We start from the raw sequence: 57,671 nt of genomic DNA, 5'->3' as shown, positions 1-57,671 counted from the left end.
TTACGGGCGGGACTGCGGATAATGTATCAGGTCGTGGAAACGCACGGAATGTTCACTCTTATTGCGGTATGCGTGCGCGCAATCCGCCGCAAACCGCAGCGCTTCTCCGGCGCTCAGTACGCGGGTCACGCCATCCACGGTCAGCGTCAGTTCGCCCTCAATCACAATCACATGCTCGATAACACCGGCTTCATGAGGCGTAGACTCGCTGCAACCGCCGGGTTCGAGATCGATAACAAACATATCCATGCGCAAAGTCGTGTCGTAGGGGAATAACGGCACGACGCGCATTCCTGAAGTGTCGCTGTTAAACGTGGTCAGCAACCCGTGGCGATGCAGCGCGGCAGATTGCTCCGGCGGTGTTTCGAGAAACTCTGAAAACGAGACATTCAGCCCGCTGGCGATTTTCCATAAAGTCGCCACGGTCGGACTGGATTCGCCGCGTTCAATTTGCCCGAGCATGGCCTTACTGACGCCGGTTTTTTCTGCCGCCTGAGTGAGACTCCATCCGCGTTCGCTGCGCACGGCTTTCAGCTGACTGCCAATATGGCGGGTAAGTTCCTGCATTGTGTCTCCTCTGCGACGATGATCGTTCATCGCGATTGTGCGTTATAACGCACAGTGATATCTTGAGCGCATCATATGTGCGCTATAACGCACAACAGCATACCGCCAGCGTCCGCTAACCCGAAGGATTTTCACAAATGACCATGCGTATCAGTTTGCAGGATGTCACTTTTTCGGCGGTGATAGCCGGATTTGTCGCAGTTTTAGTCGGCTATACCAGCTCCGCGGCAATTATCTTTCAGGCAGCTGAAGCGGCGGGTACCAGCGCGCCACAAATCGGTGGCTGGCTGAGCATGCTGGGTCTGGGAATGGGCGTGACGAGCATCGGACTTTCGCTGTATTACCGCACGCCGGTCGTGACCGCATGGTCGACGCCCGGCGCAGCGTTACTCGTCACCAGTCTGCCCGGCACGTCGATTAACGAGGCCATTGGCGTGTTTGTATTTGCCACCGGTCTGATCCTGCTGTGCGGCGTGACCGGCTTGTTCGCCAGACTGATGCATTACATTCCGCAGGCGCTTTCGGCTGCGATGCTGGGCGGCATTCTGCTGCGTTTCGGGCTGAATGCGTTTACCTCGCTGCAAAGTAATTTCGCGCTGGCGGGCACGATGTGTCTGGTTTATCTGCTGGCGAAACGCGCCCTGCCACGCTATGCGGTGGTGCTTGCGCTGATTGCCGGGCTGATCGTCGCCGGCTTACAAGGTGATATTGCGCTGCACGGCCAGACCATGACGTTTGCCGCGCCGGCATTTGTGATGCCGCATTTTACGTGGCCTTCCATTATCGGCATCGGCATTCCGTTTTTCGTGGTGACCATGGCGTCACAAAATGCACCAGGTATCGCCACGCTGAAAGCGCACGGCTATCACCTGCCCGTTTCGCCGCTGATTTCGTGGACCGCGCTCACCGCGTTAATTCTGGCACCGTTCGGCGGATTTACCGTTTGTATCGCCGCCATTACCGCCGCAATTTGTATGGGTGAAGATATCCACCCGGATCCGAAAAAGCGCTACATGGCCGCCGTCTCCGCCGGGATTTTCTACCTGATTGCCGGTGTGTTTGGGGGTTCGATCGGCCTGGTGTTTACCGCGCTACCTCCCGCGCTTATTCATACTATCGCCGGGCTGGCACTGCTCGGCACTATTGCCGGGAGTTTATACCGGGCGCTGGAAAATGAACGTCAGCGTGACGCAGCGATTATCACGTTTCTGATCACCGCGTCCGGCGTGACATTACTCGGCGTGGGTTCGGCGTTCTGGGGCTTAACCGGCGGCGTGATCTCGCATCTGATCCTCAGTATTCCTGCGCGTAACAAGGCGCAACCGCCCGCGAAAGGTTGAGTCCGTTCAAGTTATGGGTAACAGGTTTTCGTAACACGAAACAAAGTGACGGTGGTCACATTTTCCGCCGTCCAAACGCTCTTTACTGGGAGCCATCAGGCCAAAAATGCCCCCTTTAAAGAGCGAGAATTCCATGACAATTGCCACTCAATCCTGCGTCGTAACCGGGAAAAAAGACGTCTCGGTGATCGGCCAGACCATCGACTACACAGGCCAGGGCACGCTGGTAAAAATCACCCGTGGCGGCATCTGCGGTTCCGACCTGCATTACTACGAACACGGTGCCGTCGGTGATTTCAAAGTACGCGAGGCGATGGTGCTCGGGCATGAAGTAGTGGGTGTGGTGGAGAAATCTGACAACCCAAATTTGCAGCCGGGCCAGAAAGTCGCGCTGAACCCCAGCAAGCCATGCAAGGCCTGCAAATATTGCCTTTCCGGTGATGAAAACCAGTGCACCACCATGAAATTCTTTGGCAGCGCGATGTATTTCCCGCACATCAACGGCGCATTTACGCAATATAAAATCGTCGACAGCGAACAGTGTATTCCTTACGACAATCAGGTCAGCGACCGGCTGATGGTGTTCGCCGAACCGCTTGCGGTAGCAATCCACGCGGTCAATCAGGCCGGGGATATTCACGGCAAAACGGTGTTTGTTTCCGGCGTCGGTCCGATTGGCTGCCTGATCGTGCTGGCCGCTAAAGCCAAAGGTGCAGCACAAATCGTGGTAACGGATCCGAGCGAACGTTGCCGCACGCTGGCACTGGCCGTTGGCGCAAGCAAAGCGCTGGACGCCGCGCAGGGTGATTTCAGCGAATATCAGGCCGAAAAAGGTTTCTTCGATGTCTCCTTTGACGCCTCCGGCCATCCTTCTTCTATCCGCCGCTGTCTGGAAGTCACCCGCGCACGCGGCACACTGGTGCAGGTCGGCATGGGGCCCGTGGTGAATGAATTCCCGCTGATGATTCTGATTGCCAAAGAAATTAACTGGGTCGGCAGCTTCCGTTTCACCGGGGAATTTAATACGGCGGTGGAATGGCTGGCGAATAAAACCGTCGATCCGATGCCGTTACTGTCAGCGGAATTCCCGCAGGAAAGTCTGGTGGAAGCACTGGACTATGCAATGGATAAATCCAAAGCATCGAAAGTTCAGCTGGTTTTCTAGTCTGCTGACGGATTCACAATATCAAAACATCGCTTCATTTTATGATGTCCTCCGATTTTCATCCTCAGAGGACATTTGCATTATGGTGAAGGATAACGCGAAAAAGCAGGTCGCGCTGCTGCTGGCCGACGGATTTGAAGAAGGCGAAGCGGTGATTGTGCTCGATATTCTCGAGCGGCTGGAAATTCAGGTCACTACGCTGGCCTGCCAGAAAAGCCTGACGCTGCGCACTTACCACGGCATTCAGATGCAGGCCAATGAATTGCTGAGCGCACAGGGCGATCGTTTGTATGACGCGGTGGTGATGCCCGGCGGCCCGGAAGGCTCGGTGGCGCTGGCGGCCAGCAAAGATGTCGTGGAATTTGTCCGCCGTCATGACGAAGCTGGAAAACTGATTTGCCCGCTGTGCTCGGCGGCCGCGCGCGTTCTGGGCGGTAACGGCCTGCTGAAAGGACGGCGTTATGTCTGTTCCGGCGATTTATACAAAGACGTCAAAGACGGTATTTATGTGAATCAGTCTTTTGTCGAGGACGGCAATCTGCTCAGCGGAAAAGGCTTAGGGCTGGCATTTGATTTCGCTTTCCAGCTGGCGTACCGCCTGACCGGCGACGCCCAGACCACCAATTTTCAGGCCGACCACATCGATTATCACCACTGGCGCGCTGACCAGAAAATCTGATTTTTATCAGCGGGCGATGCAGATCGTCCGCCAACATCAGCATCATGTCCGTTTTTGGCATTCTCCCGGCAGGTTTTCAGGCGCAGACTGGTTTCACATTCACCAGACGGAGTCCGAAAATGACCCACAGCGCCCTGTTAAATATTGATGTGCAACGTTCTTTCGAGCAAAAAGACTTCTGGCAGCAGGATGATTTACCGGCTTTCAGCCAGGCATTAACCCGCCTGATCGACGGCTGTCAGACCCGTAAAGTTCCCATCATCGACGTGTTTCATGTCAATCCTGACGGTGTGTTTTCGCTTGAATCCGGGCTGGTCACGCCGATGGCTTTTCTCACCCATCAGCCGCAGCACGTTGTCCATAAACATGTTCACAATTCCCTGACCGAATCCGGCCTCGACGCGTGGCTGCGGGAACGAGGTATCACACATCTGATCATTGCCGGAATGCGTACCGAACAATGCTGTGAAACCACGGCGCGCGTGGCGTCCGATCTGGGTTACACAGTGACGTTTGTTACCGAAGCGACGCTGACGTTTCCGATGACACACGCCAGCGGCGTGACGCTGAGCGCGGCTGAAATCAAATTGCGCACCGAGCTGGTGCTGGCCGACCGTTTTGCCACGATTACCGACGTCAGCGGCGCACTGGCGGAACTCGCTCGCGCTGTGTGAAGATAGGCGCAGTGATGATGAATCTGTGAGGCGATATGCAACGAAATGTCTACTTTATGACGCTGCCGGGCGTGATGGCCTTAGACCTGACCGGTCCGGCGGAGGCACTGCGTATCGCCGGGCAGTTTGCGCTGCACTACATCGGCCCGCTGCCGGAAATCACGATGTCGACCGGGCTGACGGTCAGCCATTTGCAGCCACTGCCGGAAACGTTGCCGGAAGGCAGCATTCTGATCATGCCCGGCGTTGATCGTTCGGAAGAAAATTTTTCCTCACCCGTCGCCCAATTTGCCTGTGACTGGCTGCGTCAGCAAAAAAATGCCATCGAAAACGGTTTGCTGACGCTGGTTTGTATCTGTTCCGGTAGCCTTCTGGCGGGAAAGGCCGGGCTGCTCGACGGCTATCAGTGCACCACGCATCACGACGTGATCGCGCGTCTGCGCCAGCAGGTGCCTGCCGCACAGGTGAAAGATAACCGGATATTTGTCGAGGATCGTTCCGTGCTGACCAGCGCGGGGATCAGCGCCGGTATCGATCTGGCACTGCACCTGATCGCCACGCATCTCGGCCCGCAGGCCGCGCTGGACGTCGCCCGCGAAATGGTGGTGTATTTCCGCCGCGGCGGCGATGATCCGCAACTCTCCCCGTGGCTGCGCTACCGCAATCATCTGCATCCTGCCGTCCATCGTGCGCAAAACCTGATGGCCGCCGAACCGGAATCTCCGTGGCAGGTGGAAGACGTCGCCGCCAGAGCCCACATCAGCGGCCGCCACCTGACGCGCCTGTTCCGCCAGCATCTGGGTATCAGCGTACGCGACTACCATGAACAGCTGCGCATCGCCGTCGCACAACAACGCATCCGGCAAGGATCAGGCATCGAGAAAGCCGCCCTCGCCGCCGGATTTTCCTCTGCAAGACAATTCCGGCGGGCGCAGGAGCGCTGGAATGATGGTGTTGCTGATTGCAAGTTGAGCAATAAGTGAGTAAAATTTTACTCACTGACGGTTTGTGGGACTGAATAGCAACGCTAAACAGTACGTCAGTGTCTGCCTTTAAAGGTCGCTGGCCGTGCCGCGATAAGATGAAAAATCTAAAGACCTCCGCCTGAAGCTGTAAAACAAAAAAGCGACCCTGAGTCGCTTTTTTGTTATCTGCGCTTTGCCGGCAGTTTTATTCCTTTCATTCTCGCATCAAAAATATACCAAAAACTGAATCGCCCGTTTACACCAACCTGTCCGGCCCATTTTTCTCTCGGATAACCTGTCATTACTTTTAATCGGATATCACTCGCAGGATGTGTGTTTTTCGTTATCTCAAAAAACATACAATAATCTACACCCATATAATGTTCTTCAAGATAATAAAAGGTGTCCTGATGCTGATGAGGAGTTCTTGCTAATATCGCATTTTCATTAATCAATTTATTAACAAGGTCGGGTAAGCGGCATGAATAAGAATAACGCTCCCGGCAGAAATAGCACCGGTGCTTACCAGGGCTGTGCGGATAAACCCAGAGCTCAGACTCAGCCTGATGTGCTGTAAAACAATGATCAGTATAAACAATAAAAATCTGCAACTGACGAACTGGGAAGTCATGGCTGGCAGGCCTTACCGCGGTAATTGTCGATGCCCGCAGATGTTCCAGCGTATAAATCTCACCGTTGATTTCAAAGGGCAGCCAAAATGTCATGATGATTTGCCTGAATAAAGGAAATGAAAGAGTATCCAGAAAAAACAGACAAAGATAATGAAATAGATTAATCGTCCTGCGGTACATTCCTGACATAATAAAATAGACAAAGGAATTAATATATAACCCGATATCATTCACGCCAGTTATAATCACATTACTCCGAATTAACTCACCCAATTCCGCCGGTCAATTTTCCCCAGCGCCATCGCCAGCAGCAGGCCGCCGCCGAGCCCGCAAATAAATAGGTACGCGACATTGAACAGCGGGAATTGGGGGAAATCGAGATGGCGGCCGCGCAATCCGATGATAATCAGCGCATGAAAGCCGTAGATAGCCAGAGAATGGCGGGAGATCAGCGCAAATCCTGGCAGGATGCGTTGCGCCAGCGCGTTTTTAAACACCACAAACAGTGATATGGCGGAGATAAACACCAGCGGGCCGGTGTAGACGTAGAAAGTATCGGCGAAATTCTGGTTAATCAGCATCTGCCGGTAAGTCCCGTCCGCAATCGCCAGCGTGCTGAGAACGAAAACGGCCACGGCGGTCAGCGTCACGCCGGGTTTTCGGGTATCAAGCTGGCTGATGGCGCGCCCCATCAGGGCATACAGGACGTAATAAAACGTGTCGCCGCTGATGTACAAATCCAGCGGTAACAGATGGATTTTCTGCCAGGTGAAAGCCGGAAGCTGCGGGTTCGCCAGAACGCCGAGCAGTATTCCGGCGATCAGCAGATATTTGCCAGACACAGTTTTGACGTTTATCAGCGGGGAAAGGAGGTAAACCACGATAATCGCGTAGAAGAACCAAAGGTGATAAAACACCGGTTTTTCCAGAATCAGACGCAGAGACGGCCAAAATCCAATCTTTGTCATCGTGAGGATATAGATAAGCGAGACAACGCTGTAAAAAATCAGGCATAGTGTGACGCGCAGGAAATGCCGTTTTTGTGCGCTCCGTTCACCAAAAAACAGCGCGCCGGAAATCATAAAAAATAGCGGTACACAGACACGCGAAGCCGAATTGAGCAGATTGGCAACGGTCCATTCCGCCGTGTGTATCGCCGAAAAATTCACTACCAGTGACGTGCTGGCGTGAATCATCACCACCATCATGCAGGCGAGCGCGCGCAGGTTATCTATCCAGCTGATTTTTTGGCTCATTACCTGCGATTTCCTTCCCGTTGATGTGCTGTTTGCAGCGTAGTCACCTTTTTGAACGTAAACAAGGCAAAAGTGCCGATCTCAGATTGTGCTTAACGTGAATCAGAAGATTGCGCTACGCTCAATAAATGGGCAAAATAACGCCCATTACTGCCTCGCTTGCGAATCCCGCCCGGACAGTCTCTTATTCTTCCGCTAATAATCAAACGATTAGCCTTACGTCTGTGAAATAAAAATATGCATAATTCTCCAAATACTGCGTCCCTTCTGGGGCGGCAGGCGCTTTTGTTCCCTCTGTGTCTGGTGTTGTTCGAGTTTGCGACCTATATCGGCAACGATATGATCCAGCCGGGCATGCTGGCCGTCGTGGCTAATTTTAATGCCGGGGAAGAATGGGTGCCCACCTCAATGACCGCGTATCTCGCGGGCGGAATGTTCCTGCAATGGCTGCTCGGGCCCCTGTCCGACCGGCGCGGGCGGCGGCCGGTGATGCTTGCGGGCGTCAGCTTTTTCATCGTCACCTGTCTGGCGATTCTGTTCGTACAGAACATCGAACAATTTATGGTGATGCGCTTCCTTCAGGGCATCAGTCTGTGCTTTATCGGCGCGGTGGGGTATGCCGCGATACAGGAATCCTTCGAGGAATCCATCTGCATCAAGATCACGGCCATGATGGCAAACGTCGCGCTGATCGCACCGCTGCTGGGCCCGCTGGCCGGTGCGGCGCTGATCCACGTTGCGCCGTGGCAGCTGATGTTTGTGATTTTCGCCGTGCTGGCCTCGATTTCGCTGTGGGGGTTGTGGAAATCCATGCCAGAAACCGCGTCACGCCTCGGCGAGAAGTTTTCCATGCCAAGCCTGCTGCACGATTACAAACTGGTGCTCAAAAACCGCCAGTTCCTGTGTGGCGCACTGGCAATTGGCTTTGCCAGCCTGCCGTTGCTGACGTGGATTGCGCAGTCGCCGGTCATCTTAATCAGCGGCGAAGGCTTACCGGCGTACGATTACGGCCTGTTACAGGTGCCGATTTTCGGTGCGCTGATTATTGGTAACGTCACGCTGGCGCGCCTGACCGGCAAACGGACGGTCGAATATCTGATTAAACTCGGCGCGGGCCCGATGGTTGTCGGTCTGCTGATTTCCGCCGTGGCGACGCTTTTCTCCGCCCATGCTTATCTGTGGATGACCGCCGGTCTGAGCCTTTACGCTTTCGGGATTGGTGTGGCGAACGCCGGTTTGTACCGCCTGACGCTGTTCTCCAGCGACATGAGCAAAGGTACCGTTTCTGCGGCGATGGGCGTCATCAGCATGATGATTTTCACGTTAGGGATTGAGCTGGCGAAAGTGGCTTACGTCGAAGGTGGTGCGGGAATGTTTAACCTGTTCAACCTGCTGAGCGGCCTGTCGTGGCTGGCCCTGGTAGTCGTTTTCCTGCGCAGTCGTCAGGTTGTGCTGCCGCCAAACAGCGTAGTTTGATTTCGTTCTGAGTCGCCATTAATACCCCCTTCGCAGGGAGCAGATCGCGCTTTTGCTCCTTCCCCTGCGAAGGGGGAGGCTGGGAGGGGGTTGAGCAGACAGCTCAGTGTTTAGAATAACCCCATCGGTTTACTCGAATATGAAACGAGCAAACACTTGGTTTGCTGATAGTGATCCAACATCATCTTATGGGTTTCACGCCCGATACCGGATTGTTTGTAGCCACCGAACGCCGCATGTGCCGGATAGGCGTGGTAGCAGTTGGTCCAGACGCGACCGGCCTGAATGTTGCGTCCCATGTGATACGCCACATTGCCGTCACGGCTCCAGACGCCAGCACCCAGCCCATACGCCGTGTCGTTGGCGATTTGCAGCGCGTCATCCATATCTTTAAACGTGGTCACCGCCAGCACCGGCCCGAAGATTTCTTCCTGGAATACCCGCATGTTGTTTTTACCCAGCAGGATGGTCGGTTGCAGGTAATAACCGTCGTTCAGCGAGCCTTCGAGTTTTTTCTTCGCGCCACCGGTCAGCACTTCCGCGCCCTCTTTCTTACCGATTTCGATGTAATCCAGAATGGTTTTCATCTGTCCGGCAGAAACCTGCGCGCCCATCTGGGTTTCGATATCCAGCGGGTTACCGGTTTTGATGGCCTCTACGCGTTTGATGGCGCGCTCCATAAAGCGTTCGTAGATGGATTCCTGCACCAGCGCGCGACTCGGGCAGGTACAAACTTCGCCCTGATTGAACGCAAACAGCGCGAAACCCTCCAGCGCTTTGTCAAAAAACTCATCTTCTTTGTCCATCACGTCGGCGAAGAAAATGTTCGGGGATTTGCCGCCCAGTTCCAGCGTAGCCGGGATCAGGTTTTGTGCCGCGTAACCGGCGATTTGCTGGCCGACTTCGGTCGAACCGGTAAAGGCGACTTTGGCGATACGTTTGGACGTCGCCAGATATTCGCCGATTTCACCGCCTGAACCGTTCACCACGTTGATGACGCCCGCTGGCAGAATGTCCTGCACCAGTTCCATCAGCAACAGCACGGAAAGTGGGGTCAGTTTGGCTGGTTTGAGCACGATACAGTTACCAGCAGCCAGCGCCGGTGCCATTTTCCAGCAGGCCATCAGCAGCGGGAAGTTCCACGGGATGATTTGCGCCACCACGCCCAGCGGCTCGTGGAAATGATAGGCGACAGTTTCGCTGTCGATTTCGCTGATCCCGCCTTCCTGCGCACGCACGCAGGACGCAAAATAGCGGAAATGGTCGATGGCCAGCGGAACGTCCGCACCGCTGGTTTCGCGGATCGGTTTCCCGTTGTCCCAGGTTTCGGCATTCGCCAGCAACTCAATGTTTTCTTCCATCCGGTCGGCGACTTTCAGCAGTAAATTCGCCCGCTGCTGCACCGGCATTTTGCCCCAGTCGTCTTTGGCTTTGTGCGCGGCGTCCAGCGCCAGCTCAATATCATCGGTGCCGGAACTGGCGACTTTGCACAGCACCTCACCGGTCACTGGCGTCAGATTGTCGTAATACTCTTTTTTCACCGGCGCGACCCATTCGCCGCCAATGAAGTTGTCGTATTGTTTTTTGAGTTTGAGCGGGAAACCGTATTCTTCCGGTTTGACGGCATGAGGATTTTTATCATAAGCCATAATGGAACTCCTGTATGCAGCAGGTTTTAGCAGAGCGCTGCATAAAGTTTAGGCAGTGAAAATCTAACCGACGGGATGTAAAGAGAACTCTTCGAGCGGCTTCACACCTTTTTTTCTGCAACGCTGGCGTTACCGCTGGCAGGGGGTGTCGTGCGCGCAAAACTCTCGCGCAGGAACAGGCGTTCAACCAGTTTGATCAGCGCCGGACGCTCAACACACCAGCCCGGCGCAATGCGGCGAAAGTTGATATAACCGAGCGAACAGGCGGTGGCGATATCGGCGACGTTAAGATGGTCAGAATTCAGCAGCGTGCGGTTTTCGGCGTGTTTTTCCAGCGCGTCCAGCCCGCGCAGAAGTTTCTCCCGCTGACGTAAAATCCAGGCTTCGTTGCGTTTAACGGCTTCACGGCGGTTTTCCAGCACCAGCGCGACGGCGGCGTCTGTCACGCCATCGGCCAGCGCTTCAATCTGTTTTACCCGCAACGCTTCCAGCGGCTGCCACGGCAAAAAGGTCGGCGCGACGTTCATCAGCTCGATGTACTGCACAATTATGGGGGAATCGTAAAACACTTCGCCGTCGTCAGTGACCAGCGCGGGGACTTTGCCAAGGGGATTAAACTGGGTGATTTTGCAGCCCGCGTCGTGCGGCACGTCGTTGATGAAATCGAACGGGATACCTTTTTCCAGCAACATCACCGAAATTTTGCGCACATACGGGCTGGTATAACTGCCGATCAGTTTCATCTGAGCCTCCACGTTTTTCACCGGAACCTCTGTTAAAGCTAGCAGCCACGGCACGCTTTACCAGTAAAGACGCGACGGACTGCCAGCTTTCAGAGTCATCCTGCGGGGAACAGGAAGGGGTTCACGCCGCTGCCAGTAAAGCCTTTATCTTCCATGCGGTCGTCGAGCAACAGCGTGGCGAGATCGTCGGCGACGGCATCGGCCTGCGGATCTTTATCCTGATAAATCACTTTGAGATACGCGCCGCAATCATCGCAGACTTCGGCTTTGATCGTCGCCTGCTCAGCACCGGCGGAATCTTCGCTTAAAGACCAGTAGTGAAGATTGCCCATTTCGTCGCAATTGCTGCATTTGGCGCGCACGACGTGCCATTCGCTTTCGCACAGATTGCAGTGCAGATAGCGCAGGCCGTTATTAGCCCCCATCGCAATCACCGCCGAAACCGGAATGCTGCCGCACACCGGACAAAACTGGCGGCTTTCACCATAATCGGCGCGGCCAACGCCACGAAGCTGCGCAGCCATCTGCGCCCAGTACAGCGACAGCGCCGCCCAGATAAACGGCGCTTTGTCAGCAGGAACGTGTACGAAATCCTGGTTCAGTAATTGCGTCGCCATCATTTCCCGCTGAAGGCTCGGGGAATGTTCGAGGCGTTCCAGTACCTGGCGCACTGTTTCATCGGCACCCGGTTTGAGTTCCGCAATCAGCGCATCCAGCAGAACCAGCCAGTGCGGCGTTCGCGGAAACAGGCTGCAATCGAGCGGTGGTTTACCGGCGGCTTTTTGCAATTCTTCGCTGAGGTCAATTTCCAGCGGGAATGCCGCCAGAACGCGCTGCTGCGCGTCGCAAATCGTCGCGGCAAAATTCAGATACCCGTCCAGCGGGCTGTCTTCAGCCAGTGCGCGCAAACGATCGGCGCGGCGCTGGTAAAGGTTTTTCAGATTGGCGAACAATACGGGCGGGATATTTCCCGCCGTTTTGCCGTCAGCCAGTTCGTCCTGTGGAACAATCTGTATGCTCATCCGGCTTTCCTTTCATCCTTGTCTTTTTTCAGTTGTTCAGCACGCACCTGACGATACCAGCGAGGATGATGATATTTCGCCCATGACGCCGGAACTTTGCCTTCCGTCATGGCCGTGATGGAGCCTCTCGCCCAAGTCGCCGCGTATACATGCATGATAATCACCAGAATCAACCCGATACCGGCCAGCGAATGCACCAGCAGTGCAAGGCGGATCAGCGGGATCGGGAAGTAACCGGCAAACCACGGGCGCCAGATAATGACGCCGCTCGCCATCAGCAGAACCAGACAGCTGATGGCCGCCCAGAATACGCATTTCTGACCGAAGTTATAGCGACCGGTGTCTCCGACTTCTTCATTCATCAGGACTTTATGAATATTTTTCGCCCACACGATGTCATCTTTTTCCGGCAGATTGTGCTTCCAGTAACGGAAGAACATGCCGAGGAAAGAGACGAACATCACCACGCCGAAGAACGGATGCAGAATGCGCGCCATTTGCGGGGTGCCGTAAACGTTCATCAGCCAGTTAAACGACGGAAAAAAGAAGCCGATGCCGCTGAGTGCGAGCGTCACAAAACAAAAAGCGACGATCCAGTGATTGAGGCGTTCCACCAGGCTATAGCGCTGGATTAACTTCTCTTTTTTCATGGGTGTGTCTCCTCATCATTCTGTTTTTCTTCCTCTTTCTCATCTGCGTGATCTTCTTTCACGTAGTTTGGCCCCACGCCAAGGAAGTGGAAGGCCGCCGCCGCGAAGGTCACTGCAAAACCAACGGCCGCCAGCGGTTTCCAGATGCCTTTCCAGAGCGTAACCGCCGTGCTGATGGCCGGGTCTTTTGGCAGGCCGTGGTACAGGTCGGGTTTGTCAGCATGATGCAGCACATACATAACGTGCGTGCCGCCGACGCCCTGCGGATCGTACAAACCGGCCTGTTCAAAGCCGCGCCCTTTCAGCTCGCTGACTCGTTCTGCCGCCAGATCCTGCATTTCCGTTTTGGTCCCGAAATGAATCGCGCCGGTCGGGCAGGTTTTCACACAGGCAGGTTCCTGCCCGACGCTGACGCGGTCAACGCACAGCGTGCATTTGTAAGCGCGGTTATCCTGCGGGTTAATGCGCGGGATGTTGAACGGGCAACCGGCGATGCAGTAACCGCAGCCGATGCAGTGTTCCGACTGAAAATCGACGATGCCGTTGGCGTACTGCAAAATCGCTCCCTCTGCCGGACAGGCTTTCAGACAGCCCGGATCGGCGCAGTGCATGCAGCCGTCTTTGCGGATCAGCCATTCCAGCTTGCCGTTCTCTTCCACTTCCGAGAAACGCATGACCGTCCAGGATTTCGCGCTGAGATCCATCGGGTTGTCGTAAACGCCGGTGTTCACGCCGACTTCATCGCGCAGGTCGTTCCATTCGGAACAGGCGACCTGACAGCCTTTGCAGCCGATGCAGGTGGTGACGTCGATGAGTTTCGCCACTTCCTGCTGATGATCGCGGGCACGCGGCGCTGGCGTGAACCCGTTGGTTGCGGACTTACGAAGTATGTCCTGAGATTGCATTGCCATAATTCGCCTCCGTTAAACCTTTTCCACGTTAACCAGGAACGCCTTGAACTCCGGCGTTTGCGAGTTAGCGTCGCCGACTGACGGCGTCAGCGTATTGGCCAGATAACCTTTACGCGTCGCACCTTCAAAACCCCAGTGACACGGGATGCCGATGGTATCGACATGTTTGCCGTCGATGGTCAGCGGGCGGATGCGTTTGGTCACCACGGCCTTCGCCACGATAAAACCGCGCTTCGAGGAGACTTTAATCTCATCGCCCTGAGCGATATTTTTCGAGGCGGCCAGACTTTCGCCGATCTCGATAAACTGCTCAGGCTGCGCGATGGCGTTCAGCAAGGCGTGCTTGGTCCAGTGGCGGAAAAGTTCGGTGATCGAATAGGTGGTCGCGACGTAAGGGAAGTCTTTCGCGGTGCCCATATTCGGTAAATCGCTGGCAAAAATACGGGCGACCGGATTGGAGATCACGTCCGGATGCAACGGGTTGGTGCCAATCGGCGATTCGATCGGTTCGTAATGCTCCGGGAACGGGCCATCGGCCATTTTGTCGGTCGCAAACAAACGCCCGACGCCTTCCTGTTGCATGATGAACGGCCCGACGCCGGTGCCCGGCGCGGCGGTGCTGTAATCGGCAACGTCGAAACCGGTCCATTTCGCGCCATCCCAGCGGATGATTTCACGTTTTGGATCCCACGGCTGGCCCTGCGGATCAACGGAGGCGCGGTTATACAGAATGCGACGGTTCAGCGGCCAGCTCCATGCCCAGCCGGACGTACAGCCCAGACCGGACGGATCGGCGTTGTCGCGGCGCGCCATCTGGTTACCGGCTTCGGTCCAGCTGCCGGCGTAAATCCAGCAGAAACTGGCGGTCGAACCGTCATTTTTCAGGTGCGCAAAGGTGGAAATCTGCTGCCCTTTTTTCGCCAGAATATTGCCCTGATCGTCGCGGATATCCGCCAGCGCTTTGCCGTTGGCTTCGCGGGCAATTTCTTCCGGCAGCGGGTCAAGTGGATCCTGATAATCCCACGCCATGTTCATTACCGGCAGCGGATTCGCCCCGCCTTCTTTCTGGTACAGTTCTCGCAGTTTCATGAACAGACGCGCGATGATTTTTCCGTCGTGCAGCGCTTCACCCGGTGGCTCAGACGCCTGAAAGTGCCATTGCAGCCAGCGGCCGGAGTTCACGATTGAGCCATTTTCTTCCGCAAAACAGGAAGACGGCAGGCGGAACACTTCGGTCTGAATGTCGGCGGTTTGCACGTCGTTCATCGCGCCATGGTTCTGCCAGAAGTTCGAAGACTCAGTCACCAGCGGGTCGATCACCACCATGTATTTCAGTTTTGAAAGCGCACGCGAGGATTTGTTTTTGTCCGGGAAAGCCGCCAGCGGGTTGAAGCCCTGCACGATATACCCGTTGAGTTTGCCCTGGGTCATCAGCTCGGCCTGTTGCAGCACGTCGTAGCTTTTGTCCCATTTCGGCAACCAGTCATAACCCCAGTCGTTGTCCGCCGTGGCGTGTTCGCCCCAGAAACTTTTCATCATGCTGACGAAGAAGTTCGGCGTGTTTTTCCAGAAGTTAACCTGATTTTCGACCAGCGTTCCCGGCGTAATTTGCTTCAGGTAATCGGTGATATTGGTTTGTTTCTCAGACGGCAGCGGCATGTAACCCGGCAGATTGAGCGACAGCAAACCAAGATCGGTATAACCCTGAATATTCGAGTGGCCGCGCAGCGCATTGACGCCGCCGCCAGGCATGCCGATATTGCCGAGCAGCAACTGAATCATCGCCGCACAGCGGATGATTTGCGCGCCGCCGGTGTGGTGCGTCCAGCCCAGTGCATACAGGATGGTGGAAGTTTTATCGCGCGCGCAGGTTTCCGCCAGAATCGAGCTTATCAGCAGGAAATCTTCTTTCGACGTTCCGCACAGGCGTTCGACCATTTCCGGCGTATAACGGGAAACGTGCTCTTTCAGCAGATTCCAGACACAGCGCGGGTCTTGTAACGTTTTGTCCTGTTTTGCGATACCGTTTTCATCGAGCTGATAATGCCAGCTGTCTTTGTTGTAGGATTTTGTGGTCGCATCAAAGCCGCTGAACAATCCGTCATTAAATTCATAATCTTCACGCACCAGCAGACTGGCGTTGGTGTATTCCCTGACGTATTCGGTCTGGATTTTATTATGCGTAATCAGGTAGTTGATCATGCCGAGCAGGAAGGCGGTGTCGGAACCGGCGCGGATTGGCGCGTAAATATCGGCGACGGCGGCACTGCGGTTAAAGCGCGGATCGACAACAATGACTTTGGCGTTATTTTTAGTTTTGGCTTCAATCACCCATTTGAATCCGACCGGATGGGCTTCCGCCGCATTACCGCCCATAATCAAAATGACGTTGGCGTTTTTGATATCCACCCAATTGTTGGTCATCGCACCGCGACCAAAGCTAGGCGCTAATGCCGCCACAGTCGGACCATGACAAAGACGGGCCTGACAGTCGATGGCGACCATACCCATTGCGCGGGTGAATTTCTGATCCAGCAGGCCGGTTTCGTTACTGGCCGCAGACGAACAGAGCATTCCGGTGGTCAGCCAGCGGTTAACGGTGACGTTATTTTCGTTTTTCTCGATAAAGTTGGCGTCGCGGTCATCTTTCATCAGGCGGGCAATACGGGAAATCGCCTCGTCCCAGGTGATACGCTGCCATTTATCTGAGCCCGGCGCACGGTATTCCGGGTATCTCAGACGGCCTTCGCTGTGAATATAATCCAGCACACCTGCCCCTTTCGGGCACAATGAGCCACGACTGACCGGATGATCGGCGTCACCCTCTACGTGGAAGATATTTTCAGTGACGTTTTTCGCGCCATCGCCCTGGCTGTAAATCAGCATGCCGCAACCGACTGAACAGTACGTGCAGTTATTGCGGGTTTCACGCGAACGAAGCAGCTTATACTGGCGGGTTTCCGCCAGCGCCAGCGTCGGGGCGAACCCTAACAATGCTGCCGTGGTGCCGGCCATACCGCCCGCACATATCTTGAATAATTGTCTTCTGCTGACCTGCATGAAAGACTCCTTCCCATCATTTGTTAACACATTGCATTTCAAATTGGCGCTTTCCCCGTCAGACGCGGAAGCGGTAAAATTAAGACTCATTACCCATATTTTTTGTACGGCTTATGTAGCCGGATTGTTTATAAGGTTATTGCCAATGGATGTCCATCAAGTAAACGAACTGGGCGAAAAAGATGACAAAAAAGTGACTCAGATCATCGGAGTGCGCCAAAAAACGGTGATGCAGCGCGCCCGTCTGGACGCGCCTGAAGAGGACTGGATTGCTGAAGAAGTGCCCGTCGCGCTGGTCTATAACGGGATATCGCACGTGGTGATGATGGCGTCGCCAAAAGACTTTGAAGTCTTCGCGCTGGGATTTTCGCTTTCGGAAGGCATTATCGAATCAGCCAGCGACATTTACGGAATGGACATCACGCAAAACTGTAATGGAATCGAAGTTAATATTGAGTTATCGAGCCGCCGCTTTGCCGGGCTTAAAGAACGCCGCCGCGCAATGGTGGGCCGTACCGGTTGCGGTGTCTGCGGTATCGAACAGCTGGGCGATCTGTTTCGCCCGCTTGCGCCGCTGCCGTTTACGCAAACCTTCGATCTGGCGAATCTGGACGCCGCGCTGCACCAGCTGAAATCCGTTCAGACCATCGGTCAGCTGACCGGCTGCACACACGCCGCCGCGTGGATCACACCGGATGGCACACTGTCGGGTGGCTGCGAAGACGTGGGACGTCACGTGGCACTGGATAAAATGCTCGGCCTGCGCGCCAGACAAAACGACTGGTACACCGGCGCTGCGCTGGTGTCTAGCCGCGCAAGCTATGAAATGGTGCAGAAAGCCGCGATGTGTGGCGTCGAAATTCTGTTTGCCGTCTCCGCCGCCACGACGCTGGCGGTAGACGTTGCCGAAAAATGCAACCTGACACTGGTCGGTTTCAGCAAACCAGGACGGGCAACGGTGTATACGCATCCTCAGCGGTTGCGGTAACCCTCTAAGCATCACGTGCCTTTAGACAATTTAGGATTGTTTGCGGTTATCTGGTTCTAAGCCCTCAATAACAGGGGCTTACGCGTAACCTCACGAAGCGTCGGGCTTAGATAATCATTTTCAATATCATTTAATTAACTATAATGATCCGACTGATTACGCGGTGCTCACAAAGACGGTGCCGCCCTACACTATGGAGACGATGAACATGAGTTATTCACTGCCATCACTGCCTTACGCATACGACGCACTCGAACCGCATTTCGACAAAGAAACGATGGAAATCCATCACTCTAAACACCACCAGGCTTACGTTAACAACGCTAACGCCGCGCTGGAAAGCCTGCCGGAACTGGCTGCGCTGTCTGTTGAAGAGCTGATTGCTAACCTGGACAAAGTGCCTGCGGACAAGAAAGTTGCACTGCGTAACAACGCAGGTGGCCACGCTAACCACAGCCTGTTCTGGAAAGGCCTGAAAACTGGCACTACCTTACAGGGCGAACTGAAATCTGCGATCGAACGCGATTTCGGCAGCGTTGATGCTTTCAAAGAAGCTTTTGAGAAAGCAGCAGCAACCCGCTTCGGTTCCGGTTGGGCATGGCTGGTTCTGAAAGACGGCAAACTGGCTGTTGTTTCTACTGCTAACCAGGACAGCCCGCTGATGGGCGAAGCTGTTTCAGGCGTTTCCGGTTACCCGCTGCTGGGTCTGGACGTTTGGGAACACGCTTACTACCTGAAATATCAGAACAAACGCCCTGATTACATCAAAGCCTTCTGGGCTGTTGTAAACTGGGACGAAGCAGCAAAACGTCTGGCTGAAGCGAAATAATTTCGCTTTACCGCCCTGAACGGGCACGATGTTTTCGCAAGAGGCAGGTCGGTGACCTGCCTTTTTTATGCCTTCGTTTTAATACCCCGACTTTTATGCACTGACTTTATGCAGAAAAAACCTAAGCCTGATCACTGTGTTACAGCGAATTATCCTCACCTCTTCCGCCATTTTTAGACCGCCCTCTCATTATTCAAAAATACCCCCCGACACCTATAAAGTTTCTCTTAAGTCCTGACGATAGATTGTTCACAAAGGCGTCACAAAATCGCAAATTTTATTGCATGGAATGCTTGACGGAGAACAGCAATGGGCAACGGCACGGGTCTTTCGCAGTGGATGAATAATCTCAAAGTCGGCACCAAACTGGGGCTCGGCTTCGGGTTGGTTCTTTTGATCGCCGCGGTGATCACCGCAGCCGGAATGATTAAGTTTAATGACATCAGCCAGCGCGCTGAGAAAGTTGATTTTAGTAATCAGATGAATGCGTTACTTAATGATGCCCGCCTCAGCCGCACGTTGTATCAGCTCAACTACGACCCTGCCTATCTCAAGCAAAATCAGGACAAAATTAATGCACTGTCGCAGCTGATTGCGCAGTCGAAAGGCAAACTGGAATGGGATGCGACCAGCCAGGCCGATCTCAATCAGGTACCGGTAAAAATCCGTGAATATCAGGTAGCGCAGGACGCCTTCAAACAGGCTGTCGACAGAAAAGATGCCGTGCGTGCCAGCTGGAACCTTTCCGAAACAGAAGCCGTTGTGAAGCGCCTGCAAGAGCAGCTGCGCGTCGAAGATGCCGATCCGTCGATTCGTCTTTCCCTTGCGGAAGTGATTCAGAAACTGATTAGCGTACGTTATTACGTGCGCGGCCTGTTGCTCAGCATCAACAAGGAGTCTGAGGCCACATTGTTGCAGGCCATCGACGATACGCAGGCCAACGCCAAAAAACTCAACGCACTGCTGCTCCCCAATCAGCAGGCGACACTGGCTCCGCTGATGACCGCGCTGGCGACGTACAAAAGCCACGTTGTGGCGTATATGCCAGCCTATGAAGATGAACAGAAAAACTCGCAACTTCTGTCTGTGAAAGCCGCGGAGATGAACGCGCTGGTGGCGAAAATCTTCAAAAACGAACTCGATAATACCCACAACGATATCAGCAATGCGCAGATGATCATGATGGTGATTACGCTGATTGTAATGCTCGCCGGTATCCTGATTGCGTGGCGAATTACCCGTCAGATTGCGCAACCGATCCGCGATACGCTGAAAACCGCCGAAGCCATTGCACAGGGTGATCTGACCGCTGCCCGAACCACCACGCGCCGTGACGAACTGGGCATGCTGATGAATGCCGTTGCCGGGATGAGCCAGAATCTCAGCACGATGATTTATGAAATCCGCTCAGGCGTCTCGCAGGTTTCCCACGCAGCAGCGGAAATCGCCGCCGGAAATACCGATTTGTCTTCACGCACCGAACAGCAGGCCGCCGCGGTTGAGGAAACGGCCGCCAGCATGGAAGAACTGAGCGCCACGGTGAAACAGAACGCCGATAACGCCCATCACGCCAGCAAACTGGCGAGCGAAGCATCGGGCACCGCCACCTTGGGCGGCAAACAGGTCGGCGAAGTGGTCGATACCATGCAGCAGATTTCCGGCAGTTCAAAACGCATCGCTGAAATCACCTCTGTCATCAACGGCATTGCGTTCCAGACCAATATTCTGGCGCTGAACGCCGCCGTAGAAGCCGCGCGCGCTGGTGAACAGGGGCGGGGATTCTCGGTGGTGGCGTCTGAAGTCCGCACGCTGGCACAGCGCAGTGCGCAGGCAGCAAAAGAGATTGAAGGACTGATTGCCGAATCCGTTGAACGGGTGAATACCGGCGCGAAGCTGGTGGAAAATACCGGGCGCACAATGCAGGACATTGTGAAATCCGTCTCGCACGTCCGCGATATTATGGGCGAAATTGCGTCGGCTTCTGACGAACAAAGCCGCGGGATCAGCCAGATTTCGCAGGCGATAGTGGAGATGGACAGCACCACCCAGCAGAACGCCGCGCTGGTTGAACAGTCTTCTGCCGCCGCTGATTCTCTGGAAGATCAGGCCGCAACGCTGACGCAGGCGGTGTCGGTATTCCGTCTGGCCGATAACGGCAATATGCTGAAAGCGCCAGACTCCGGCGCGCTGCGCCGCCCGGTTCTGCCGGCTGTACAGGGCAAAACCAGTCAGGATAACTGGGAAACCTTCTGATTTTCCCCTATCGCCCTGCGTAATTTTAGCGCAGGGCGATTCCTGATACTCCGAACCAGTAATGCAGGTTATGCTGAGGTTAACGACTGATTCCTCGCGGAGACCATATGCATTATCCCGACGTTTATATCGGCAATATCGAAAGCTACCCGGATTATTCGCCCAGCGCGATTGCCAAACGACAGATCGACGGTGCGGTCGTTCTGACGTCTGCCGGGCTCGAAGGCGATCAGCAGGCAGAAAAGAGTTATCACGGCGGCGCAGACCGCGCACTGTGCCATTTCCCTCGCGAACACTACGCCTGGCTGCGTCAGCAGTTTCCTGAAGAGGAAGAACGTTTCCATCCTCCCGCCTTCGGCGAAAATCTCTCAACGCTCGGCATGACGGAAGATAACGTGTTTATCGGCGATATTTTCCGCTGGGGCGAAGCGCTGATTCAGGTCACACAGCCGCGCGCGCCCTGTTATAAGCTCAATCATTTTCTGGGATGCAAAAACCTGTCGCCGTTGTTGCAACAAAGCGGCCGCTGCGGCTGGCTTTATCGCGTTGTCGGCACCGGAAATGTCAGCGGCGATCGCCCGCTGGAGTTGCTGACGCGTAACAGCGAAGTCTCCGTGGCTGAAGCGATTTCGATAGCCTTTAACATGCCGTTCGATGAGGAACAGTACCGGCGTCTGATGTCTGCGGCGGGGATTTCGGCGAGCTGGACTAAAACCATGCAAATGCGGTTGGTGAATCGCAAGATCGAAGATTTTGGGCGGAGATTGTTTGGGAAGTAATGTTAACGCCCTCCCCCTTCGCAGGGGGAGGAGCAGGGCAAAACTTCACCCCCGGGAGTATTTCATCAGAATTCTTTCTTAGCGAAACCGGTGACGACTTTCAGGCCCATTTCGCGGCCCAGTGCGGTCATCGGGTGAACCACCACGATACCGCGCACGGTTTTCTTCAGCGTGCCCATATCAGCCTGTTCTTTCTTGGTGATTTCACGGCTGAACAGCTTTTCCAGTTTTTGCGCTTCGGTGCTGAGCTTTTTCACACGCACTTCTTTGAGACGCGCGATCTCGGCAGCCAGCTTTTCTTTCTCTTCTTCGTGCTTGTCGATCAGTTCAGCGTTACCTGCCTGAATAACGGTCGCATCTTTGTGATTCAGTGCATCCAGCATGTCGCTGAGACGCTTGATCTCGGCTTTTTCGACTTCTTTCATGGTTTCAGATCCGTTCATGCCGCAGCGGGCATAACTGTAAATTGGGAATAATAAACATCAGTGTATCAGGAAGTGCGCGATTCTTCAGCTTGCTCCTGCGTTTCTGCCAGCCCGGGCGGCAAGCCACACATCTCGCACGCCCGCTCGCCGATGCGGATCATCGCCGATATATAGCGGGTATCAAAAACATAGCAGCACGATAAACGCAGGCCGTTACTGTAGCGGCCACTCGGCGAATATAACTGTCCCGGCGTCATACAAATTTTATCTTTCAGCAACTGCTTAAACAGCGTGACACAATCCACGCCCGGCGGAAAATCGACCCAAATCACAAAGCCTCCCGCAGGTTGCGTGGCGCGCGTTCCCTGCGGGAAATGGCGGGCGATCAGCGCACGTGCCTGCTCGACCTGCGACGCGTAACGCTTACGCAAAGCCCGCAGATGATGGTCATAGCCACCCGATTCCAGAAACACCGTCAGCGTTTGTGAAAGCAATGCGGATTCTGCCATCGACGAGACCGCTTTGAGTTTATGTAGCTTGTCCGCAAAGCGCCCGCCTTCTACCCAGCCGATACGAAAATCGGGTGCCAGCGTTTTAGTGAAACTGGTGCAGAACAGGATCCAGCCATCGGTATCAAACGATTTCACCGCCGGAGACAACGTCGTACCGAACTGGATTTCCGCATAAAGGCCATCTTCAATCAGCGGGACCTGATGAACGTTCATCAACCGCGCCAGCCGTTTTTTGGCTGCCAGCGGCATGGTGAAGCCCAGCGGATTTTGCGCCGTTGGCATGGCGATCACCGCATTCAGGCGCTTCTCGCTGAGCAGCATTTCCAGCACATCCAGCGATAAACCGGTTTGCGGATCGGTCGGGATTTCCACCGCTTTCAGCCCGAGGCTCGCCAGCATTGGCAGCAGATAAAAATAGGTCGGCGTTTCCAGCCCGACGCTGTCGCCCGGTTTGGTGGTCACGCGCAGCGCCAGCTGTAACGCTTCCATACAACCGTGCGTAATCGTAATGTCGGTCGGTTCTAAAATCATGCCCAGCGCCAGCGCGCGGCGGGCGATTTGCTGTCGCAGCGCCGGATGCCCCGGCGGCAAAGCATATTTCCCGATCAAGTCCGGCTGACGGCGCAACAGGGACGACATAATGCGCCCGAGTTTTCCGCTCGGATAAAAGTCATTGGACTGCGGACACGCCAGCGAAAGATTGGTATACGCCGGGTCGGTTTGCGAGGCAAAAACGGTGTCGATCAGATCCAGTACTTCGTCTGCCGGTTCGGCGGCTGGCGTCTGAGGTTGTTCCTGCGGCGGCTGATGTTCCAGCGCGGGCAATGCGGCACGCACATAAAAACCGGACTGCGGGCGAGCCTCAATAAAACCGCGATCTTCCAGCCGCCGGTACGCTGCCACCACGGTATTAATACTGACTGACCAGGTTTGTGCGCTGCGCCGTACCGAAGGCAAACGGCTGCCGGGCGCGAGCGTGCCCCGCCGGATGGCATCCGCCAGTTGTTCCGCCAGCTGGTTATATCGGGTGTCAGTGAGATCCGCAGTGTCAGTCATGGTGTCAGTTCCGTGAAAAGTGATGGGTACAGTTTTTTATTACGCAATCTGTAACCATGACAATAGCGTATTTTTGGTTCTGTTACCTTCGACTGACTCTGATTATTCTGGTTCTCTGGAAAACAGGGAATGCAGGAAAACGAAAATGATAGATACCGCTTTTGTCAGTTATGTCACCGTGATGTCGATTACGCCCGGTCCGAACAATCTGTTGCTCGCTGCTTCCGGCGTCAATTTCGGGCTGCGACGCAGCGTGCCGATGATGCTGGGGATCACGCTCGGCTGCGTGGTGCAGTGCGCGCTGATGACCTCGATGCTGGCGATTTTACTCAGCTGGATGAATGTGGTGCGCCTGCCGATGGCGGTGATCGGCTGTACCTATCTTTTCTGGCTGTCGTGGAAAATCTACCGTTCCGGCACGCCAAAAGAAGGCGAAAAACAGCAGCCGATGAATCTGTTCAGCGGTGCACTGTTTCAGGCCGTTAACCCGAAAGCCTGGCTGATGGCGACTAACGTCGCGATCCTGTTTACGCCACCGGACGGCAATATGCTGCATCACACGCTGCTGATTTGCGTCGGATTCGCGCTGATCAACCTGCCGTGCATACTGGTCTGGGTGGTGATGGGTGACAGATTACGTCAGGCTTTACGCGTGGAATGGAAGCTGAAACTGTTCAATACGATTATGGGCGGCATGATGGCGTTAACCGCGCTGTGGCTGCTGGTCGGCGAAGTGCGCCACGTACTGGCGTAACGTTATTTTTGCACCGGAGAAAGTCTTGAGGGCTGCTGATTGCTGATATGGGCGATCAGCCCGGTCACGGAAAGAACCATCGTGGAGCGGACGATTTGCTGGTAGCGCTGACGTTGCATGGCGATCAGCGATTCGTCGGCTTCACCGGGTTTGAGGAAGGTTGGTGCGGGCGGAAGCTCCGTCACGCAATGTAATTCACCAAACGGGCCAAGAATTTCATCGTCGGTAAAACGATACTCTTCGCCGTCGTAATTCAGTTCTTCCCGCAGCGCCATCAGTAATTCGGCGTCTTCATATTCATGACGGCTGATCACTCCCAGCGCGTAAATCAGTTTGAGACGCACAGATAAATCACCGAGCGGGCCGGTACCGGTCAGTAACGGTTCGACGGCATATTTCACTGCGTAATCGTCTTTGCGGAAAACCTGCACCACCAGAATATCCAGCGCTTCGGCCAGCAATTCCACGGCGGTCATCAAAAAGCTGCGCACGGTTTTACCCGCATTGAGCTTTTCAAGAACCCGGTTTTCAAACGCCTGAGCTTTTTCCATAGGGCTTACTTGCAGTAAAGTGCCGATGCTGACAGCGCCCCTGGCGTCATCCATGATGCGCGCATGTCGGGCAGAAACATCCTGCCCGACAGGGCTTTCTTTGCCTGGTGTTGGCGAAATCAAAATAAACGCAGTATTAGTGCATCGATTCGTAGAGAGCGACGGCTTTCGCCACAACTTCGCCATCTTCCGGCAGACCTGAAATCTGGGCGAGGGCGGCTTTTGGCCCTACTTTCTCCAGCAACTCTACCAGTTCTTTAGCTTGCGGGTCTTGCTCGCTGCGATAATGCATCGCGGCCGCAATCCCTCTGACCAGATTGTCGTTCGGCAGGCGGTATTCCTGCGTGCCCAGCAACGGTTTAATCAGCCGGTCGCCTGCGCTCAGTTTACGCAGTGGCTGACGGCCAACGCGTTCAACATCGTCATGCAGGTACGGATTTTCAAAACGAGACAGAATTTTTTCGATGTACGCAGAATGTTTTTCCGGATCAAAGCCATAACGGCGGATCAGGACTTCACCACTTTCTTCCATCGCACCACGAACCACCAGACGCACTTTCTCATCGAGGATCGCATCACGAATCGTCGCGTGGCCTGCCTGCTGACCGAGATACGCAGTGATCGCATGACCGGTGTTCAGGGTGAACAGTTTACGCTCGACGAAGGCCATCAGATTATCCGTCAGCTCCATACCGGCGATTAGCGGCAACTCCCCTTTGAACTGGGTTTTGTCCACAATCCACTCGCTGAAAGTTTCAACGGTGACTTCCAGTGGATCGGTAGTACCCGCAGCCGCTGGCGGAACGATGCGGTCTACAGCGGAATCGACAAAGCCGATATGCGCTTCAACCCAGGCTTTTTCATCTTCCGGCAGCGCGTTGAATACATGCTGTTTGAACTGGCTGGTGCCCCGCACCATGTTTTCACAGGCGATAATATTCAGTGGCTTTTCGTTGCCCTGCTGATGACGCAGCACCAGACCTTTCGCCACGTTCGGTGCGATTTTTTCGAGCACGGTCGGGCCAACGGCGGTGGTCACTAAATCGACTTCGGCAATCAGGTTGATGGCATCCTGACCGGCGCTGTTCACGGCATTCACATTGCTGACAGGCTCAACGGTGGCCTGTTCACCGACAACGTGCACGTTGTAGCCTTTGCGGCTGTTCAGTGCATCCAGTAAAGCAGGGCTGACATCGGCAAATGTCAGTTCAGCCCCGGCATCAGCAAGTAATTTACCGATAAAACCGCGACCAATGTTACCTGCGCCAAAATGTAATGCTTTCATAATATTTCCTTCAAATCGGGGGCCATACTTTCTGGTAAAAAGCTTTAGGTAAAGCTGGGAGCCGCCCGGCTCCGAATCAACAAGCGGGTCTCAATATCAAGACCCGCTTAGTAACGCTCTACTGATTAACCGCGAAGAATCGTCAGAACTTCTTCAACGCTGGTGGTGTTCGCCAGACGTTCGATAACACCGTCTTCGTCAAGCGCAGTCGTCAGCTTGGTGATCACGTTGATGTGTTCGTTGTTGCGTGCGGCGATACCCACCACCAGACGCGCTGAATCATCTTCGTCTTCACCCCAGCGGATGCCCGCCGGATACTGACAGAACACGATACCGGTTTTCAGTACGCGATCTTTCGCTTCGATTGTACCGTGTGGCACCGCGATTGACTCGCCCAGATACGTGGACGTCAGTTTTTCACGTGCCAGCATCGCATCGACATATTCTGCCTGAACGTAACCGCCTTTAACCAGTTGTTCACCTGCAAAACGAATGGCGTCTTCTTTCGTTGCTGCGTGCAGGCCCAGGAAGATGTTGCTTTCGCTGATGCGGAACAGGTTTTCGTTTTCACTGTCGGACACGATGCTGTCGCCCAACGTGGTGGTCACTTTCTCTTTGTACTGGCTGCTTTTGTTCACTTCCACCAGACGGGAAGTCAGGTCAGTGTACAGGCCGCTGTCGAGGAAGTTAGTCAGCGAGATGTGCTGTGCATGTGGCACCTGGCGCATCGCACGTTCAGTCAGGTCACGGTGCGTAATCACCAGGTCCACATCGTCAGGCAGATTGTTGATCGCGCTGTTGGTTACGCTGATGTTGGTCAGCCCTGCATCCTGCACTTTTTTGCGCAGAACACCGGCACCCATTGCGCTGGAACCCATACCGGCATCACAGGCAACGATGATTTTGCGTACGGTAGACAGGTCGCCAGCAACGCCAGTCGCGCCTGCTTTACCGCCTTTAGATTCGGCTTTCATGTCCTGAACGCGACGGGTTGCGTCTTCCAGATCATCACCTTCTTTCGCCTTGGTGGTTTTGAGCAAGAAGGAAGAAATCACGAAGGACACCGCAAACGCAGCCACGATAGCAGCGATGTTAGCGAAGTACGCACCTTTTGGCGTCATCGCCAGCACGGCCAGGATTGAACCCGGAGAAGCCGGAGACACCAGACCGCCGTTCAGCATAGTCAGGGTGAACACGCCAGTCATACCGCCCAGAATAACCGCCAGTAACAGACGCGGGTTCATCAGAACGTACGGGAAGTAAATTTCGTGGATACCCCCCAGGAAGTGGATGATTGCCGCGCCGCCGGCAGATTGCTTAGCGCTGCCACGACCGAAGAACATGTACGCCATCAGGACGCCCATACCCGGACCCGGGTTCGCTTCGATCAGGAAGAAGATTGATTTACCGGTTTCAGTCGCCTGCTGGATACCCAGAGGAGAGAAGATACCGTGGTTGATGGCGTTGTTGAGGAACAGGATTTTCGCCGGTTCAACAAAGATAGAAGCCAGCGGCAGCAGGTTATGAATAACCATGATATGCACGCCTGCGGCCAGCACTTTAGACAGCGCTTCTACCAGCGGACCGATAGCCAGGAAGGCGAGGATCGCCAGCAGCATACCGATAATCCCGGCGGAGAAGTTGTTAACCAACATCTCGAAGCCGCTTTTGATTTTACCGTCAACCCAGCGGTCGAAACGCTTGATTGCCCAGCCACCCAGCGGACCTGCAATCATTGCGCCGAGGAACATTGGCATATCCGCACCGACGATAACACCCATAACGGTGATTGCGCCGACCACACCACCGCGATCACCACCGACCAGACGACCACCGGTGAAACCGATGAGCAACGGGAGGAGATAAGTGATCATCGGGCCCACCAGCTTCGCTAATGTTTCATTAGGGATCCAGCCGGTAGGAATGAACAGAGCAGTAATGATACCCCACGCGATAAACGCGCCGATGTTGGGCATTACCATGTTACTCAGGAAGCGACCAAAGTTTTGAACCTTGATCTTAACGTCTGGTGAAAACATAAAACGCACCCCTATTGATACGCGCTGACAATAGAGCGCGTGATATCAGTTAATTATCGGTGACGGTTATTTCGGTTTTTCTGCCACTGCTTTAAAAATCCGTCCGTCGAATTGCTGTCTGCGAGGCGGACTCTACCACGTGATTATAGGCCTCGCGTAGCCACCCCACAGCCCGTGACAGAGATCACACGTATACGACCACTACCCCCTGCATTTTGGTGATCGCGATCACAAAACACCCCTGTAATCCGGCTACACAGACGATAATTTGAGCTTGATACGTATAAAAACGTGATGAAAGTCACTTTTTATTAACGAGTCTTTATCATAAAAACGTGATATTCATCACAAAGTATTTTTCGATAACCTTGCTTATTTCGCTTAAAAACCGTTCAGACGTGTCAGGTGGATGCGGAATTGAGTTTACGGGGGAAAGTTTGAAATAAAATTACAGGATGGGGTGCTGAAAAAAAAGCGAGCTGTCTGCCAGCCCGCCGCTATTTAATGAGTTTTTCGCAGCGAAAAAATTACTTCCCGCCTTGCGCCTTAACAATGGCAGCCTGCAATTCTTCGGCTGAAACCGCACCCGGAAGCACGGTGGTGTTCGCCGCCGTTGCGCCGCTGGTTGGCATCACGACAAAGCCGGGTGTACCGCTGAAGCCCAGCGTACGGGCCAGTTCGTCATTGGAGGCTATCGCCTCATGCGTGGCTTTACGCTGCGCATCAGTAGGCTGGGTGGCTTTGGCCGCTTTCACCGCACCGGCGATATCGGCATCGGTCAGTTTACCTTCGTCATGGCCGGTGCGATAAATGCTGTTGTGGTAGTCGAAGTACGCCTGCGCGCCCTTCTCTTTCCAGATAGCCATACCGGTTTCCGCCGCAGTAATGGACGCTTTCCAGCGGTCACCGAAGATTGGCCATTCTTTGAAGACGAAACGCACGTTCGGATTGGCTTTCACCGTTTGCTCGACTACCGGTGCCATGTGGCTGCAATACAGGCACTGGTAATCGAAGAATTCTACGAAGGCCACTTTGGCATCTTTCGGGCCATAACTCGGCGTGGCAGGGTCTTCAGTCAGGGCTTTTGAATTTGCCAGAACGGCACTCAGGGTTTCCTGTTGCTGCTGATCCGCCTGCTGTGCCTGCAACTTCTGGCTGACCTGCACCAGAATTTCAGGATGCTGAAGCATGTAATCTGCTGCAATTTTACCAATGGCTTCCTGTTGCGCCGGGGTGAAATCTGCCGTTGCGCTGTCAGCAGCAAAAGCCAGCGTCGGAGCCAGCACCAGAGAAGCCAACAGAGTCATCGTCTGACGTTTCATCAAAAATCCTTAAAGTGAAATACGGGGAAAACCGGACAGTTGCCTTCAAAAGTAGAGGAATTTCCCCGGCTTTGCAGGCTAAAAATTGTCATTTTTTATAAATCCCGCCGTCACTATCACTCAAAATGAAACGCGCCATCGCCCGACATTTGCAGCGTGATATCTGCCTGACGGCTATCCCTCAGAACCCGCGCCACATTGGGTCCGTCCGTGGCAGCGTAAAAATCACCGGCCCGGGCAGGCGTCAGTCCACCGCGGATTTTACGTTCAATAAGACGACCGCGCAGGACTTCCGGACTGGCACGAATAAAGACGCTCAGATCGCAATTTTCTGTCAGTTGCCGCCAGCCGTCATCGTCAAGCAGCAGCCAGTTTCCCTCGACGACCAAAACAGGCGCGGTAACATGGATCGCGCCTTCGACCGGCTCATGCAGCGTGCGGCTGTACTCCGGCCAGCGGCTTCCCGGCTCGCGTAAAGCGATCAGTGCGTCCCGCAATTTGGTCACATCAAACGTCTGTGGTGCGCCTTTACGCTGACGCAAGTTGTGTGCGTCCAGCCAGTCATTGCGATGATGGAAACCGTCCATCGGCAGGGTCTGCAAAGGGACTAAATCCGGCGTTTCATGAGAAAGCTTTTGCCAGAATGCGGAAAGCGTCGATTTGCCGGTGCCGGGCGGCGCAACCAGAAACACCACCAGCGGGCGGTTAAGCAGGCGCTGCTGTGAAGAAAAACGTTGAAGAAGGGGAAGGTGTAGTTGTTCGATATCTTCGTCGGGGAAAAAAGCCTGCGTGGACAGTCCGTTAATGGTCAGCATCACGTTCATAAGTCAGTTCCTTGAGTAAATCCGTCACTGCCAGAGACAGTGCCGTCCTCATCAGATTGCCGTAACGCGCCTTACTGAAGGTTTCAAAACTGGCAAACTTCATTTTCTCGACAGACTGAAACATCAGTGTGTTATCCGTCACGCAGCTCAAATTCTGGAGAAATTCATAAGCCGTTTCTTCATGAAATTCCACAATCTCTGTCCCTGCTTTCAGGTGCTCGTCCAGCTGAGAAAACAGCAAAATATCGGCATAGACCGGTTTTTTGATTTTCCCCAGGGCATAAATCAGCCTCAGGGAAACATCAATACTGTCCAGCGGGCCTGATTTAGCGAGTAAGGGCTTTACGGCAAATTCGCGGATGTCCTCGTCATTATTGATAAAAAGGTGGGGAAGGAACTGTTTTATACCGCTGAGTAAAATGGCACTCGCGGCATGCAGAAAATCATTGAGATTCGTCTGGCCGGATAACCTCTCCAGCACCTGATCTTCAGTTAATACAGTCATCCTTCCCTTAAACACCGTCAGTAATGAGGAGAACCGATAATATTACAGCCCGGTGGAAACACCAAAATGGTTCAGCAGCGCCTGCTCGGCCTGCTCATTCCAGACGCCATGCGTCGGTGCTACCCGTTCCGCCAGCAGGGCAAACAGCGGATCGGTTTTGCCCAATTCTGCAAAATCTTCAATGGCGGTCAGCGGCAGAGAAATGCCGTTATAAATAAGCTTTTTACCGCCGGGAATATGCGGCAGATTGAGCACCGTTTCCGGTACAGCGTCCAGGCCGCCGATGTGCGTAATCATATAAGAAGGCTGAATACGTCCGGCCGCCGTCAGTGCCAGCGCCTCTTCCATATCGCCGGTCGAACCGCCGGATGTGCCGACAATGTGCGTAGAACCGTAGTGAACGTTGTAGAAATTGAAGGGAACGTTGAAGTTTTTGTCGGTCGGTCCGGCAAAGAAATTCAGGCAACCGTCCTCGCCCAGCAGCGCGTCGCCCAGTTCGATAACTTCAGCCACGGCCGCGAAAACAAAGACATCATCATAACCTGCGCCGCCCATCATTTCGCGCAACGTGGCAGCCGGATCAGACAACGTTTGACTGTTGATATACACCAGCTCGATGCCTTTTTCTGCCGCCATCGCCACCGGCAGAAGTTGCTCTGCGCGCGCCAGCCGTTGTTCGTCGATATCCACCACCACCACCCGCGCCGGACGCACATCGCCGTTGATCGCATAATCAATAGCACCAATGCCCATCGGCCCCGCGCATGCCAGCAGCGCCAGATTCCCACCCGCTTTGATGCCCATCTGATGTTCATACACATATTGCGTGGTGTGATAGCTGGCGTGATAGGCGCCGATAATGCAGCACATCGGTTCAGCCAGCGAGGCGGCGGCGAAATAATGCCCTTCGTACGGCAGAACACAGCCCAGGTCGATCGCCAGTTTCGGGATGATCATGTACGTCGCGTTGCCGCCAAAGGTTTCGTAACTGTAACCGGCCGAATACCCGCTGGGCAGCCCCATCGCCGGTTGCAGCACGAAGCGTTTTCCCGCTTCAAACCGGTTCGTGAGATTTTTGCCCACCAGCACAATCACGCCCGCGCATTCGTGCCCCGTTACCGCCGGATGGTCGGCGATATCTTCCGGTACGCGTTTATGTTCACCGCCCAGCAAAGCGGCTTTGTAAGTCGAGAGGCAAACGCTGTCCGACACCACGCTCACCAGCAGTTCGTCATCGGTGATTTCCGGCAGTTCAAATTCACGGAGTCTCACATCTTTTTTACCGTAAATGGCGGCGACTTTGGTTTTCATGCTGTTGCTCCTTGCTGAACCGGGGAAGTGATATCGGCAAACAACGCATCGAGCGCCGGATCGCCGAGATAGTTTTTAATCAGAATCAGTGGCTGGTCGGTCACACGCTGAGCGCGGCCTTCAAGACTGGCGTGGGTCACAATGATGTCGGCATCGGCCGGAATGTTTTCGATGGAGTAATGCTTCACTTCGATTTCATAACCGGCTTTTTGCAGCTTTTTGCGAAAAGTCGTCGCCCCCATCGCGCTCGACCCCATTCCCGCATCACACACAAAAGCGATTAACCGGATACTGGCCGCCACAGGCTGCATCCCGCTTTTGCCTTCGGCTTTGCGCTTTTTGCTGGCGGCCTGAGAATCCGCAAAACTGTCCTCCGCAGGGGATTTGTCCAGTTTCAGAATGGCAGAGGCGACGACGAAAGAGACCACGGTTCCGGCCAGCACGCCCGCACAGGTTCCCATAAAGCCCCCGCGTGGCGTCAGTGCCAGATACGCAAAGATAGAACCCGGACTTGGCCCCGCCACCAGCCCTGCGCCAAAGAGTTCGAAAACATAAATGCCGGTCATACCGCCCGCGATCATGGCGATAATCATCAGCGGTTTCATCAGCACATACGGGAAATACAGCTCGTGAATACCACCGAGAAAATGAATGATCATCGCGCCGGGCGCAGATTTTTTACTCAGCCCTTTGCCGAACAGCGAAAATGCCAGCAGGATCCCCAGACCGGGGCCGGGATTTGAGGCCACCATGAAATAAATAGATTTTCCGGCGACGGCGGTGTCCTGCATACCCAGCGGATAGTAAACGCCCTGATCGATGGCGTTATTCAGAAATAACACCTTGGCGGGTTCATTAATCACCGACAGCAGCGGCAGGTAACCGGTCGCCACCAGCGCCTCAATGCCCTGTTTCACAAAATTATTGGCTTCCATTACCGCCGGGCCGATCACTTCATACGCCAGCAAACAAAGCAGCATGCCGAGAATGCCGAGTGAGAAATTATTGATCACCATCTCAAAGCCCGCCGGAATACGTTTCTCCAACGCCTTATCGACCACTTTAATGAGATAACCGCCCAGCGGCCCCATGACCATCGCACCGATAAACATCGGAATATCCGCCCCGACAATCACGCCCATTGTGCCGATACCGCCCATCACGGCACCGCGTTTTCCGCCAATAAGATGCCCACCCGTAGACCCGATCATCAGAGGCAATAAATAGGTGATCATAGGGCTAACGAGTTGCCCGAAATGCGAATTAGGTGTCCATCCGGTGGGAATAAACAATGCTGTAATAAAACCCCAGGCAATAAACGCGCCTATATTGGGAATGACCATCGCTGTGAGAAACCCGCCAAAAGCCTGCACTCTGGCGCGCATTGATTTATTAGCCATATTAAAATCCTGTTGAGTGTTAGGATAAAACTAATAACGCTGAATGATGTTAATTAATTCCTCTGGGTTATTTGCATTGAGTAATTCATCAATAACCTCATCTTCGCAAAGCATTTCACTTAACGCCTGAATCGCCTCAATATGTGAATCAGAATCTTTTGCCGCTAATCCGATAAGCAGCCTAACGGGCGGGCTTTCAGCTTCAAAGCTGACGCCTTCTCGCAACAGCGTAAAACTGAGCGCCGTCTTTAACGCACCGCATTCCGGTCTGGCATGTGGCATGGCAATGCCGGGCGCGAGCAAATAATAAGGCCCGATTTCCGTTGTGGTATCTTTTATTGACTGAATATAATCCGCAGTAATGTATTTTCTTTGCAGCAGGTTTCTCATCGATAAATCTATTGCCTGCGACCAGTCTTCCGCTGATGGATATATGGCAATACTTTCACTGTCGAAAAAATCCATTAATGATGACATTATTTATCCTTATTTTTATCGATGAGAATTTATATTCCCGAGCATATTCTCTGAAAGGGATTTAATCAAACCGGCGGGGATTTGTGATCAGCATTATAAAAATGGCGTTCGCAATAATAAAACCCGACATGCATCACACCGATGGGGGTTATTTCAATTAATTAGAATAAATGCAATAGCCTGTTTGTGAACAAGACCACAAAAAATGTTTTTATATTATTATTCATTTTTGTGACCGCCGTCTGATTGACGTTATTGCGTTTGGTTTTCGCTCATAAAAAAGCCACGCATTGAGGCGTGGCTTCTGTTCATCACATCGTAAACTGGCTTAGTTGCTGAAATCGCCCTGGGCGACTTTCTGCGCCTGAAGCAATGTCTGCTGTTTGCCGACCAGATTCGACATCATGGTGTTGTACTGCGTCGCCTGTTGCTGCGTCGGGAACTGCACGCCGCCGTTAGCGAATGCCACCTGAGGGCCCTGTTGTTGCAGGAAATCACCCACGGAGACGATATCCTGCGTGAAGCTTTGCAGCGCCGGCACCAGCGGAGTCAGCACGTTAGCTGGCTGGGTCACCACAGTGTTGTAGACCTGACCATAAACCGCTTTCAGGTCATCCGGTTGTTTCAGGGCAGCCATCGCCGTATCGGCTTTCACTTTTGAATCACGCAACTGCGCATTCAGCATGCTCAGCGTGCTGGCCGCCTGTTGTAACGCGCTGCGCTGGGTCATGTAATCCTGCGGGGTACGCACCTGACCAATCGCGCTCACCACCGGTACCAGACTGCCATCAACAGCGCCTTTCATCTGGCGGGAGAACGACAGGATGATGCCGTAGTCATTCGCGTAATTACCAAACCGTTGTTTCTGATCTTCACTCAGCGAAGGCAGGTTTTGCCCGCTGCGCATGACGGTATTTTGCAAATAATCGATAAAGGCTTTGCGTTGTTCCGGTTCTTTATCGCCACAGGCAGTGAGCTGGAAAACAACCAGCAGTGCGATAAACGGCGCCAGCCAGCGAGAAAATACACCGCTTCTGATCCCTACAGCCATGAGTCCTGACTCCTGATTTCAATGTTCTTCTTCCGGCCAGTTCCCTGCCGATGCTGTGCATTCCATGCGGGATATAGGATAGAACAATTGGGGGGATAACGCTTTTTAAAAAAGCGTAGAAATTGACATCTGATAAGGTGCCTTGCTCCTCCCCCTTCGCAGAGGGAGGAGCAAAAACTTCACTTACTGAAGCAGCGAAATATCCGCGACCTGCAGGAACAGCTCACGCAGCTTGGACAGCAGTGTCAGGCGGTTGATACGTACCGCCTCGTTCTCATCCATCACCATCACGGTGTCAAAGAACGTATCGACGGTTTCGCGCAGCGCAGCCAGTTCCACCAGCGCTTCTTTGTACTCACCGGCAGCAAACAGCGGTTCCAGTTTGTCGCGCAGAACCACCAGATGCGTCGCCAGTTTCAGCTCAGCAGGTTCTTTCAGCACGGAGGCGTGGACGTGATCCAGCAGAACGTCGGTGGATTTCGCCAGAATGTTCGACACACGTTTGTTAGCCGCCGCCAGCGTTGCCGCTTCATCCAGCGTCCGGAAGTAACTCACCGCTTTCACACGCGCGTCGAAATCAGCCGGTTTGGTTGGACGACGTGCCAGCACGGCCTGAATGGTATCGACCGCGTGACCTTCTTCCTGATACCACGCGCGGAAACGACCGAGCATGAAATCAACCACCTCATCGACAACCTTGGCGTTAGTCAGCTTGTCACCGTACAGGCGCACCGCTTCTTCGGTCAGGGTTTGCAAGTCAAGCGGCAGATTTTTCTCAACGATGATACGCAGAACGCCCAGCGCAGCACGGCGCAGTGCGAACGGGTCTTTATCGCCTTTCGGATGCTGACCGATGCCGAAAATACCGGCCAGGGTGTCCATCTTGTCAGCGATAGCCAGCGCACATGCCACCAGCGATGCCGGTAACTCGTCGCCCGCAAAGCGTGGCTGATACTGTTCATTCAGCGCAACGGCGACTTCTTCCTGCTCGCCGTCGTGACGTGCATAGTGCATGCCCATCACGCCCTGCGTGTCGGTGAACTCGAAGACCATGTTGGTCATCAGGTCGCATTTTGACAGCAGGCCGGCGCGTTTAGCGTTCTCAACGTTCGCACCGATTTTCTCAGCGATCCAGCCAGACAGCGCCTGAATGCGGTCGGTTTTGTCGCGCAGAGTACCCAGCTGTTTCTGGAACAATACGGTTTCCAGACGCGGCAGGTTATCTTCCAGACGTTTTTTGCGGTCAGTATTGAAGAAGAATTCGGCATCGGCCAGACGCGGGCGAACCACTTTCTCGTTACCGGAAATGATTTGCTGCGGATCTTTCGATTCGATGTTGGCGACAAAGATGAAGTTCGGCAGAAGTTTGCCCGCGGCGTCGTACACCGGGAAATACTTCTGGTCGCCTTTCATGGTGTAAACCAGCGCTTCCGCCGGAACTGCCAGGAATTTCTCTTCGAATTTCGCGGTCAGCACCACCGGCCATTCCACCAGAGAAGCCACTTCTTCCAGCAGGCTTTCGCTCAGATCGGCGATACCGCCAATCTCTTTCGCCGCTTTCTCAGCATCCTGTTTAATGATGGCTTTACGCTGCTCGTAATCCGCAATGACTTTGCCGCGTTCCAGCAGAATTTGCGGGTACTGATCGGCATTATCAATCGTGAATTCCGGCTCGCCCATGAAGCGGTGACCGCGAAGGGTACGCGCAGAATCGATACCCAGGATTTTCGCCGGGATCAGTTCGTCGCCTAACAGCAGGGTCACGGTGTGAACCGGACGCACAAACTGTACGTCAGAATCGCCCCAGCGCATCAGTTTAGGAATGGGCAGTTTAGCCAGAGAGGTCGCGATCATCGCCGGCAGCAGTTGTTGCGCGCTTTCGCCTTTGACGTGCGCACGGTAAACCAGCCATTCGCCTTTGTCGGTGACCAGACGGTCAGCCTGATCGACGGTGATGCCGCAACCACGAGCCCAGCCTTCAGCGGCTTTGCTTGGTTTGCCTTCGGCGTCAAACGCCTGCGCCACAGCGGGACCACGTTTTTCAACTTCGCGGTCAGCCTGGGATTCATGCAAACCGGAGACTTTCAGCGCCAGACGGCGCGGTGCAGCAAACCACTTAACGTCGCCGTGTGGCAGATTCGCCGCATCAAGCTCCGCAGTCAGGTTAGCGGCAAAAGATTCAGCAAGGCTACGCAGGGCCTTCGGTGGCAGTTCTTCCGTGCCGATTTCCACCAGAAAAGTTTTTTCAGTCATGGCTGTTTCTCACTTCTCGTTCTTTTTGCACATCGGGAAGCCCAGCACTTCGCGGGAAGCGTAATACGCCTCAGCTACCGCTTTAGTCAGGGTACGGATGCGCAGAATGTAGCGCTGACGTTCAGTCACAGAAATCGCTTTACGCGCGTCGAGCAGGTTGAAGCAATGGGCCGCTTTCAGAATGCGCTCGTAAGCAGGCAGTGCCAGCGGCTTTTCGAGCGCCAGCAGGGTTTGCGCTTCTTTCTCGTGCTGTTCAAAACAGGTGAACAGGAAATCGACGTCGGCGTATTCAAAGTTATAGGTGGATTGCTCCACTTCGTTCTGGTGGAACACGTCGCCGTAGGTTGTTTTGCCCAGCGGACCGTTACTCCAGACCAGATCGTAAACGCTGTCCACGCCCTGGATGTACATCGCCAGACGCTCCAGACCGTAAGTGATTTCGCCGGTCACCGGTTTACATTCCAGGCCGCCGACCTGCTGGAAGTAAGTGAACTGCGTCACTTCCATGCCGTTCAGCCACACTTCCCAGCCAAGACCCCAGGCGCCGAGCGTCGGGTTTTCCCAGTTGTCTTCAACGAAGCGGATATCGTGGACAAGCGGGTCAAGGCCCAGCTCTTTCAGGGAACCGAGGTACAGTTCCTGAATGTTTTCCGGTGACGGTTTGATCATCACCTGGAACTGATAATAGTGTTGAAGGCGGTTCGGGTTTTCGCCGTAGCGGCCGTCAGTGGGACGGCGTGATGGCTGAACATAGGCTGCCGCAAAAGGCTCAGGGCCGAGTGCGCGCAGGCTGGTCATCGGGTGCGAGGTACCCGCGCCGACTTCCATATCCAGCGGTTGAACAATGGTGCAGCCCTGCTGCGCCCAATAATCTTGCAGTGTCAGGATCAGGCCCTGAAATGTCTTGGTATCAAACTTTTGCATGTTGGATTCGCACGCGAGAAAGTGGGTTTATAAAGAGTCGGACAGTATACCCGCTGAACGGAAGATAATCACACAACAGATCCCTGTGAACTACCTTAAAAACGCCAGTATTCAGCGCTTCTCTGCCAGTTTATAGGCTTCATTGCCCTCACGTTTACCAATCGCGACAACAATTACCACGATTTCCTGATCCTCAACCTGATAGACCAGACGGTAGCCGAGGCTCTTCAATTTAATTTTATAACGGTTAGTTTTTGGGCCACATAAACGGGCAGAAACGACATGAGGATTTTCGAGCCGCTCAGCGAGTTTCTTTTTAAACTGGTCTTTAATGGGAGTTGCCAGCGCCTTCCATTCTTTCAGGGCTGACTTCAGAAAATCGATTTTATAAGTCATCCAGCGTCAGCCTTATCCTTTCTTCGCCCTGCCGCGCATCCATTATGCGGTTTAGTTCCACGTCTTCTGCAAGACTCAGGAAATAGGCGTAAACCTCTGGTGGAACACAATAAAAGGCCGGTTCATTACGGTTAAGGATCGCCACGGCTTCACCTTCTCCGGCGGAGAACGTTCCCATCGGATCACGTTTTAGCTCGGTAATACTGGCGGCTGAGGAAGTGAGTATTTCAAACGGCATAGCTTTTCTCCTGTCACACTATGCCGTTATTATAGCCTTAAAAGCATCTTTAAAAGCACCCTTTAAGATGCTTTTAAAATCTTGCGCTGATCCCGGCGTTGTAGGACGTTTGTTCGCCGGAATCCAGGCCGGTGGTCTGAGAGACGGCGGCAAAGGCGGAAATGCTGTGGGTGATCTGGACGTTGGCGCCGACGGTCATATCGACCCAGTCGTCATCCTGCTCGCCTGTGGTGCGGCTAAAATGCGTGCGGGTGGATTTGATGGCACCGGTCGCGGTATAGGTTTTGTCCCCAAACTGCCGGTCATACGTCACCTGTGCATACGGATTGACGATGCCGAGTTCTGCATTTACACGCCAGCCGAGTGCGCCGATCTGCGAATGGGACGTCTGGTCGCCAAAGCGCATTGAGGTGCTGGTACTCCCCTGTTCGCTGTAGCCATTGATGCTGCTGTAATCCCAGCTATATTGCGCCACAGGGCCGGTTTTCAGCACCGGTAAAATCGGGAAATCCCAGCCCGCGGTGACGCGTCCGCCGATCTGTTTACCGTCCGTCTCACCGCGCTCAGTGCGGGTGGTGGGCCCGAGCGTGATGCGGCGGTTAATGTCATCATAATTGAGTGAACCATAATGCACATCGCCGTTGATCCAGCCGTTTTCGGCGATTTTCACGCCGGTAAACGCCGTCGCCATCCAGCCGCGTGTGCGGTAGCTGTAATGGTCAGTCGGATCCTGTTTATCGTCTGAACCGGAAATCATCAGCCCCATCATCCAGCGATCGGTCATCTGATAATCCATGCCGATATTGAGCGAATTCGAGGTCAGATCGCCATCCCCCAGCGACGGATTGATTTTGCTGTCGGCACTCTGCCCGGCATACCCGCCAAACATACCAAACGTACCGGCATCGTTATCCTGCGTGCGCAGTTGCTGATAACGGCTGTCGAGCAATCCCTGCGTATTTCGCGCCAGCGCCAGCGAGCCCTGATTCAGCGCCGTGGCTTCCAGCGGACCGTTGATCACCGATTGCATGTACTGGGCGATCAGCGCGTGCGCCTGAGGTGTCGGGTGGAAATGATCGGAAAACAGGAACGATTTACTGGCGTCGAAGCCCGGCAGATTCGAGGTGCACTCCGACGCGGATGTCCCGACCGGACAGGCCGTGCCGGCAGTATTGGCGAAACCGTATAACGCCGGATCGGCTACCACTTCGTTGAACAATCCGTTGATATCCACGCGGGCAATATTGCCGCCAGTTTTCGCCAGCGCGATATCCTCAGTGGTGTTGTAGGTATCGGTCAGGCCGCCCGCTACGTCTTTGAGCGCGTCATACGCTGCCGCCAGCCCTTTGGCGATAACGTCCTGCACCAGCGGAATACCGGAACCTTCCGCTGCGGCTGCGGCCAGAGCCTTGTGAATCGCTTCGGTACGGGCACCGGCATCCGGCGTATTCTGCGCATTCAGATACTGATAGGCCGCTTTCAGCGCCTGTTGCTGCACCGGCAGTAATCCGACCTGAATCACGCCTTCCATCAGTACCGGCGTCAGTCCGATGTTGGGCACCGTCGGCACGATGACCGTTCCGGCACCCGCCTTCAGTAAATCATTCACCTGCGAGGCCGCCTGCGTGGCGCTGTTGGTGGCAATTTGCAGCGCCGTGACCGGATTAAGGCTCAGCGCCGCAGCGGCCAGATCGTTACCGCCGATCCAGTGAATATACAGCCCGTTCGGGTCGGCTTTGCCGCCGGTCGATGCCAGATAATGTTGAACCTGTTCCTGCGTGGTGTAATCGGAATCCAGCCCCGGCACCGCGACGCCGCCGCCTTCGGCATAGTTCTGCCCGCCTTGTGAAGAGGGTTTTAAGGTCGTGCCGATGTTGTTCGCCAGAATTTCGTCATACAGCTGATGTGAGCTGCTGTCGAAGGTCCAGCGGCCAATATTGCCGGTATCACTCAGGCTGTCGCCGAAAACATACAGCTGATCATAAGCCTGCGCTGAAGCCTGCGTTCCGAGGCAAAGCGCCACGGCGAATGCGCCCTGCGTCAGCCGTGTTGCGTACTTTTTTGTGCCTGCCATAAACCTGTTTTCCTGAAGTTTCAGCGGCGCATGCCCCTGATTAAATGTAAGGAATTCGTAATGAATGGCTTTAAATATTGTTCAGATCCGACCAGCGTCAAGTTCACGGTGCGCAAATTGCGACGTTGCAGAGTTATCCGAGAAACCCCACACTGGAGCCCACGCTTTCAAGGAGAAAACGAGATGACGCGCTGTAGCTGGGTTTCCAAAGAACCGATTTACCTCGATTACCACGATAAAGAATGGGGCGTGCCGGTCAAAGATGGCCGCGAGTTGTTTGAGATGTTGTGCCTCGAGGGCCAGCAGGCAGGACTTTCGTGGATAACCGTACTGAGAAAGCGCGAAAATTACCGCCAGAACTTCCACGCGTTTGATCCGGTGAAAATTGCCAAAATGACTGACGACGACGTTGAACGCCTGGTGCTTGATGCCGGTATCATCCGCCATCGGGGAAAAATCAAAGCCATTATCGGTAACGCGCAGGCATATCTGGCCATGGAAGCCAGCGGTGAAAGTTTCTCAGAATTCATCTGGAATTTCGTGGGCGGCCAGCCGGTCATCAATAATCCGCTCGGCCCGGAAGGCGTTCCGGCGAAAACGACGGTGTCCGATGCCATGTCCAGGGCACTGAAAAAGAAAGGCTTTAAATTTATCGGTTCAACGATTTGTTATGCCTTTATGCAGGCAGCCGGGCTGGTGAACGATCATCAGTCTTATTGCTTCTGCCATCCGGCGAATCAGCCGTCATGATCCGCCTTGCGCAGCCCGCCGATCACGAAACCATTTTGTTGCTCTGGCTGCGCAGTTCTCTGATCTCTCACTCTTTTATTGCCGAATCCTACTGGATTGAAAGCCTGCAAATGGTGAGGGAAGATTTTTTGCCCAAAGCCCGCATCTGGGTGGATTGCGATACAAATGATGAAATTTGCGGCTTTATCGGCGTGCTGAATCAGCAGTTTATCGGTGCCCTGTTTGTCGAAGCGTCCCATTACGGCGACGGTACCGCGCAACGGCTGATGGCGGCGGCTAAGGAGGAATATCCGGTTCTGCTGCTCGAGGTGTACCAGCAAAACCACCGTGCGATGGCGTTCTATCGTAAGGAAAACTTTGAGATCACCGCCGAAACCCGTCATCCCGGCACCGACATGCCCACCTGGATCCTCCGCTGGTTCCATCCCCTTTCCGAATAAGTTCCCAAAATCTGCAAAAATACAAAAACAGATAACCGGAATTCTCCTACTGCTTAACGCCCCAAAATTGCGCATAAAGAGCGCCAGAACGCCGCAGGGCTGAACTCTGCCTGTTGCATTTGTTTATGTTTTGACACCTTTTTCTGTGCAACTTGCCGCCAAAAGAGCAGTCATAATGCCGCAGTAAAGTTCTGAAAAATTAAACATCCAGAAAGGAATAATGATGAACAAAAGACTTCTAGTGGTTGCGGGCGTGCTGTGTGTGACGATGGGCCTTTCCGCCTGTACCACCAACCCTTACACCGGGGAATCAGAAGCAGGCAAATCCGGCATTGGTGCGGGCATCGGTGCCGCACTCGGCGCGGGCGTCGGTATGCTTTCTTCATCCAAACACGATCGCGGCAAAGGCGCGCTGATCGGGGCAGCGGCAGGGGCTGCACTGGGTGGCGGTGCGGGTTATTACATGGATGTGCAGGAATCTAAACTGCGCGACAAGATGAAAGGCACCGGCGTCAGCGTGACCCGTCAGGGCGACAACATCGTGCTGAACATGCCGAACAACGTGACGTTTGACACCAACAGCAGCACGCTAAAACCGGCAGGTGCGAATACGCTGACCGGCGTGGCAATGGTGCTGAAAGAGTATCCGAAAACCGCCGTTAACGTCGTCGGTTACACCGACAGCACCGGTACCCGCGCGCTCAACATGAAACTTTCACAGCAACGTGCTGATGGCGTTGGCAGCGCGCTGATCACACAGGGCGTTGAAGGCAGCCGCGTACACACCACTGGTGCAGGCCCGGACAATCCGATCGCCAGCAACAGCACTGAGGCCGGTAAAGCGCAGAACCGTCGCGTCGAGATCACCCTCAGTCCGTTGCAGTAAATTTTGTCCTTCCCCTGATAAAAACGGAGCCATTCGGCTCCGTTTTCACGTTTGTGATATTCTCCCGCCACGCGCCTTCCCCCCTGTGTAACGGATGCCAGTATGTCTCTGAAAGCGATTGCGAAAGATCTCGGTCTCTCTGTCACCACCGTCAGCCGTGCGCTGAACGGGTACGATGATGTTTCAGCGGATACCAAAGCGCGGGTTCAGGCGGCAGCAGATTTACGCGGCTACCGGCCAAACACTCTCGCCCGCCGGTTGAAAATGGGGAAGATCGACGCCGTTGGCCTCATTTTCCCTTTCTCTTCTCATCCGTTGAGCAATTCCGCGTTTATCGAAATGGTCGGCTGTATCACCCGCGAACTGGCAAAATATGAAATCGATTTACTGCTGGTGCCGGATGAACTGGGCACGTTTTCCTGGCGGCGGCTGATCGAAAGTAAACGCGTCGATGCCATGCTGGTGGCGCATACGCTGGATAACGACCCGCGACTGCTGGATTTACAACAGCGTAATTTTCCGTTTCTGGCACTGGGGCGCAGCCAGTGTCTGACGCAGGATTACGCCTGGTTTGATTTCGATAACCGCGCCGGAATGCAGATGGCGGTCGATCATCTGGCCGCACTTGGCCACAGCCGTATCGCGTTTCTCGGCGAGAACAATCAGCAATCGTTTATCGGGCAGCGCTATCAGGGTTATCTCGACGGTTTGCGGGCAAACGCGCTGCCGCACAATCCTGATTACGTGCATAAAATCAGCCCGAGCCGTCGCGCCGGTTATCAGACTACGCAGGCGCTGCTGACGTTGCCGGTGCCTCCGACGGCCATTGTCTGCGACTGCAATATGCATGGCGAAGGTGCCGCGCTGGCGTTGCAGGAAGCCGGATTACTGCTCAGCGGCGGTATTTCCCTGATTATTTTTGACGGTTTGCCGGGCGACAGCGTGCCCGATGTCGCCGTTACCGCTGTCCGTCAGGGCACGCGTGAAGCGGTCGGCCTGCAAATTGCCACCATGACCATGGCGCTGATCCGCAACGAACCGCTGAAAAATTTGCAGGTTCTCTGGCAGCCCGAATTGCAGGCAGGCGTCACCGTCCATCCACCACGCTGATAATTCACCCTTAGGTTATTTTTCCACCCTATATCACATTTTTAACTTTTCTCATTTCCTATCCGAAACGTTTCGGATCAATAGTTACTCCACCTGATCGCGTCTTATCAGCGCAATTTTATGTGTGGAGCAGTGACTATATGGAAAACCAGATTATTCATTTAACCGGCGGACAGACCAGCCTGATCGTCCGCTGCACGCCTTACGCTGAGATTCTTTACTGGGGAAACCGCCTCAGTCAATTTTCTGCGGATGACATTATTTCGCTGAGCCGCGCAGTGCCAAATGGCCGGATTGATGTGGAAGCGCCGGTGAATTTCAGCGCCGATTCAGGCCGCGGTTCTTTTGGTACGCCGGGCATGGAAGGTCATCGCGACGGACTGGACTGGTCGCCGGTGTTCAATACCACGCAGGTCAAGCACGACGGCAATCAGCTGACGATCACCACCGAAGACGCGATCGCCGGTCTGCAATTTCGCAGCGAACTGCGCCTTGATGACAGCGGCGTTTTACAGGCACGCAACGCACTGACCAGTCTCAAACCCGGCACGTATCAGGTCACGCGGCTGGCTGTCACCCTGCCGCTGCCGGAACGCGCCGCCGAAGTCATGGCGTTTCATGGCCGCTGGATCAAAGAGTTTCAACCGCACCGCACACTGCTCGGTCATGGCGGCATCATTCAGGAAAACCGCCGCGGGAAAACGTCCTCCGAATATTTTCCGGCGATGATGATCGGTCATCCGGGTTTCAGTGAAGAACAGGGCGAAGTCTGGGGAATGCATCTGGGCTGGAGCGGTAACCACCGTCTGCGCGCTGACATCAAAACCGACGGTCGCCGTCTGGTGCAGGCCGAAGCGTTGTATTTCCCCGGCGAACAGCGCCTGGAACAGGGCGAAACGCTGGAAACGCCGTGGCTGTACGCCAGCTATTCCGCCAGCGGCCTGAACCGGATGAGTCAGCAGTTCCACCGGTTTGTGCGTGAACAGATTTTGCGGTTCCCGACCGAGAAACCACGTCCGGTGCATCTTAATACCTGGGAAGGCATTTATTTCGATCACGATCCTGACTACATGATGCAGATGGCGACAGAATCCGCCGCGTTAGGCGTTGAACGATTCATTATCGACGACGGCTGGTTTAAGGGGCGCGACCACGATCGCGCCGCGCTGGGGGACTGGTATCTCGATGAGAAGAAATACCCGAACGGGCTGAAGCCGGTGATCGACCACGTTAAAAATCTCGGCATGGAATTTGGTATCTGGGTCGAGCCGGAAATGATTAACCCGGATTCGGATTTGTACCGCGCCAATCCCGACTGGCTGCTGGCATTGCCGGGTTATCAGCAGCCGAGTGGCCGTCATCAGTTCGTGCTCGACCTGAACAATCCGCAGGTCTTTGATTATCTGGTGGAACGCATGAGCTGGCTGCTCGGCGAGCACGATGTCGATTACGTGAAATGGGACATGAACCGTGAAATCGTCCAGCCCGGCCATGAAGGCCGCGCGGCGCTGACGGCACAAACGCAGCAATTCTACCGTTTGCTGGATGTGCTGGGCGAACGCTTCCCGCACATCGAGTTTGAATCCTGCGCGTCCGGCGGGGGCCGCATTGATTTCGAAGTGCTCAAACGCAGCCATCGTTTCTGGACATCGGACAATAACGACGCGCTGGAGCGGCAGAAAATTCAGCGCGGCATGAGCTATTTCTTCCCGCCGGAAGTCATGGGCTCGCACATCGGCAATAAACGGTGCCACGCCACGTCACGCCAGCACAGCATTGAATTTCGCGGCCTGACGGCGCTGTTCGGCCATATGGGCATTGAGCTGGATCCGGTGAAAGAAGGGGAGGCTGAGCGCGCCGGTTTTGCGAAATATACCCGCCTGCATCAGCAGTTGCGCCCGTTATTGCACAGCGGCGATGTGTACCGCGTAGATACGCACGACGAAACGGTGCTGATTAACGGCGTGGTCAGCGTGAACAAAGATCGCGCGGTGTTTCTGGTCAGTCAGCTGGCAATGCCAACCTGGTCGCTGCCCGGTACGTTACGCGTGCCGGGGCTGAAAGCAGATGCGCGTTATCGCGTGACAGTGCTTGATGAACCGGCGTTGCTGAAAGGCGGCGGCAGCGGTCATACCATGCGCGTACAACCGGCGTGGCTGCATGAATCGCCGGTGCTGAGCGGTGAATGGCTGGCAAATGCCGGGGTGGCGTTACCGGTACTGGATCCGGAAAGCGCCCTGCTTCTGGGCTTCGAAGAAATCAGATAACAACAAAAAACACCGGTGCGACAGTGCCGGTTTTCATGGTTTCGGCAAGGAAATCACTATGAACCCTACACAAACTTCCGACCGCTGTTTCTATAAAAACAATGCCAACTTCTGGATATTTGGCAGCTATTTCTTCCTCTATTTCTTTATTATGGCGACCTGTTATCCGTTTTTACCGATATGGCTTTCTGACATTATCGGCCTGAGTAAAACGGAAACCGGCATCGTGTTTTCCAGCATGTCGCTGTTCGCCATTTTGTTTCAGCCGATTTTCGGCATCATTTCTGACAAGCTCGGCCTGAAAAAGCATCTGCTGTGGATCATCGCCGTGATGCTGTTTTTGTTCGCGCCGTTCTTCATTTACGTTTTCGCACCGTTGTTAAAACTCAATATCGTGCTCGGCGCCATTCTCGGCGGTGCCTATATCGGTTTCGTGTTCGCGGGCGGTTCGGGCGCAACTGAGGCATATATCGAAAGGGTCAGCCGCAACAGTTCATTTGAATACGGCAAGGCGCGGATGTTCGGTTGTTTCGGCTGGGGAATTTGTGCCTCGACAGCGGGCGTGCTGTTTAACATTAATCCCGACATCGTGTTCTGGATGGGCTCCGGCGCGGCCGTCATTTTGATGATTTTGCTGATGATTGCCCGTCCGCAGGAAAACAAAAACGCGCAGGTTCTGGATAAACTCGGCGCCAATCAGCCGCAATTCTCACTGAAAACGGCGGCTTTGCTGCTGAAAGAACGCAAACTGTGGATGTTGATTTTGTATGTGATTGGCGTGGCCTGTGTCTATGACGTATTTGACCAGCAATTCGCGACGTTCTTCAAAACGTTCTTCGCCTCGCCGCAGCAGGGTACGGAAATGTTCGGCTATGTCACCACCGCCGGAGAATTATGTAACGCACTGATCATGTTCTGTTCGCCGTGGATTATTAACCGCATCGGCGCGAAAAACACCCTGCTGCTGGCGGGTACGATTATGTCGATCCGCATTGTCGGCTCATCATTTGCGACCACCGCCATCGAAGTCATTCTGCTGAAAATGCTGCACGCGCTGGAAGTGCCGTTCCTGCTGGTCGGCGTGTTCAAGTACATCACGCAGATATTTGATGTCCGGTTCTCAGCGACCATTTATCTGATTGGCTTTAACTTTGCCAAACAGCTGGCGGCCATCTTCCTTTCGGCTTTTGCCGGTAACTTGTATGACCGCATCGGGTTCAGCGATACCTACCTGATCCTTGGCGGTATTGCCTTTAGCGTGACGATCATTTCGGCCTTTACGCTAAGCAGCAGACCAAAGGCCGGGGCGGTTTCCGGGGTGCAAACGGCGCAGGGATTGCGCTGACTTACGGGATGCAGCCTTTCGGCACTCTGTGCTAGTCTCCGTGGGACAAGCATGAGGAGAGAAAGGCTGTGAGTAAAAAACAGGAACCGGGCGCACCAGTACGCGCCACGATACGTGATGTCGCCAGCGCCGCGAAAACGGGTAAAACCAGCGTTTCACGTTATCTCAACGGTGAAAAAGACCTGCTGTCCGACGCGTTAAAAGAACGCATCGGACGGGCGATCGCCCTGCTCGATTATCAGCCCAGCCAGATGGCGCGCAGCTTGAAAAGCGGCCAGACGCGTCTGATTGGCCTGATTATTGCCGATATCACCAACCCGTATTCCGTTGAAGTCATGCGCGGTGTCGAAGCTGCCTGCCGCCAGCAAGGGCTGACGCTGCTGGTGTGTAACACCAATAACGAGCTTGATCAGGAAAAACATTATCTGCAATTGCTCAGCAGTTATCGCGTGGACGGTATTGTCGTGAACGCCGTCGGAATGCGTGAAGCGGCGATTTCCACGCTGCAACAGGCCAATTTACCGATGGTGCTGATCGACCGTAAAGTCGCGAATTTTGCCTGCGACGTCATCGGCCTGAACAACGTCGAAGCCACGCAGATGATGACCAATCATCTTCTGCAACAGGGTTTTGAAGCTCTGCTTTTTATCAGCGAGCCCGCCACCATTAATACCCGTTTTGACCGTCTGCGTACTTTTCTCCATCGCATGCAGCAATCGCCGCAGCACATCGCCGAACAGGGCGAGATTGAGATTTCGAATACCGACGGACTGGATAATCTGCTGCGTGAATTTATTGCCCGCCATCCCGACAAACGAAAAGCCGTAATGTGCGTGAACGGTACGCTCACATTGCAGGTCGCTCGCGCCATGCGACGGCAGGGGATTGTCTGGGGGCAGGACATCGGATTATCTGGTTTCGACGAACTGGACTGGGCCGAACTGGCAGGTGTCGGGATCACTACGCTCAAACAACCGACCTACGAAATGGGCGTGGCCGCGCTCGGCCAGCTGGTCGCGCGGATACAGGGAAATACCGATCCCGTTAAAGACCTGGAATTCTCCGGCGAGCTGATTGCACGTGGTTCCACGGCAGCGCGCTGATTCTTTTTCCCTCCGTTTCCTGCCCCGTTCTTCGTGAGCGGGATCATGTTTCTGGCCTTTTGTTCTGTTGATTGGAACCGGTTCCAATTAGGTTGTATAAAACGAAACAAAACATTAACAACACCTCCAACTGGCGTTTGTTTTACTAAAATGATGTTTTGGATTTGATCGCCTGCGCCGCCGCAGTGGCGCGTTTACCAGGATACACACGCATGAAAAGAGAAGTCGTCATTGTCACCGCCGCTTACGGAAACAGCGTGGTGAAGGCCCTTGGCGGGCAGGCCGCGCTGCTTTCAATCATTGCAGACGCGCAGGCAGACGGTGTGGAAATTCGTCGTGAATTGTTCAGCGAGCAGGAACTGGATGCCCTACCCGAACTGGCGGAAAACATTAAGCGCCACGGGCTGTTTTCGGTCTATTCGGTGCCCTTCCCGCTGTTCATTTCAGGCGGCAAACTGAATCCGGATGCAAAAAAGTATTTTTCCGAAGCGCATGTTTTAGGTGCCCGCACCATTAAGTTTTCACTGGGCGAATTTGAACCCGGTGCCGACCTGACGCCGCTGCGCGTACTGCTGGATTCTCAGACCGTCAAATTGGTGGTGGAGAATGATCAGTCGAGCGATTGCGGAATTTTGTCGCGCATTAATGCCTTTGCGTTTGCGGCGGAATCGCTGCATCTGCCGCTGAGCCTGACGTTTGATACCGCGAACTGGCTGTGGGTGGGACAGGATCCGAGCGCGGCCGCTGAACGCCTGGCACGCCATGTGGGTTATGTGCATGTGAAAGCGGCGGAACAGCGAGACGGAAAATGGCACGCCGTGGCGCTCGATAACAGCGACGGCAGCTGGGAACCTTTATTGAAAATGTTGCCTCAGGATGTGCCGCGCGGCATCGAATTCCCGCTGGAAGGGGATGACCTGACCGCCGTGACGCGTTACTACGTCGAACTACTGCGTCAGTAATTCTGATGCCTCATCCGGAGAAATCGCCATGAAACAACCCGGGATCGCCGCCCGCCGGTGGTGGTACATCATGCCGGTCGTGTTCATCACGTACAGCCTGGCCTATGTCGATCGCTCGAATTTCAGTTTCGCGTCGGCGGCGGGCATTAATGACGATCTCGGCATCACCAAAGGTATGTCGTCCCTGCTGGGCGCGCTGTTTTTCTTGGGCTATTTCTTCTTCCAAATCCCCGGCACGATTTACGCCGAGCGGCGCAGCGTTAAAAAACTGATTTTCTGGTGCCTTTTACTGTGGGGCGGATTCGCCTCGCTGACCGGTGTCGTCACTGATATTCCGATGCTGGCAGTGATCCGATTCGCGCTGGGAGTGGTGGAAGCCGCGGTCATGCCCGCGATGCTGGTGTATATCAGCAACTGGTTTACGAAGTCCGAACGTTCGCGTGCCAATACGTTTCTGATCCTCGGCAATCCGGTCACGGTGCTGTGGATGTCGGTGCTTTCCGGCTATCTGATCAAGTCGTTCGGGTGGCGGGAGATGTTTATTTTCGAGGGTATTCCGGCGGTGATCTGGGCGATTATCTGGTGGTTTACCGTCAAAGATAAACCCGAAGAAGTCAGCTGGCTGAGCAGTCAGGAGAAGAAAGCGCTGGCCGCACAGCTGGAAAAAGAGCAGAAAAGTATTCAGGCGGTGGGCGGTTATCGCGAAGCTTTCCGTTCGCGGAACGTCATTTTCCTTTGCCTGCAATATTTCTTCTGGAGCATCGGCGTGTACGGCTTTGTACTGTGGCTGCCGTCGATTTTGCGCGACGGGAAATCGATGGGCATGGTCGAAGCGGGCTGGCTGTCGTCCGCGCCGTATCTGGCGGCCACGATCGCCATGATTCTGGTGTCGTGGGCTTCCGACAAGATGCAAAACCGCCGGTTATTTGTCTGGCCACTTTTACTGATCGGCGCGCTGGCATTCTTTGGTTCATGGGCCGTTGGCACAAACAATTTCTGGCTTTCGTACAGTTTACTGGTGGTCGCTGCCGCGGCAATGTATGCCCCATATGGCCCGTTTTTCGCCATCATTCCTGAAATGCTGCCGAAGAATGTTTCCGGCGGCGCCATGGCGTTAATCAACAGCCTCGGAGCGCTTGGCTCGTTCTTTGGTTCCTGGTTTGTCGGTTATCTGAACGGTAATACGGGCAGCCCGGCAGCCTCCTTTATTTTTATGGCCGTGTCGTTACTGGTTTCCGCAGGATTAACCCTGCTGGTAAAACCGCGACAATCTGAAATGAAACAAAAAGAAGTTTCCTTAACCTGAGGGAGTTGTAATTGATGAAGCCGTCTATCGTTGTGTATAAGAAACAACCCGCAGACCTGCAACAACGCCTGGAACAGCATTTCGCCATCACTCAATTTGATGACATCACTGAAGAAAACCGTGCGCAGGTTTTAGACGCTTTGCAGAACGCAGAAGGACTGCTGGGCTCAGGCGGTCGGGTGGATAAAGATTTGCTGGATCACGCGCCGCGCCTGCGCGCCGTTTCCACCAGCTCCGTAGGCTACGATAATTTTGACGTCGCGGAACTGACGCGTCGTGAAATCCCGCTGATGCACACCCCGACCGCGCTGACCGATACGGTCGCTGATACCGTGATGGCGCTGGTGCTGGCGACGGCCCGCCGCGTCGTGAATCTGGCCGAACGTGTGAAAGCGGGTGAATGGACAGAAAACGTCGGCCCAGACTGGTTCAGCATCGACGTTCACCACAAAACCATGGGTATCGTGGGTATGGGCCGCATCGGCCTGGCGCTCGCTCAGCGTGCGCATTTCGGTTTTGATATGCCGATTCTGTACAACGCACGCAGTCAGCATACCGAAGCGGAAGAGCGTTTTGGCGCACGCAAATGTGAGCTGGACGAACTGCTGGAGAAATCTGATTTCGTCTGTGTTCTGCTGCCTATGACCCAACAAACGTTCCATCTGATCGGCAAGGAACAGCTGGCGAAAATGAAATCCAGCGCCGTGCTGGTCAGCGCCGGTCGTGGCCCGGTCATTGATGAACCTGCGCTGATTGAAGCCCTGAAAGACGGGACGATTTATGGTGCCGGGATGGACGTGTTCGAGAAAGAACCGTTGCCGAAAGATTCTCCGCTGCTGAGCCTGCCCAACGTGGTGGCGCTGCCGCACGTGGGATCCGCGACACATCAGACCCGTTACGATATGGCGGCCTGTGCGGTGGATAACCTGATCGCCGCCCTGAACGGCGACGTTAAACAGTTCTGCGTGAATCCTGAAGTTCTCAGAAAGTAACCCCTTCCTTCTCCTTCCCTTTCAGGGATTTTTGAAAGGGAAGGACAGTTCAAAACCCCGTGGTCGGATTGCACTGCTTAGCCTCAGGCGTTATGGTGGGCATCACATTTCGATAACATACAAAGCTTTCTATGACGTTTTCTGCTTTCGGTGACAAATTTACCCGTTTTTCAGGCATTACCCGCCTGATGGGCGATATGAATGACGGTTTACGCACACCAGGTGCTGTGATGTTGGGCGGCGGTAATCCGGCGCAGATCCCTGAGATGCAGGATTATTTCCAGACGCTGCTGACGGAAATGCTGGCCGAAGGCAAGCTGACCGAAGCGCTGTGCAATTACGACGGCCCTCAGGGCAAGGACGTGCTGCGTCACGCACTGGCAGAAATGTTGCAGAAAGAACTCGGCTGGCAGCTCGATGCGCAAAATATCGCGCTGACCAACGGCAGCCAGAGCGCCTTCTTCTATTTATTCAATCTGTTCGCCGGACGTCGCGCCGACGGCAGCATGTCGAAAGTGCTGTTCCCGCTGGCTCCGGAATATCTGGGTTACGCGGACGCCGGGCTGGACGAAAATCTGTTTGTTTCCGCCAAACCGAATATCGAGCTGTTGCCCGAAGGCCAGTTCAAATATCACGTCGATTTTGATCATCTGAATATCACTGATGATATCGGCCTGATCTGCGTTTCACGCCCGACCAATCCGACCGGCAACGTGATTACTGACGAAGAGCTGATTCGCCTCGATGCACTGGCGCAGCAGAAAGATATTCCGTTATTAATCGATAACGCCTATGGGGTGCCGTTCCCCGGCATCGTGTTTACCGACGCAACGCCGCTGTGGAACCCGAATATCATTCTGTGCATGAGCCTGTCGAAGCTCGGTCTTCCGGGTTCTCGCTGCGGCATCGTGATTGCCGATGAGAAAATCATCAAAGCGATCAGCAACATGAACGGGATTATCAGTCTGGCACCGGGCAGCGTCGGGCCTGCCATCGCCACAGAAATGATTGCCCGTGGTGACTTACTGAAGTTATCAGAAAACGTGATCAAGCCGTTTTACTCTCAGCGCGTGCAGGAAACCATCGCCACGCTGCGCCGCTATCTGCCGGAAGAACGCTGCCTGATCCACAAACCGGAAGGCGCAATTTTCCTGTGGCTGTGGTTTAAGGATCTGCCGATTACTACTGAAGTGTTGTATCAGCGCCTGAAACAGCGCGGCGTGCTGATGGTGCCGGGGGATTATTTCTTCCCGGGGCTGGAGCATCCGTGGCCGCATACGCATCAGTGCATGCGCATGAACTACGTGCCGGATGCGGAACAGATTGAACGCGGCGTGAAAATTCTGGCGGAAGAAGTCGAAAAAGCGCACGCCGAAAATTAATTTTCCTGCACGACAGGCATAAAAAAACAGGAGGACAAATGTCCTCCTGTTTTCGTTTTTAGCGACTCTGCCGCCGGATTACGCTGACTGATTCTCCAGTGCAGGTTTCTCGGTGCCGATCGCAATTTTCTGTGGCTGCAAAGCTTCCGGTACGTCACGCACCAGATTGATGTGCAGCAGGCCGTTTACAAACTCGGCGGCCGACACATGCATGTGCTCTGCCAGCGTGAAGCTCAGGGTGAAAGGCTTGATCACTAACCCCTGATGCAGATATTCCACTTTCGCTTCCGGCTGAGCAGGCGTACCGCTGACGGTTAAACGCGGCCCTTCCACTTCAATATTCAACTCGCTCTGCTGGAAACCAGCGAGCGCCAGCGAAATGCGGTAATGATTGTCGTCAGACTTCTCAATATTGTACGGAGGAAAAGCCTGATCGCCGCCCTGCATTGAGCTGGCTAATTTATCAAAACCAATCCACTGACGAAGTAATGGGGAAATATCATAATTACGCATTGTGTAACTCCTTCTTTGAAGCGAGATTAATTAATCCGTCGCCCGAGTTGGGTGTGACGGTTCAGCCCCCTGACGGCGAGCCTAAACTTTTTCATTTGTGCGTTGTCTTTATAAACGCTTAGCGGATCTCAATACGCCGTGGTTTGGACGTTTCAGGAACGATGCGTTCCAGATCGATATACAGCAAACCATTCGACAAATTGGCCGCTTTAATTTGAATGTGTTCGGCCAGCTGGAATTTGCGTTCGAAATTACGCTCAGCAATGCCCTGATATAAATATGTGCGGTCAGCGTCAGTCGGTGCATGCGCGCCTTTGACCACTAACATATTGTCGTGCGCTGTAATGTCCAGTTCGGATTCGGCAAATCCCGCTACCGCGATGGCAATCCGGTAATGGTTTTCGTCAACCAATTCAACATTATAAGGAGGATAGCCGCCGCCCTGATTCTGACCCGATTCGATAAGATTAAATAAACGGTCAAAACCAATTGCAGAGCGGTATAGTGGTGATAAATCAAAATTACGCATTACTACTTCTCCTGACATTCAGCGAGTATATGTATATAGCCTTCCTGATGGGACAGGCTCGCGGCGCGGTTTATATTCACGATCCCTTCCGGCGATCGTTCCCCTGCGTCGTACATTAAAAATGGCGATGAAAGAGAGTATTTCAAGTGGGCATTCGCAAGAAAAAGACAAAAATTTTGTTTTCGTTTGAACTGCGGACGTCAAAATACAAATAGTGCGAGGGCGAAAAGCCAGGGACAGCAGGCGGTTTCCTGCAAGATTTCAAATAGTCATTACACTTAATGGGATCGCAGCCACAGAGCTACAGCTTGCTTTGTTAATTTTTTTTGCTGGGTGGTATAAGTCGTTTTGACTTAAAAACTCAGACTGACAGCATAAGATGAGTTCTAACATGATGAAATTTGTACTGACGCCGCTGATGACAGGATGTATTTTTTTAGCGACGAGCGGTTGTTCCAGCGTGATGAGCCACACCGGCGGAGACACCGGCTATTATTCAGGCGCACGCGCTGATGTGAATATGATGAAAAGCGACGACACCAGTTGGGCGATGACCCCGCTGTTGTTAGTGGATTTACCTTTCAGCGCCTTACTGGATACGGTTTTGCTGCCTTATGATTATTATCGCAGCGGAAAGGTCACGACGCGCGACCGCGTCAAAGCCAGCGAAGAGCACAACATTGCGCTGAGCAACGGGGTCGATATCGATCACGTTCCGCCGATGACCACGACGCCGCGCACTCAGAAATCCTCCACACATAAAAAGTAAGCCTCAGCCTGAGGGAATGAAACCGGCCAGACCGGCCGGTTAGGTAAAATCTCAGCGGCTGGCCGTCACGAAAATTTGCGCAAATTCCCCCACCTGACGCATAAAAGCTATCTGGCTGCCGTCGGGGGAATACACTACAGCATCCGCGCACGGCGCGATTTCCGTTCTTCCGGTCAGCCGGTGCATTTCTCCGCTTTCCACATCAAGGCGCATCACGCTGTTATCGCACACCAGCGCCACCGATTTTCCGTCCGGGCTCCAGCTAAACGCCGACAGAATTCCGCTGGCCGAATGGCTGATCTGCACCGGTTTGCCGCCATTGGGCGACACCGTCCAGAACTGCACCACGTCTTTTTCATCTTTCATCAGAAACGCAATCTGGCTGCCATCCGGCGAAGACCGTAACCAGTGACGCGGCTGAGCGGCGACGCCTTTTTCGGTAAACGTAATGCGCCGCTGTTTCACGCCCGACGGTGGCGCAGGCAGCGTGTCCGGCGTTCCCTGCAACGGTTTTCCCCCTGCTTTCAGGTAATCCGCGTCGTCTTCCGGCAGATCCACCACGAAAATTTCCGGATGCTTTTCTCCGCTGGCGGAAAGCGTGTCGCCAATAAAGGCCAGCGCCCTCCGCTGACGTGAACCGCCTGTTTTGACATAGCCTTCGCGCCCGATCCAGCCTTCTTCGTAAGCACGGTTAATGTCATCGCTGCCAGGCCGCGGATGGGACGTTGTTTCGCTGATCAGCACGCTGAAATGGCTGCCATCGTATTCGCGGGGATGATGTTTTGGCGGCATGACGGGGTGTCCGGATAAGGCGACACCGACATTACGTAAATCCAGAGCAGGATTCAGTTCATGCAAAACATGGTCGTTGTAGGTAAAGCTGAGGCGGGAGCCGTCGGGGCTGAAAACGTGAACATGCGTACCGCCACGCAAAGCACCGGGCGTAAACGGCGCGGTGATGTCCATCGCATCGAGCGTCACGGCCTGCGCGCGCTGCGGCTCAGAGACAATGACACCGCGGCGATGATGGAAATCATACTGCCAGCGGGCATCCGGGTTTTCCGGACCATGAATAAACGCATAACGGGCCGGCTGGACCGGGCTGACTGTGACCACGCCCACATGAGCATTTTCACCGGCGCGATAGAGGACTTCCGTCTCGCCGGTTTTCACATTTACACGCTCAATGGTCGAACCGGTGAAAGAGCCACCGTGCGGACGCACGTCATACACCAGCCACTGGCTGTCCGGCGTCCAGACGTTAATGTTGGTCAGCTGATGCCCGCGGGCATCAGTAGTGAGTTGTTTTTCATTCATGCGTTCAGGCGCGCCCTGCCGTTTAAAGTATGCCTAAGAATAGGGGACTCAAACGGCAGTGGCAATCTTCAGCAATCTCCGACACGTTTCACTTCACCCACCAGGAAGATATAAGAAAGTGCACCCAGTAAAGCGACAACGGAAATATAAGTTAATGACGGGGCAAAACCGTAATCCTGCGCCAAATAACCGACAACTAACGGGACGGTAATTCCGCCTAAACCGCCTGCCAGATTAAATACACCCCCGGTCAGCCCGATTAATCTTACCGGAGCTAATGACGAAACCAGCGACCAGGTAATAGAGGCAAAACCATTACCAAAGAAAGCCAGCGCCATTAATATCATGATCCACATCGGGTCATTGGTATAATTCGCCCCCATAATGCAGGTAGATAATAACAACCCGCAGATGATCGGTAATTTACGCGCAAAACCAATCGACTTACCTTTACGCACCAGTTTATCCGCCACCATTCCGGATAATAACACGCCGAAAAAGGCCGCGAGGAAAGGTACCGTTGTCATAAATCCGGCGGTGAGCGCCGCAATATGTTTTTCCTGGGTCAGATAATTAGGGAACCAGGTCAGGAAAAACCACAACGTTGACGCGACAGCAAATTGTCCTAAATAAACCCCGACCAGTTTGCGGTTAAATACCAGTTTCCAGTCTGCGGATGTCAGCGGAGTTCGTGATTTTTTATCCGCCGGTGCATCGCCATCCACCATGCCGCCGCCCGCGCGGATATGTTCCAGCTCTTCTGCATTCACGCCTTTGCTTTTACGCGGCGACTGATACACGCAGAACCACAGCAGCGACCAGATAATACCGATGCCACCGGTGATAATGAACACCCAGTGCCAGCTGAGCATTTCCTGGATCCAGATCAGCAGCGGGGCTTTGTTGAATAAATCGGATTTAGATAAAAGCTCCCCTCGTCGCCGACTTCCTCAGGTAATCCGTAC

Annotated in this window: 52 protein-coding genes and 1 pseudogene; 23 read left to right on the top strand and 30 right to left on the bottom strand. The window is 54.2% G+C overall.

Features of this window, described 5'->3' with window-relative positions:
• Positions 1–567: a helix-turn-helix domain-containing protein gene (locus tag J8X26_RS16750; protein ID WP_208951447.1), complete on the bottom strand. Its 567-nt coding sequence runs from the start codon at positions 565–567 to the stop codon at positions 1–3.
• Between the two features lie 137 nt (positions 568–704).
• Between J8X26_RS16750 and J8X26_RS16745 the strand changes: the two genes are divergently transcribed.
• The 5 genes from J8X26_RS16745 (at position 705) to J8X26_RS16725 (ending at position 5,408) form a co-directional block, all read left to right on the top strand.
• On the top strand, positions 705–1,907 hold the full coding sequence (locus J8X26_RS16745) for a benzoate/H(+) symporter BenE family transporter (protein ID WP_208951446.1): 1,203 nt from the start codon (positions 705–707) through the stop codon (positions 1,905–1,907).
• A gap of 133 nt (positions 1,908–2,040) precedes the next feature.
• Complete coding sequence (idnD, locus tag J8X26_RS16740) at positions 2,041–3,072, top strand: L-idonate 5-dehydrogenase (RefSeq protein ID WP_208951445.1); 1,032 nt, start codon at positions 2,041–2,043, stop codon at positions 3,070–3,072.
• 82 nt (positions 3,073–3,154) lie between these two features.
• Positions 3,155–3,751 (top strand): DJ-1/PfpI family protein, encoded by a 597-nt coding sequence (locus J8X26_RS16735; protein ID WP_208951444.1) that lies wholly within the window; start codon positions 3,155–3,157, stop codon positions 3,749–3,751.
• A gap of 119 nt (positions 3,752–3,870) precedes the next feature.
• Entirely contained in the window at positions 3,871–4,425 is a 555-nt protein-coding gene (locus tag J8X26_RS16730; RefSeq protein ID WP_152323690.1) for an isochorismatase family protein, read from the top strand.
• Between the two features lie 35 nt (positions 4,426–4,460).
• Positions 4,461–5,408 carry a GlxA family transcriptional regulator gene (locus tag J8X26_RS16725; protein WP_208951443.1) on the top strand — a complete coding sequence of 316 codons (948 nt, stop codon included), beginning with the start codon at positions 4,461–4,463 and terminating at the stop codon, positions 5,406–5,408.
• A gap of 164 nt (positions 5,409–5,572) precedes the next feature.
• On the opposite strand, the gene J8X26_RS16720 is transcribed toward J8X26_RS16725, so the two are convergent.
• Together J8X26_RS16720 and J8X26_RS16715 are read right to left on the bottom strand one after the other, a co-directional pair.
• Positions 5,573–6,115 (bottom strand): hypothetical protein, encoded by a 543-nt coding sequence (locus tag J8X26_RS16720; RefSeq protein ID WP_208951442.1) that lies wholly within the window; start codon positions 6,113–6,115, stop codon positions 5,573–5,575.
• A gap of 167 nt (positions 6,116–6,282) precedes the next feature.
• On the bottom strand, positions 6,283–7,278 hold the full coding sequence (locus tag J8X26_RS16715; protein WP_208951441.1) for an acyltransferase: 996 nt from the start codon (positions 7,276–7,278) through the stop codon (positions 6,283–6,285).
• A 237-nt stretch (positions 7,279–7,515) separates the two neighbouring features.
• Between J8X26_RS16715 and J8X26_RS16710 the strand changes: the two genes are divergently transcribed.
• Positions 7,516–8,754 (top strand): MFS transporter, encoded by a 1,239-nt coding sequence (locus tag J8X26_RS16710; RefSeq protein WP_165060725.1) that lies wholly within the window; start codon positions 7,516–7,518, stop codon positions 8,752–8,754.
• Positions 8,755–8,864: 110 nt separating this feature from the next.
• Here the strand turns inward: J8X26_RS16710 and J8X26_RS16705 are convergent, their stop codons facing one another.
• From J8X26_RS16705 to fdnG, 6 genes are all read right to left on the bottom strand, one after another.
• On the bottom strand, positions 8,865–10,403 hold the full coding sequence (locus J8X26_RS16705; RefSeq protein WP_208951440.1) for an aldehyde dehydrogenase family protein: 1,539 nt from the start codon (positions 10,401–10,403) through the stop codon (positions 8,865–8,867).
• A 101-nt stretch (positions 10,404–10,504) separates the two neighbouring features.
• Positions 10,505–11,146, bottom strand: a complete 642-nt coding sequence (locus tag J8X26_RS16700) for a glutathione S-transferase (protein WP_208951439.1) — start codon at positions 11,144–11,146, stop codon at positions 10,505–10,507.
• Between the two features lie 95 nt (positions 11,147–11,241).
• A complete protein-coding gene (gene fdhE, locus J8X26_RS16695; RefSeq protein ID WP_208951438.1) occupies positions 11,242–12,168 on the bottom strand; it encodes a formate dehydrogenase accessory protein FdhE in 927 nt (308 codons plus the stop codon).
• On the bottom strand, positions 12,165–12,818 hold the full coding sequence (gene fdoI / locus J8X26_RS16690) for a formate dehydrogenase cytochrome b556 subunit (RefSeq protein WP_152323698.1): 654 nt from the start codon (positions 12,816–12,818) through the stop codon (positions 12,165–12,167). Before fdoI ends, fdhE begins: the two co-directional genes overlap by 4 nt.
• Positions 12,815–13,729: a formate dehydrogenase subunit beta gene (gene fdxH / locus J8X26_RS16685; protein ID WP_152323699.1), complete on the bottom strand. Its 915-nt coding sequence runs from the start codon at positions 13,727–13,729 to the stop codon at positions 12,815–12,817. The genes fdoI and fdxH overlap by 4 nt, the downstream gene beginning before the upstream one ends.
• Before the next feature lie 12 nt (positions 13,730–13,741).
• The gene (gene fdnG, locus J8X26_RS16680; RefSeq protein ID WP_208951437.1) at positions 13,742–16,789 is read right to left on the bottom strand and encodes a formate dehydrogenase-N subunit alpha; all 3,048 of its coding nucleotides are present in this window, start codon (positions 16,787–16,789) and stop codon (positions 13,742–13,744) included.
• Between the two features lie 145 nt (positions 16,790–16,934).
• On the opposite strand from fdnG, the gene fdhD reads away from it, so the two are divergent.
• The 4 genes from fdhD to yiiM all read left to right on the top strand — a co-directional run bounded on the left by fdhD (position 16,935) and on the right by yiiM (position 21,638).
• Entirely contained in the window at positions 16,935–17,777 is an 843-nt protein-coding gene (gene fdhD / locus J8X26_RS16675) for a formate dehydrogenase accessory sulfurtransferase FdhD (RefSeq protein ID WP_208951436.1), read from the top strand.
• Between the two features lie 208 nt (positions 17,778–17,985).
• Complete coding sequence (gene sodA / locus J8X26_RS16670) at positions 17,986–18,606, top strand: superoxide dismutase [Mn] (protein ID WP_101077777.1); 621 nt, start codon at positions 17,986–17,988, stop codon at positions 18,604–18,606.
• Between the two features lie 309 nt (positions 18,607–18,915).
• Positions 18,916–20,859, top strand: a complete 1,944-nt coding sequence (locus J8X26_RS16665; protein WP_152323702.1) for a methyl-accepting chemotaxis protein — start codon at positions 18,916–18,918, stop codon at positions 20,857–20,859.
• Positions 20,860–20,966: 107 nt separating this feature from the next.
• The gene (gene yiiM / locus J8X26_RS16660; RefSeq protein ID WP_152323703.1) at positions 20,967–21,638 is read left to right on the top strand and encodes a 6-hydroxyaminopurine reductase; all 672 of its coding nucleotides are present in this window, start codon (positions 20,967–20,969) and stop codon (positions 21,636–21,638) included.
• Between the two features lie 65 nt (positions 21,639–21,703).
• On the opposite strand, the gene J8X26_RS16655 is transcribed toward yiiM, so the two are convergent.
• Together J8X26_RS16655 and J8X26_RS16650 are read right to left on the bottom strand one after the other, a co-directional pair.
• Complete coding sequence (locus J8X26_RS16655) at positions 21,704–22,063, bottom strand: YibL family ribosome-associated protein (protein WP_208951435.1); 360 nt, start codon at positions 22,061–22,063, stop codon at positions 21,704–21,706.
• A gap of 65 nt (positions 22,064–22,128) precedes the next feature.
• Complete coding sequence (locus tag J8X26_RS16650; protein WP_208951434.1) at positions 22,129–23,631, bottom strand: PLP-dependent aminotransferase family protein; 1,503 nt, start codon at positions 23,629–23,631, stop codon at positions 22,129–22,131.
• A 145-nt stretch (positions 23,632–23,776) separates the two neighbouring features.
• Here J8X26_RS16650 and J8X26_RS16645 point away from each other — a divergent pair, with 145 nt between their 5' ends.
• The gene (locus J8X26_RS16645) at positions 23,777–24,385 is read left to right on the top strand and encodes a LysE family translocator (protein WP_152323706.1); all 609 of its coding nucleotides are present in this window, start codon (positions 23,777–23,779) and stop codon (positions 24,383–24,385) included.
• Positions 24,386–24,387: 2 nt separating this feature from the next.
• On the opposite strand, the gene J8X26_RS16640 is transcribed toward J8X26_RS16645, so the two are convergent.
• From J8X26_RS16640 to J8X26_RS16570, 15 genes are all read right to left on the bottom strand, one after another.
• Positions 24,388–24,936: an MltR family transcriptional regulator gene (locus tag J8X26_RS16640; RefSeq protein WP_014411435.1), complete on the bottom strand. Its 549-nt coding sequence runs from the start codon at positions 24,934–24,936 to the stop codon at positions 24,388–24,390.
• 136 nt (positions 24,937–25,072) lie between these two features.
• Complete coding sequence (locus J8X26_RS16635; protein WP_208951433.1) at positions 25,073–26,221, bottom strand: mannitol-1-phosphate 5-dehydrogenase; 1,149 nt, start codon at positions 26,219–26,221, stop codon at positions 25,073–25,075.
• A gap of 125 nt (positions 26,222–26,346) precedes the next feature.
• Positions 26,347–28,260: a PTS mannitol transporter subunit IICBA gene (locus J8X26_RS16630; protein WP_152323708.1), complete on the bottom strand. Its 1,914-nt coding sequence runs from the start codon at positions 28,258–28,260 to the stop codon at positions 26,347–26,349.
• A 527-nt stretch (positions 28,261–28,787) separates the two neighbouring features.
• Positions 28,788–29,582 (bottom strand): DsbA family protein, encoded by a 795-nt coding sequence (locus J8X26_RS16625; RefSeq protein ID WP_165060708.1) that lies wholly within the window; start codon positions 29,580–29,582, stop codon positions 28,788–28,790.
• A gap of 116 nt (positions 29,583–29,698) precedes the next feature.
• Positions 29,699–30,406: a nucleoside/nucleotide kinase family protein gene (locus tag J8X26_RS16620; protein WP_152323710.1), complete on the bottom strand. Its 708-nt coding sequence runs from the start codon at positions 30,404–30,406 to the stop codon at positions 29,699–29,701.
• Positions 30,384–30,911: an MltR family transcriptional regulator gene (locus J8X26_RS16615; protein WP_208951432.1), complete on the bottom strand. Its 528-nt coding sequence runs from the start codon at positions 30,909–30,911 to the stop codon at positions 30,384–30,386. Before J8X26_RS16615 ends, J8X26_RS16620 begins: the two co-directional genes overlap by 23 nt.
• A gap of 42 nt (positions 30,912–30,953) precedes the next feature.
• Positions 30,954–32,222: a zinc-binding dehydrogenase gene (locus tag J8X26_RS16610; RefSeq protein WP_208951431.1), complete on the bottom strand. Its 1,269-nt coding sequence runs from the start codon at positions 32,220–32,222 to the stop codon at positions 30,954–30,956.
• Positions 32,219–33,622 carry a PTS mannitol transporter subunit IICB gene (locus J8X26_RS16605; protein ID WP_208951430.1) on the bottom strand — a complete coding sequence of 468 codons (1,404 nt, stop codon included), beginning with the start codon at positions 33,620–33,622 and terminating at the stop codon, positions 32,219–32,221. The genes J8X26_RS16610 and J8X26_RS16605 overlap by 4 nt, the downstream gene beginning before the upstream one ends.
• Before the next feature lie 30 nt (positions 33,623–33,652).
• Entirely contained in the window at positions 33,653–34,099 is a 447-nt protein-coding gene (cmtB, locus tag J8X26_RS16600; protein ID WP_152323714.1) for a PTS mannitol transporter subunit IIA, read from the bottom strand.
• A 328-nt stretch (positions 34,100–34,427) separates the two neighbouring features.
• Entirely contained in the window at positions 34,428–35,150 is a 723-nt protein-coding gene (locus J8X26_RS16595) for a DUF3053 domain-containing protein (protein WP_152323715.1), read from the bottom strand.
• Between the two features lie 183 nt (positions 35,151–35,333).
• On the bottom strand, positions 35,334–37,403 hold the full coding sequence (glyS, locus tag J8X26_RS16590; protein ID WP_208951429.1) for a glycine--tRNA ligase subunit beta: 2,070 nt from the start codon (positions 37,401–37,403) through the stop codon (positions 35,334–35,336).
• A gap of 9 nt (positions 37,404–37,412) precedes the next feature.
• Positions 37,413–38,327 carry a glycine--tRNA ligase subunit alpha gene (glyQ, locus tag J8X26_RS16585; protein WP_152323717.1) on the bottom strand — a complete coding sequence of 305 codons (915 nt, stop codon included), beginning with the start codon at positions 38,325–38,327 and terminating at the stop codon, positions 37,413–37,415.
• 111 nt (positions 38,328–38,438) lie between these two features.
• Complete coding sequence (locus J8X26_RS16580) at positions 38,439–38,723, bottom strand: type II toxin-antitoxin system RelE/ParE family toxin (RefSeq protein WP_208951428.1); 285 nt, start codon at positions 38,721–38,723, stop codon at positions 38,439–38,441.
• Positions 38,713–38,961, bottom strand: a complete 249-nt coding sequence (locus tag J8X26_RS16575; protein WP_152323719.1) for a type II toxin-antitoxin system Phd/YefM family antitoxin — start codon at positions 38,959–38,961, stop codon at positions 38,713–38,715. The genes J8X26_RS16580 and J8X26_RS16575 overlap by 11 nt, the downstream gene beginning before the upstream one ends.
• A gap of 73 nt (positions 38,962–39,034) precedes the next feature.
• Positions 39,035–41,035, bottom strand: coding sequence for an autotransporter outer membrane beta-barrel domain-containing protein (locus J8X26_RS16570; RefSeq protein ID WP_208951427.1), 2,001 nt, complete (start codon positions 41,033–41,035; stop codon positions 39,035–39,037).
• 183 nt (positions 41,036–41,218) lie between these two features.
• Here J8X26_RS16570 and J8X26_RS16565 point away from each other — a divergent pair, with 183 nt between their 5' ends.
• From J8X26_RS16565 to J8X26_RS16515, 11 genes are all read left to right on the top strand, one after another.
• Complete coding sequence (locus J8X26_RS16565) at positions 41,219–41,785, top strand: DNA-3-methyladenine glycosylase I (protein ID WP_152323721.1); 567 nt, start codon at positions 41,219–41,221, stop codon at positions 41,783–41,785.
• Positions 41,782–42,225: an N-acetyltransferase gene (locus J8X26_RS16560; RefSeq protein WP_208951426.1), complete on the top strand. Its 444-nt coding sequence runs from the start codon at positions 41,782–41,784 to the stop codon at positions 42,223–42,225. The genes J8X26_RS16565 and J8X26_RS16560 overlap by 4 nt, the downstream gene beginning before the upstream one ends.
• Positions 42,226–42,448: 223 nt before the next feature.
• Positions 42,449–43,111 (top strand): OmpA family lipoprotein, encoded by a 663-nt coding sequence (locus tag J8X26_RS16555; protein WP_152323786.1) that lies wholly within the window; start codon positions 42,449–42,451, stop codon positions 43,109–43,111.
• Between the two features lie 102 nt (positions 43,112–43,213).
• Entirely contained in the window at positions 43,214–44,221 is a 1,008-nt protein-coding gene (locus J8X26_RS16550) for a LacI family DNA-binding transcriptional regulator (protein WP_208951425.1), read from the top strand.
• Between the two features lie 140 nt (positions 44,222–44,361).
• Positions 44,362–46,488 (top strand): alpha-galactosidase, encoded by a 2,127-nt coding sequence (locus J8X26_RS16545; RefSeq protein WP_208951424.1) that lies wholly within the window; start codon positions 44,362–44,364, stop codon positions 46,486–46,488.
• A 58-nt stretch (positions 46,489–46,546) separates the two neighbouring features.
• Positions 46,547–47,833 carry an MFS transporter gene (locus J8X26_RS16540; RefSeq protein ID WP_208951423.1) on the top strand — a complete coding sequence of 429 codons (1,287 nt, stop codon included), beginning with the start codon at positions 46,547–46,549 and terminating at the stop codon, positions 47,831–47,833.
• Positions 47,834–47,901: 68 nt separating this feature from the next.
• Positions 47,902–48,936 (top strand): LacI family DNA-binding transcriptional regulator, encoded by a 1,035-nt coding sequence (locus J8X26_RS16535; protein ID WP_152323726.1) that lies wholly within the window; start codon positions 47,902–47,904, stop codon positions 48,934–48,936.
• Positions 48,937–49,148: 212 nt separating this feature from the next.
• Positions 49,149–49,898, top strand: coding sequence for a sugar phosphate isomerase/epimerase (locus J8X26_RS16530; RefSeq protein WP_152323727.1), 750 nt, complete (start codon positions 49,149–49,151; stop codon positions 49,896–49,898).
• A 28-nt stretch (positions 49,899–49,926) separates the two neighbouring features.
• Positions 49,927–51,204: an MFS transporter gene (locus tag J8X26_RS16525; RefSeq protein WP_165060682.1), complete on the top strand. Its 1,278-nt coding sequence runs from the start codon at positions 49,927–49,929 to the stop codon at positions 51,202–51,204.
• Positions 51,205–51,218: 14 nt separating this feature from the next.
• On the top strand, positions 51,219–52,196 hold the full coding sequence (gene ghrB / locus J8X26_RS16520) for a glyoxylate/hydroxypyruvate reductase GhrB (protein WP_165060680.1): 978 nt from the start codon (positions 51,219–51,221) through the stop codon (positions 52,194–52,196).
• 131 nt (positions 52,197–52,327) lie between these two features.
• Complete coding sequence (locus J8X26_RS16515) at positions 52,328–53,578, top strand: valine--pyruvate transaminase (protein ID WP_165060677.1); 1,251 nt, start codon at positions 52,328–52,330, stop codon at positions 53,576–53,578.
• Positions 53,579–53,656: 78 nt separating this feature from the next.
• Here the strand turns inward: J8X26_RS16515 and ibpB are convergent, their stop codons facing one another.
• Entirely contained in the window at positions 53,657–54,091 is a 435-nt protein-coding gene (ibpB, locus tag J8X26_RS16510; protein ID WP_152323731.1) for a small heat shock chaperone IbpB, read from the bottom strand.
• Between the two features lie 118 nt (positions 54,092–54,209).
• A complete protein-coding gene (gene ibpA, locus J8X26_RS16505) occupies positions 54,210–54,620 on the bottom strand; it encodes a small heat shock chaperone IbpA (protein ID WP_152323732.1) in 411 nt (136 codons plus the stop codon).
• A 391-nt stretch (positions 54,621–55,011) separates the two neighbouring features.
• Here ibpA and J8X26_RS16500 point away from each other — a divergent pair, with 391 nt between their 5' ends.
• Positions 55,012–55,389, top strand: coding sequence for a YceK/YidQ family lipoprotein (locus tag J8X26_RS16500; protein WP_152323733.1), 378 nt, complete (start codon positions 55,012–55,014; stop codon positions 55,387–55,389).
• A 51-nt stretch (positions 55,390–55,440) separates the two neighbouring features.
• Here J8X26_RS16500 and J8X26_RS16495 read toward each other — a convergent pair whose 3' ends face one another.
• Together J8X26_RS16495 and J8X26_RS16490 are read right to left on the bottom strand one after the other, a co-directional pair.
• Positions 55,441–56,706: a DUF3748 domain-containing protein gene (locus tag J8X26_RS16495; RefSeq protein ID WP_208951422.1), complete on the bottom strand. Its 1,266-nt coding sequence runs from the start codon at positions 56,704–56,706 to the stop codon at positions 55,441–55,443.
• A 68-nt stretch (positions 56,707–56,774) separates the two neighbouring features.
• Positions 56,775–57,602: pseudogene (locus J8X26_RS16490) on the bottom strand (MFS transporter); the annotation flags it as partial.
• Positions 57,603–57,671 lie beyond the last annotated feature (69 nt).

Origin of the sequence: Rahnella sp. ChDrAdgB13 (genome assembly GCF_017655185.1) — a bacterium.
In the GTDB taxonomy this organism is placed as follows: Bacteria; Pseudomonadota; Gammaproteobacteria; order Enterobacterales; family Enterobacteriaceae; genus Rahnella; species Rahnella contaminans.
Note: the sequence above shows the minus strand (reverse complement) of the source record. Positions and strands in the feature narration are given on the sequence as shown.

Coding starts and splice junctions, on each gene's coding strand:
- J8X26_RS16750 (WP_208951447.1), bottom strand. CDS start 567: ATGCAGGAACTTACCCGCCATATTGGCAGTCAGCTGAAAGCCGTGCGC.
- J8X26_RS16745 (WP_208951446.1), top strand. CDS start 705: ATGACCATGCGTATCAGTTTGCAGGATGTCACTTTTTCGGCGGTGATA.
- idnD (WP_208951445.1), top strand. CDS start 2,041: ATGACAATTGCCACTCAATCCTGCGTCGTAACCGGGAAAAAAGACGTC.
- J8X26_RS16735 (WP_208951444.1), top strand. CDS start 3,155: ATGGTGAAGGATAACGCGAAAAAGCAGGTCGCGCTGCTGCTGGCCGAC.
- J8X26_RS16730 (WP_152323690.1), top strand. CDS start 3,871: ATGACCCACAGCGCCCTGTTAAATATTGATGTGCAACGTTCTTTCGAG.
- J8X26_RS16725 (WP_208951443.1), top strand. CDS start 4,461: ATGCAACGAAATGTCTACTTTATGACGCTGCCGGGCGTGATGGCCTTA.
- J8X26_RS16720 (WP_208951442.1), bottom strand. CDS start 6,115: ATGACATTTTGGCTGCCCTTTGAAATCAACGGTGAGATTTATACGCTG.
- J8X26_RS16715 (WP_208951441.1), bottom strand. CDS start 7,278: ATGAGCCAAAAAATCAGCTGGATAGATAACCTGCGCGCGCTCGCCTGC.
- J8X26_RS16710 (WP_165060725.1), top strand. CDS start 7,516: ATGCATAATTCTCCAAATACTGCGTCCCTTCTGGGGCGGCAGGCGCTT.
- J8X26_RS16705 (WP_208951440.1), bottom strand. CDS start 10,403: ATGGCTTATGATAAAAATCCTCATGCCGTCAAACCGGAAGAATACGGT.
- J8X26_RS16700 (WP_208951439.1), bottom strand. CDS start 11,146: ATGAAACTGATCGGCAGTTATACCAGCCCGTATGTGCGCAAAATTTCG.
- fdhE (WP_208951438.1), bottom strand. CDS start 12,168: ATGAGCATACAGATTGTTCCACAGGACGAACTGGCTGACGGCAAAACG.
- fdoI (WP_152323698.1), bottom strand. CDS start 12,818: ATGAAAAAAGAGAAGTTAATCCAGCGCTATAGCCTGGTGGAACGCCTC.
- fdxH (WP_152323699.1), bottom strand. CDS start 13,729: ATGGCAATGCAATCTCAGGACATACTTCGTAAGTCCGCAACCAACGGG.
- fdnG (WP_208951437.1), bottom strand. CDS start 16,789: ATGCAGGTCAGCAGAAGACAATTATTCAAGATATGTGCGGGCGGTATG.
- fdhD (WP_208951436.1), top strand. CDS start 16,935: ATGGATGTCCATCAAGTAAACGAACTGGGCGAAAAAGATGACAAAAAA.
- sodA (WP_101077777.1), top strand. CDS start 17,986: ATGAGTTATTCACTGCCATCACTGCCTTACGCATACGACGCACTCGAA.
- J8X26_RS16665 (WP_152323702.1), top strand. CDS start 18,916: ATGGGCAACGGCACGGGTCTTTCGCAGTGGATGAATAATCTCAAAGTC.
- yiiM (WP_152323703.1), top strand. CDS start 20,967: ATGCATTATCCCGACGTTTATATCGGCAATATCGAAAGCTACCCGGAT.
- J8X26_RS16655 (WP_208951435.1), bottom strand. CDS start 22,063: ATGAAAGAAGTCGAAAAAGCCGAGATCAAGCGTCTCAGCGACATGCTG.
- J8X26_RS16650 (WP_208951434.1), bottom strand. CDS start 23,631: ATGACTGACACTGCGGATCTCACTGACACCCGATATAACCAGCTGGCG.
- J8X26_RS16645 (WP_152323706.1), top strand. CDS start 23,777: ATGATAGATACCGCTTTTGTCAGTTATGTCACCGTGATGTCGATTACG.
- J8X26_RS16640 (WP_014411435.1), bottom strand. CDS start 24,936: ATGGAAAAAGCTCAGGCGTTTGAAAACCGGGTTCTTGAAAAGCTCAAT.
- J8X26_RS16635 (WP_208951433.1), bottom strand. CDS start 26,221: ATGAAAGCATTACATTTTGGCGCAGGTAACATTGGTCGCGGTTTTATC.
- J8X26_RS16630 (WP_152323708.1), bottom strand. CDS start 28,260: ATGTTTTCACCAGACGTTAAGATCAAGGTTCAAAACTTTGGTCGCTTC.
- J8X26_RS16625 (WP_165060708.1), bottom strand. CDS start 29,582: ATGAAACGTCAGACGATGACTCTGTTGGCTTCTCTGGTGCTGGCTCCG.
- J8X26_RS16620 (WP_152323710.1), bottom strand. CDS start 30,406: ATGAACGTGATGCTGACCATTAACGGACTGTCCACGCAGGCTTTTTTC.
- J8X26_RS16615 (WP_208951432.1), bottom strand. CDS start 30,911: ATGACTGTATTAACTGAAGATCAGGTGCTGGAGAGGTTATCCGGCCAG.
- J8X26_RS16610 (WP_208951431.1), bottom strand. CDS start 32,222: ATGAAAACCAAAGTCGCCGCCATTTACGGTAAAAAAGATGTGAGACTC.
- J8X26_RS16605 (WP_208951430.1), bottom strand. CDS start 33,622: ATGGCTAATAAATCAATGCGCGCCAGAGTGCAGGCTTTTGGCGGGTTT.
- cmtB (WP_152323714.1), bottom strand. CDS start 34,099: ATGTCATCATTAATGGATTTTTTCGACAGTGAAAGTATTGCCATATAT.
- J8X26_RS16595 (WP_152323715.1), bottom strand. CDS start 35,150: ATGGCTGTAGGGATCAGAAGCGGTGTATTTTCTCGCTGGCTGGCGCCG.
- glyS (WP_208951429.1), bottom strand. CDS start 37,403: ATGACTGAAAAAACTTTTCTGGTGGAAATCGGCACGGAAGAACTGCCA.
- glyQ (WP_152323717.1), bottom strand. CDS start 38,327: ATGCAAAAGTTTGATACCAAGACATTTCAGGGCCTGATCCTGACACTG.
- J8X26_RS16580 (WP_208951428.1), bottom strand. CDS start 38,723: ATGACTTATAAAATCGATTTTCTGAAGTCAGCCCTGAAAGAATGGAAG.
- J8X26_RS16575 (WP_152323719.1), bottom strand. CDS start 38,961: ATGCCGTTTGAAATACTCACTTCCTCAGCCGCCAGTATTACCGAGCTA.
- J8X26_RS16570 (WP_208951427.1), bottom strand. CDS start 41,035: ATGGCAGGCACAAAAAAGTACGCAACACGGCTGACGCAGGGCGCATTC.
- J8X26_RS16565 (WP_152323721.1), top strand. CDS start 41,219: ATGACGCGCTGTAGCTGGGTTTCCAAAGAACCGATTTACCTCGATTAC.
- J8X26_RS16560 (WP_208951426.1), top strand. CDS start 41,782: ATGATCCGCCTTGCGCAGCCCGCCGATCACGAAACCATTTTGTTGCTC.
- J8X26_RS16555 (WP_152323786.1), top strand. CDS start 42,449: ATGAACAAAAGACTTCTAGTGGTTGCGGGCGTGCTGTGTGTGACGATG.
- J8X26_RS16550 (WP_208951425.1), top strand. CDS start 43,214: ATGTCTCTGAAAGCGATTGCGAAAGATCTCGGTCTCTCTGTCACCACC.
- J8X26_RS16545 (WP_208951424.1), top strand. CDS start 44,362: ATGGAAAACCAGATTATTCATTTAACCGGCGGACAGACCAGCCTGATC.
- J8X26_RS16540 (WP_208951423.1), top strand. CDS start 46,547: ATGAACCCTACACAAACTTCCGACCGCTGTTTCTATAAAAACAATGCC.
- J8X26_RS16530 (WP_152323727.1), top strand. CDS start 49,149: ATGAAAAGAGAAGTCGTCATTGTCACCGCCGCTTACGGAAACAGCGTG.
- J8X26_RS16525 (WP_165060682.1), top strand. CDS start 49,927: ATGAAACAACCCGGGATCGCCGCCCGCCGGTGGTGGTACATCATGCCG.
- ghrB (WP_165060680.1), top strand. CDS start 51,219: ATGAAGCCGTCTATCGTTGTGTATAAGAAACAACCCGCAGACCTGCAA.
- J8X26_RS16515 (WP_165060677.1), top strand. CDS start 52,328: ATGACGTTTTCTGCTTTCGGTGACAAATTTACCCGTTTTTCAGGCATT.
- ibpB (WP_152323731.1), bottom strand. CDS start 54,091: ATGCGTAATTATGATATTTCCCCATTACTTCGTCAGTGGATTGGTTTT.
- ibpA (WP_152323732.1), bottom strand. CDS start 54,620: ATGCGTAATTTTGATTTATCACCACTATACCGCTCTGCAATTGGTTTT.
- J8X26_RS16500 (WP_152323733.1), top strand. CDS start 55,012: ATGATGAAATTTGTACTGACGCCGCTGATGACAGGATGTATTTTTTTA.
- J8X26_RS16495 (WP_208951422.1), bottom strand. CDS start 56,706: ATGAATGAAAAACAACTCACTACTGATGCCCGCGGGCATCAGCTGACC.